The following is a 57671-nucleotide window of genomic DNA, read 5'->3' as shown; positions in this document are numbered from 1 at the left end:
CAACTCACGCCTCAACAATCAGCCTGGCTTACAGAATATGCCCAGGGTCTTCACTATGTGGTGCCGCAGATGATTGTGCTGGCCACGGAGGGCGTTGATTTAGCAGTAGATACCATTGATCACGTCTACCAGGGCCTGGTTGGCGCCGATCACGACAGCTATGAACGGCTGCATGAGGCGATGGAAAAAGTAAAAGACAGAGTTAAAGAAAAATTCCGCCATGCCAGCGACCACTACTTTATCGGACCCGGGTCGCTGGAAAGTGTCGATGACTTTGTCGATGCAGAGATAGAAGCTCAGCTGGATGGGACTATCTCGACGACAGTAGGCGGCATATTATCAGCTATTGGTGGCGTTAACCCGGATAGCGATGATGTGGACAGCCAGCGGGTAGAGCAGCTTACCCGCCATTTGGAAGCGGTGGGAGCAAGATTGGGTGGTCAGATGTCCCCCAAAGCGCTGACGTTACGAAACAAAGCACAATGGTTTTGTAATAAGCTTGAGATGCTTAATCAGACTGAGGAGAAACTACGCCAGAGTGTGCCTGCTTTCGCCGACTTTAATATCATCACCGATACCACCGATGGTTCTGACCAGAAAGACTAAACAAATGCAGACAGCAAACTATTCAGATAGCGCCTGCCTTTGTCGGTGACCTGCCAGCAAGTTGTATTACTGTTTAATAGTCCCTGACTTTCAGCTTTTTCAAGACTGCTGTGCTGCGCTTCGCTAAGCGTGGTGCCGGTGAAATCGGTAAAATCCTGTTTCGGGCAGGGCTCCACCAGACGAAAACGATTCATAAAAAACTCAAACGCCAGATCGCTGTTATCTACCTCAGTTTGCTGATCCAGGTAAGGACGGGCAAGCTCCATATAGCCCCTGGGATGTTTAACCTTCACAGTGCGATAAATCTTTTGATTAGTCGCATCGGTTATTTTGCCATGGGCGCCACAGCCGATGCCCAGGTAATCACCAAAGCGCCAGTAATTAAGGTTATGCTGACACTCAAAGCCGGGTTTGCTATATCCGGATATCTCATACTGATGAAACCCTGCTGCCTTCAGCAGCCCGTGACCATGGGTTTGGATATCCCATAATAAATCATCGCCAGGCAATTCTGGTGGCTTGGAGTAGAATGGCGTATTCGGCTCGATCGTCAACTGATACCAGGATAAATGGGCAGGTTCTCTGGCGATAGCCTGACTAAGATCGCTTAGGGCATTATCCAGCGACTGCTCTGGCAAGCCGTGCATCAGGTCCACATTGAAGCTTTTCAGTCCGGCCTGGTGGGCCTGCGCGATAGCAGACATAGCCTGATCGCTGTTGTGGATGCGCCCCAGCGCCGACAGGTGTTGTTTTTGAAAGCTCTGTATACCAATAGAAATACGATTGACACCAGCCTGTACATAGCCGTTAAATCGCCCGGCTTCCAGCGTGCCCGGGTTGGCTTCGAGCGTTATTTCTGCATCCGGAGCCAGATTAACCCTGGCTTTTACCCCCTCCAACAGCGCAGCAATCGAGGCTTCGCTAAACAAACTTGGGGTGCCGCCGCCAATAAAAATTGTGTCCACTGATCTGTCGCCGACTCGGTGAGCATCCAGCGCTAAATCATCCAGCAAATGGGCGACATACTCCGTTTCTGGCAAGGCATTTTTTAAGCCGTGGGAGTTAAAATCGCAGTAAGGGCATTTCTGTACGCACCAGGGAATATGTATGTAGAGGCTCAGGGGCGGATTACGCAAAAGTTTGCCTCATTTGCTGAATCAGAACCGTCATGGCCTGACCGCGATGACTGATACTGTTTTTGGTCTGGCTATCCAATTCTGCCGCAGTACATTCATGGGAAGGCACATAAAAGACAGGATCATAACCAAACCCGCCATGGCCGGAAACCTGCTGCCTGATCAGCCCGTGCCAGTGGCCCTGGCTGATAAGCGGAACCGGGTCGTCAGCATGGCGCATAAATACCAGTGTACACATAAAGTGGGCACGACGATCAGCTTCACTATGCAAACGCGACAGCAGTAACTCGATATTTTGCGTATCGCTGGCACCCTCGCCGGCGAACCGGGCCGAATAAATTCCGGGGGCCCCGCCCAGTGCATTGACTACCAGTCCGGAGTCATCAGCAATTGCTGGCAACCCAGTTTCCCGGGCTGCGTGGCGGGCCTTGATAATGGCATTTTCAACAAACGTTGTACCAGTTTCCGCAACATCAGAGACGCCGAGCTCTTGTTGTGGAACAACCTTCACCTGGTACTCTGCAAAGAGTTTACTGAATTCTTTTACTTTTCCGCTATTGCCAGAGGCAAGAACAATTTTTTCAGGAAAGGACATGGTATTCTCGCTGTTATTTTTTGCCTTTAGGTTTTTTCTTAGTCGCTGTTTTCTTCACTTTCTTTTTCTTCGTCGGCGGCTTCGGTGTCTTGTGTTTGGGCCGTAAGCCGTCTATTACCCGGGCTTTCATTGGCTCACCGCTAAAACGTGCCGCCTTAGCTACCATTTCAATATCGTGCGCTTCAACCAGTGAAATCGCGGTGCCTTTTGCGCCAGCCCGACCTGTACGTCCAATGCGGTGAACATAAATATCAGCTTTGCGCGGCATATCGTAGTTGATGACATGGGAGACATTGGGTACATCGATACCCCGGGCGGCCACATCGGTAGCTAGCAACACCGACACCTCACCGCTTTTAAAGCGGGTCAGAGCTGCATTGCGTTTATCCTGAGGCATTTCCCCCTGTAACCAGCACACCATAATACCCTGTGCGGCTAAGAAATCTTTCAGAGCCTGCAACCTGTCTCTGGTTTTTACAAATACGATGGCATTGCTGATATCGTTCTTCAGAATATGGACCAGCAGGGCCTGCTTGTGGGCCAGATCGTCTGCCAGGTGGTACCACTGGTGTATTTTCGCTTTCTCCTTACGCGAAGGATGCGCCTCAAGAACTGACGGCAGCGTAAGCAGGTTAGTGGCAAACTCTCTGACGCCTTTACCTGACAACGTGGCAGAGAACAGCATGTTTTGCTTACGCCAGCGCGCTTCGCCGGCGATTTGATTAACGATACTGCCAAACCCCATATCCAGCATTCGATCTGCTTCATCCAGTATCAGACATTCAATGTCGCGACAGTCAGCAGTTTCTTTTTCAATATGCTCAAACAGCCGGCCCGGTGTAGCCACCAGGATATCGAGGTTCTGGCTGAGTGTTTCTTTATCGGTGCCATAATTGATACCGCCGGTAATTACACCACACACCAAGTCAGTGTGAGCAGTAATTGCTTTGGCCTGTTCATACACCTGAATGGCCAGTTCCCGGGTAGGTGTCAAAACCAGAATTCGGGTAGCTCCGGGTTCGGCACGCGGATAATCCAGCATGAACTGACACGCGGGCAATAAAAACGCTGCGGTCTTGCCCGTGCCGGTTGGTGCGCTGGCAAGAATGTCTTTACCATTCATCGCCTCTGGGATTACCAGAGACTGGATGGAAGTTGGGGTTGAAAAGCCCATGTCAGCTACTGCGTGACAAAGGGCATCATCAAGCTCTAAGTCCTGAAATGTCATAGAAGAGTTCTGATCGGCATGAATGCTGGTATTGTAGCATGGCATCGCGGCAGGCAATAATATTCCAGCCCCTAAAAAACGCCCTTTTCCTGAATAGCCTGTTGTCTTGCATCATTAAGCGCTGACTTGATAGCCGGACCTTTATGACCCTGTGCGATAATCGCCTGGACATCCACACTCCGGGCGGCGTCAAGGGCTCCTGCGATTTTCAGACGCGACCAGACTCGCCCTTCAGTTTCTGCGCGCAACTGACAGATATCCAGCAGCGTGGCAAATCGCTCGGGTTTACGCCAGACATCGCAGGCGTTGAATACGTCAAGGAGTGTTTCGGCCTTTTTGACATTGATTAGCGGTCGGGTAAATGCAGCTGCTAACTGACAGATTGACACAATATCATTCGGGCAGGTGAGTTTTGTGCAAAGATCCTGCGCCTGCTCCTGAGTCAAATAACTGGCCAGTACGCCAATTCTGACCTGAAGCGGCATTTGTTGGTCAGCGGCTCGTTGCAGTACTTGCTGATAATGATTGCTAAATGGTCGTAGCTGAAAGAACCAGTCATTCAGCGCCTCCGCCTGCTCCAGCGTAATAAAAAAAACTATCGGCGTTGACTCCATCAGCGCGCGTCGGGTTTCCTGCCAAACCCGTTGCGCTGTTAATTCGGCCAGCATACCGGAGCGGGCCATTTCACGCATCAGTGCCATGGTCTCATCAGCAATCCGAAAGCCAAGGTAATGATAACGGGCGGCAAATCGCGCCACCCGCAACACCCGTAGCGGATCTTCGCTAAATGCGTCAGAGACATGTCGTAGTAAGCGCTTTTCAAGATCGGCGCGACCGCCGAACGGGTCAATAATGTTGCCCGTTTCATCCTGAGCCATCGCATTGACCGTCAGGTCACGCCGCTGTAAATCTTCTTCCAGCGTGACAGTAGGCCCGGCATCACAGGTAAAGCCGGTATAGCCCTGGCCTGATTTGCGTTCCAGCCGGGCCAGGGCATATTCTTCTTTAGTGGCAGGATGCAAAAATACGGGAAAGTCTTTACCCACCTGAGTGAACCCCCGGGAAAGCAACATTTTCGGGCTTGCTCCGGTTACCACCCAGTCACGCTCGGTGACTGGCCGTTCAAGCATTGCATCCCGCACCGCGCCGCCTACAAGGTACATTTTCATGAAGTTACCTGGCTGAACAATCATGCCCGCATTATGCCCCAATCAAGATTAAATTGCTTTTACTGCGGAAGATTTTGACATCTGGCAAGCCGCTGGTTAGTTTAATCAGCGTTGCTTGTTACCAATAAGAATTTCAATGTATCTTAACTATTTCGGTTTGAACGACAATCCGTTTTCTATCGCGCCGAACCCTGATTATTTGTATATGAGCCCCCGGCATAAGGAGGCGCTTGCGCATCTGACATTCGGTCTGCGGGAAAGTGGTGGCTTTGTCATGCTCACCGGAGAAGTAGGGACAGGCAAAACAACGGTGTCCCGTAAATTGCTTCAACAGTTGCCCGACAATACGCAGGTGGCCATGATCCTGAACCCGACATTATCGGCCATTGAGCTGCTTGCCACGGTCTGTGATGAATTGGGGATCAGTTATGATCCGGATAAAGCCAGCCTGAAATACTTTACCGATAAGATCCTCAGTCGCCTGGCCAGAAACCATCAGTCAGGCATGAACACCGTGCTGCTTATTGATGAAGCGCAGCATCTGATGCCCGAAGTACTTGAGCAGCTACGATTGCTGACCAATCTTGAAACCAATCGCGAAAAGCTGCTGAAAGTGGTGCTTATCGGCCAGCCCGAATTGCAACAACTGCTTAAGCGCAATGAACTGCGACAACTGGCGCAGCGCATTACCGCTCGTTATCATCTGTTGCCGCTCACTGCGCCCGAGGTGGGCGCGTACATGTCGCACCGGCTTAATGTCGCGCACGGGGATATTAGTATTTTCAGTCCGGCTGCCGTGCGCACGGTATACCGGATAACAGCGGGTATCCCACGGGTCATTAATCTTATAGCTGACCGGGCCCTAACTCTCTCATTCACCAAGCAACACGCCATTGTCAGAAAATCTGTTTTGCTGGCTGCGGCAGAACAGATTCTGGGCGAAGATGTGGTGGCTCAGCGCCTGCAGGGTCAGCAAAAACTCTGGATGGGCATGGTTGTTATTATCTCAGTGGCGCTGGGCTTTGCGCTTGGGAGATGGTATGTCTGAGCGAGTCAGTATCGAGGCGCTACGCCCGGGTATGGTCATTACGCGCATTACACAGCAAAACGGGCCGGTTAGTATTCGTAAATCTGGTTTGGTTTCTAGTCAGGCGATGGTACAGGGGCTGGCCGAAATGGGGGTTCAGGAAGTTGAAATTGACCCGCATCAGACTGTCGAAATAGACGCTCGTCTGCAACACCGAACTCAGACTCAGCAACTGTTACGCGGCGACCATGATAAGCGCAGTGGTATCGATGCGGGTCTGTCAGAGCAGTTTAATCGCAGTCTGTTTCTCCCTACCGTGCAAGGCCTTCCGCCCGCCTGGCATCGCATCGGAAAATCAGCTGGCGCTTACGTTGTGCTCGCTATGCTAGGTTTGCTGCTGGGGTTTGCCGGCGGCACCGCACATGTGTGGTGGCCACGACTAATGCAGTCCCCGCCGGTCCAGTCTGCACCGGTGAGCCAGATACCTGCAGCTGAAAACTCTGCAGGGGAATCAGCAAATGCCGGGAAGACGGTAAGTGATGAGCGTGATGAGAATGCTGTTTCAAGCACTGAGCCCGCTGCACAGAATCCCGCTCAGACTGAGCAGACGCAAACCGAGGTGGGCCGGGATGCTGAAGATATCACCGCTCAGCAAAATCAGACCAGCCCGCAGGCTGACTTGTCTGAGCCTGATACAGCAGCTTCAGCGCCCGCGCAGGATACGGAGAGACCCGGTGATGAATCTGAGAGTACTTACGCAGGCGAAGTATTGAATCAGCCTGAAGTTCCCAGTGATAGTCAGGTATCTCAGGCGCTGCTGGAAAAATTTAACAGGGCCATTGAAGAATTAGATAATAATAGCGATGAGGAAGCTCAGCGCCAGCCCGAAACCCGAGTGACGGTCAGTCAGAGCCTGCAGCGGGTGGACCAGTTACCGGTCAGAATGCTGACCCGGTTGCCGACCATGAAATTCAGTGCTCATATGTATGCGTCAAATCCTTCAGACCGTTGGGTCAAGGTCAATGGCAAGCAGCTGGGAGAGGGAGACTGGATCGCCGACAAAGTGCAAATTGTGGCCATTGAAGGGCAACGCGTAGTACTGGAATTTGAAGACGAACGTTTTACCATGGCTGCGCTTACCGATTGGTAAGCGCTATCCTGGCATCTGGTGCACAAACACGTCACGGAAAAATTTTGGCAGGTCAATGTTAAAATCACCAGGTCGCACACCACTGACGATTTCATCATTAGAGACTGATAAATCAATTTTCTTTATCTCACTGTAATGCCCGCCATTGACGCTGTAAAACACCATTACGACGGGTTTGAGTAAGTCAGCTGAATTTGTACTAACTACAATGCCCAGCTTGCCGCTGGTCAGCTGAACCAGCGATCCTACCGGATGAACACCGATAATTTTGATGAACTGACTGACCAGGGTCTGGTCCAGCCCTGTATTTTTAGTCAACCGTTTAAGCGCCACCGCAGGCGCTACTGACTGCTGATGAGGCCGGTTCGATACCATGGCATCATAAGTGTCAACAATGGCAGCCATCCTGGCAAACTCGGAAATTGCCTCACCCTGAAGCTGACGCGGATAACCACTGCCATCTACACGCTCATGATGTTGCGCAACAATAGTGAGTGCAAGATCGCTGATATCCGGATATTGCTCCACCAGCGCTACGCCCTGATCAACGTGCGACTCAATCACAGCTTTGTCGTCGCTGGAGAGGGGAGTGGTTTGCTGACGTAGTTCCGTTGGAACCAAAGACATGCCCACATCCATCAACAGTGTTCCCAGGCAAGCGCTATCAATGGTATCTCTGTCAAAGCCTAATTTGGCAGCGAAGACTGCCATAAGAATACTGCAGTTAATGGCATGCTCAAGAATATACTCGTCTGCGTCTTTGATGAGGGTCAGACAGCAAATCGCATCCTGATTGTCGAAGACGCTGTCGATAATACTCTGGGATAAGGTTTCAGCATCACGCAAATCCTCAGCGGCCCCCTGACTGAGCGAGCGGACCAGGCTGCTTTGTAATGAAACAGCCTGCTGATAAAGTGTATCAGCCTGGCTAATAGCTTGCTGGCCTGAGACTACTTTTGCCTTATCCTTAGGCCCGGCGGGCTTTACAGGTTCAGCAGGTGCAGGCACAGTGCTACGGGTATAGTCCACCTCAACCTTCAAAATACCACGGTCTCGCAACTGGGCAATCACTTGGGGGGTTTTGACTAATCCGCCGGTTTTTACCCGGATTTTACCGGTTTGCTCAATCACCTGACTCACAAACATACCAGGGGCTAACTCATCAATGGAAAGGTGTTTACGCATACAAGCTCCCTTCACACTCCTGTACAACCTGTTTAAAAAAATAGGGTGAGGTTTGTTGCTGAAACTGACAAAATTTTTTATGGCCAATGGCAATTGGTTGCCTTTGCTTCAGGCCAGCTCAGAAACAAAAAACGGCGCTTTATGCGCCGCTTATCATTATAAACGAATTCAGAGCCACTGCGGCTGACTTTGTTCAAATTTTTCAATAGCTACTGCTTTTTCAAGCGTCTGGCCAATTGCGTCTAGTCCCTTAATAAGGTTATCTTTATGATGGTCAGCGATGGTGAATGGCCACTGCCGGTCATTGACCGCTACTGTCTGGCTGGGCAGGTCTACCGTTATCAGTGTCTCAGGGTTAGTAGTGACACAGTCAAACAATTCGTCCATCACGCCGGAGTCCAGTGCCACTGGCAACAGCTGATTGTTAATGCAGTTACCATAAAAAATATCCGCAAAGCTGGTGGCGATAATAACCTTAAAACCATAATCAGCCAGCGCCCATGGGGCATGTTCGCGGCTTGAGCCACAACCAAAATTTTCACGGGTAAGTAAAATCGATGCGTTCTGATACCTGGCTTGGTTAAGCACAAAATCCGGATTTGGTTCCTGTTCGTGCAAATCAAGGTAGCGCCAGTCGTGCAACAAGTGCTTGCCATAGCCTGTTCGTGTCACACCGGTTAAAAATTGCTTGGGGATAATCTGATCGGTGTCGATGTTAGCCTGGTCAAGGGGGCAGGCGGTCCCCCGGTGAGCCTTAAAGCCTTGCTGTATACTCATTGATGCTCTCCAAATTCTCTGACATCAGTAAACTTACCCCGCAATGCGGCGGCTGCCGCCATCGCCGGACTCACCAGGTGTGTTCTGGCACCACGGCCCTGTCGGCCTTCAAAGTTACGGTTACTGGTCGAGGCGCACCGATCCTGCGCGGTTAAAATGTCATCATTCATACCCAAACACATAGAACAACCAGGCAGTCGCCACTCAAAACCCGCCTGGGTAAAAATTTTATCCAGGCCTTCTTCTTCTGCCTGGCGTTTTACCGCTGCTGACCCCGGTACCACAATAGCGCTAACACTGGCATTTACCTTACCATGGCGAGCGATAGCCGCGGCCGCACGTAAATCCTCAATACGACCATTGGTACAGGACCCGATAAAAACGTGACTAATCGCTACGCTATCCAATGAGGTACCCGCCTCAAGCCCCATATAATCAAGTGCTTTTCTGGCACTCTCCTGGTCGGTACTGTCGGTAAAATCGGATGGCGACGGAATGGGCTCTGAAACACCGCTAACCTGCCCCGGGTTGGTGCCCCATGTTACCTGTGGCTGGATATCTTCAGCCTGCAGCTCGACGACTTTGTCATAGGTGGCGTCAGGATCCGAGTGTAATGACTGCCAGTAATCAGTCGCTTTATCAAAATCTGCATTGGGAGAAAATTCCCGGCCGCGCAGATAATCAAAGGTGATTTCATCAGGGGCGATCATGCCAGCTTTGGCACCTGCCTCAATACTCATATTGCAGATGGTCATACGTGACTCCATCGACAATGACGTTATCGCCTCGCCGGCATATTCAATGACAAAACCGGTTGCGCCGGCATGGCCGATTTTACCAATAATTGCCAGAATAATGTCTTTGGCAGTAATGCCCTGACTGAGTTTACCATTGACCTGAATCAGCATGCTTTTCGCTTTGCTTTGCTTCAGTGTCTGGGTGGCCAGAACATGTTCTACCTGTGATGTGCCGATGCCGAATGCCAGAGCGCCAAACGCACCGTGAGTGGCCGTATGCGAATCGCCGCAAACCACCGTCATCCCCGGTGAAATGAGACCTAGTTCAGGCCCCATAACATGCACAATTCCCTGCTTCTGGTGGCCTACCGGAAATAGCCGAATGCCATGCGCCTCACAATTATTTTGCAGCGTCTGAAGTTGTAAGGCATTTTGAGGACCACAGGCATCCAGTGCCAGAGAACGGGTGGAAATACTATGGTCCATGGTGGCGATAGTGCGGTCAGGACGTCTGACTTTGCGCTGCTTTTCATCCAGTCCGGCGAAGGCCTGGGGCGAGGTAACTTCATGAATTAAATGCCGGTCAATGTACAGCAAACTATCGCCGTCTATGGTATCAATGACATGCGCATCAAAAACTTTTTCGTAAAGGGTTTTAGCCATAGTGATTATGCCTTTTTATCTGATATTGCCTGAGCGATAGCGTCACCCACTTGTGTGGTGGTTGCCGCATCATCTGCCTTACTGGTTAACTCAGCGGTAAGCAGACCACTTTCCAGCACTGATACGACGGCCTGTTCAACGGCAAAAGCCGCTTCATCAAGATTCAGGCTAAACCGCAGCATCATGGCTGCTGATAAAATCTGGGCAATAGGATTCGCAATATCTTTTCCGGCGATATCAGGTGCTGAGCCTCCGGCAGGTTCATACAGACCAAAACCTTCCTCATTGATGCTGGCCGAAGGTAGCAAACCCATAGAACCGGTCATCATGGCGCATTCATCTGAGATGATATCGCCGAATAAATTGGAGCAAAGCATTACGTCAAACTGTGCAGGGTTTTTCATAACCTGCATCGTGGCGTTGTCGATATAGATATGTTCCAGCGCAACATCAGGGTAATCTAGGGCCACTTCTTCAGTAACTTCCCGCCATAATCGACTGGTGCTTAGCACATTCGCTTTATCTACCGAGGTGACTTTGTGTCGACGTTTTTGTGCTGCCTGAAAAGCAGCATGAGCAATCCGTCTGATTTCACGTTTGCTGTAGCGCATGGTATCAAACGCATATTCCTGTTCTCCCTCACCGTCTCGGCCTTTGGGCTGACCAAAATAAATACCGCTGGTTAACTCGCGCACCACCAGAATATCAACACCACTTTGGGCAATATCTTCGCGCAGGGGGGAAAGGTGCGCTAAATTTGGATAAATTCGGGCCGGACGCAAATTGCTAAACAGGTCGAAGTGACTGCGCAGTGTCAGCAGTGCCGCTCGTTCAGGACGCTCGTCTACGGGTAGTGTGTCCCACTTTGGCCCGCCGATAGAACCAAAAAGAATGGCATCAGACTGCTCGCAACCCTGTAAAGTGGCAGCGGGCAACGCTTCACCCTGAGTATCAATTGCAAAGCCGCCTACGGCATAGTCGGTGCGTTTAAGTGATACCGAAAACCGGGATTCAACAGCATCCAACACCTTGTTGGCTTGGGCCATCACTTCCGGACCGATTCCGTCACCGGCCAGTACGGCAATTGAAAATTGCTTCATTTAGACTCCTGCTACCTGTTCCTGTTGAATTTTATGTTCATCAATCTGATCAGCTACGTGGGTATTGTTAAGCACGTAGATCAGTGCATTTACGCCTGCTTCTACAATATCTGTGGCCAGCCCGATACCGTGAAAGCGACGGCCTTTATATTCTGCAATTACACTGACCTGAGCGAGTGCATCAGCACCTTCACCCTTAGAGTCAAGCGTGAAATCAACAATATCAATGTCCGGGTGACCAAGAATATCCATGATTGCTTCATAAGCTGCATCCACTGGTCCGTTTCCGGTGGCCGCCCGGGTAATTTCAGTATTGCCTACTTGCATCTTAACCGTGGCACTGGGAATAATTTCACGGCCACTATTCGCTTGCAGATAAAGCAGTTGGTAATGCGCTTCTTCATGTTTTTGTTGGTCAAAAAACAATAATGCTTCTAAATCGTAGTCATAGACCGTACCTTTGGCATCTGCGAGCTTCAGAAAGTCTGCATAAACAGCTTCCAGGTTATAATCCTGCAGGGCATAACCAAGCTCTTTTAAGCGGTGTTTGATGACATGGCGTCCGGAGCGCGACGTGAGATTCAGATTGTTTTTATTGATCCCCACACTTTCTGGCGTCATGATTTCATAGGTATTTAGTGCTTTTAGCACACCATCCTGATGAATTCCCGACGAGTGACTGAACGCATTGGCGCCCACGATGGCCTTATTTGCCTGCACGGGCATATTACATAGCTGGCTGACCAGCTTTGAGGTTCTGGAAATTTCGGTTGACTCTATTGCAGTATGCAAGCCAAGCATTTCCTGGCGGGTTTGCAGAATCATGGCAATTTCTTCCAGGGCACAATTACCTGCCCGCTCGCCAATACCGTTAATGGTACACTCAACCTGCCTGGCACCTTGTTCAATCGCCGCCAGTGAGTTAGCTACAGCGAGCCCGAGATCGTTATGGCAGTGCACACTGATGATTGCCTGATCGATATTCGGGACCCGGTTGAAAAGCTGTTTAATTATCGCGCCGAATTCCGAAGGGGTAGTGTAGCCAACGGTATCGGGAATATTAACGGTGGAGGCACCAGCACTAATGGCAGCCTCTACCATCCGGCACAGATAATCGATGTGAGTACGGCCGGCATCTTCACAGGAAAATTCAACATCGTCAGTATAGTGGCGGGCCTGTTTGACTGCTGCTACAGCCATATCTACTACCTCATCCTGAGACTTACGCAGCTTTGTTCCCACATGGATGTCTGACGTGGCGATAAAGGTATGGATTCGGAAATTGTCGGCCACACTCAGTGCTTTGCCGCAGGCATCAATATCGGCGGTTACTGCGCGGGCCAGGCCACAGACGGTGGCGTTTTTTATCTCCCGGGCAATCGTACGTACCGAATCAAAATCACCCGGAGACGAGACCGGAAAGCCGGCTTCAATAACATCTACGCCCAGCCGCTCCAGTGCCAGCGCAATCTGAAGTTTTTCTTTGCCACTTAAACTTGCAGGTAATGCCTGTTCACCATCGCGAAGTGTCGTATCAAAGATTTTTACCTGATTCGTCATAGCATCCTCTCGCTGGGTAAATAGTTACGTAAAAAAAAACCCGCGCCTGTGGCACGGGTTTATGTAGAAATTCGCTGGTCGCTATCTACCCGTGCAGTCTTGCTGCCATGAGGAGTAGAAGTGTAAGAAGGCGCGATAAAATCATAATCTGAATTTTTTGCCTGACCAGAATGTGTTCATCAATGTAACCAGTCGGCCAGGCAAGGTCAACCTTTGTTTACATTAATCGCTAGTATAATTTTTTAATATCGGTTGATTTGTTCGAAAAAGCATGATTGGTCAGTCCAGTTCCGCATTTACCGGACGACGAAAATATTTCCAGTCTAATGTCGTGGCTAACAAAAGTTCGCGTAACGTCAGCGTGCGAGGGCTCATTTTGCCGCGATGATTCCATCTGTGGCCGCAACAAGCCGCTGTAACTAATGCCTTAGTCGGTTTTATCACGCGTAGCGATGAGTATTCTGTAGAGCCATCTTTTGCGTCGCCCTGAAATGTAAACCAGCGATATTTGTTGACGTGTACCAACCCTTCATTCATGAGGACACGATCGATGGAGTCCAGTTCGATATGCACAGCATCATAATTTGCGACCAGCACGCAGGTCACCAGTCCCGGGGTGGCGTACTGTTTCAGCCACGTCTGGGTGTCCTGTTCTGTGACTTTACTGGCGGGGCATTTACCGGGTTGCTTAGCCAGCCATGCTGCATTATGGCTATCCAGAGTTAATGGTGGTTTTTGTCGCGCCATAAAATGTGCAGCCCGCCGGATATGATGTGAAAGACCACGTATTTTTTGCTGCGTCAGACGTTTATCATCAGGCAGTGACAGGGCCAAATTAAGCAGTTCGCGCTCATAAAGTGCGGTGCAAATTTCGGCAAAGTGGGCGGGGGTGGTATCCAGCTCATTGCGCTGAACAAAAAAGTTTGTCTGGTTGGAGTCCAAGCCTGAGGCCATAGATGTGCAGGTAGTGGTAAGTGATAGGCTTAACCTAACAGGAAGTAGGGCCGGTCGCTACTGCGCCGGCCCTAAAAAGTCTTTACTGGCCTTTAATTTCTGAACGGCCGCGGTATGTTGCAGCGCTACCCAGTGCTTCTTCGATACGCAGTAACTGGTTGTACTTAGCAACACGGTCTGAACGGCACAGGGAGCCTGTTTTAATTTGGCCAGCAGCGGTGCCAACAGCCAAATCGGCAATGGTGGAATCTTCAGTTTCGCCAGAACGGTGTGAGATAACCGCTGTGAAACCGGCATCTTTTGCCATTTTGATTGCATTGAGGGTCTCAGTCAAAGAGCCAATCTGATTGAATTTGATCAAAATGGAATTGCCGATGTTGTTCTCAATGCCGCGCTGCAGGATTTTGGTATTGGTAACAAATAAATCATCGCCAACCAGCTGCACCTTGCTGCCAATTTTGTTGGTCAGGCTGGCCCAGCCATCCCAGTCGCTTTCATCCAGGCCGTCTTCGATGGAAACGATAGGGTACTGGTTCGCCAATTCTGCAAGATAGTCACCGAAGCCTTCAGCATCAAAACTTTTATCTTCGCCAGACAGGACATATTTTCCGTCTTTGTAAAATTCTGACGCCGCACAGTCTAGTGCCAGAGTAACGTCTTCATTCATCTTGTAACCGGCTTTTTCTACCGCCTCAACGATGACCGCAAGGGCTTCTGCATTAGAACTCAAATTAGGGGCAAAACCACCTTCATCGCCCACAGCGGTGCTCAGGCCTTTAGCTGAAAGTACTTTTTTTAGATTATGGAAAATTTCAGCGCCCATACGCAGTGCTTCTTTAAAGCTTGCCGCGCCGACTGGCTGAACCATGAACTCCTGAATATCAACATTGTTATCCGCGTGCTCGCCGCCGTTGATGATGTTCATCATTGGCACCGGCATGGAGTATTCTCCCGGTGTGCCGTTTAAGTCTGCGATATGTTCATAAAGTGCCACGCCTTTTTCCGCTGCAGCTGCTTTGGCAACTGCCAGCGACACAGCCAGAATCGCATTGGCACCAAGCTTTTCTTTATTTTCCGTACCGTCAAGATCCAGCATCAGATTATCGATTTCTTTTTGGACCATTGGATCTTTATCGATAAGAGCTGGCGCAATAACATCGTTAATTGCTGCCACGGCCTGCGTTACACCTTTACCCATGTAACGAGATTTATCGCCATCGCGAAGTTCCAGTGCTTCACGAGAGCCGGTTGAAGCACCGGAGGGTGCGGCAGCGCGACCCATCACGCCACTTTCAAGATAAACGTCTGCTTCTACCGTGGGGTTACCGCGAGAATCCAAAATCTCGCGTCCAATTACGCGATTAATCTTCGCCATGCTATTTCCTCAACGTTGGCGGAGTGCCAATTCACTGTGCACTCCTTAATTAGAAATTAATGATTTTCTTTTTGATATTTGCCCGCTGCCGCTACAAATCCTTTAAATAGCGGATGACCGTCCCGGGGCGTAGACGTAAATTCCGGGTGGAACTGACTGGCTACGAACCAAGGATGGTCAGGGATCTCGATAACTTCTACAAGTCGTTTGTCAGTGGACAAACCACTGACCATCAATCCCGACTGTTCAATTTTGTCTCTGAGATTGTTATTCACCTCATACCGGTGGCGGTGGCGTTCATAAATTGTGTCACTGCCATACATGCCATGAACTTTGGTATCCGGAATCAGATGACATAACTGGCTGCCTAAACGCATAGTACCACCCAAATCAGATTCTTCAGTACGCACTTCAGTGCTGCCGTCAGCATCCAGCCATTCAGTGATCAAGCCGACCACAGGGTAGGGAGTATCCTGATTAAATTCAGTACTGTTGGCATTTTCCATCCCGGCAACATGGCGGGCAAATTCAATTAGCGCTACCTGCATACCCAGACAAATACCCAGATACGGCACGTTATTTTCCCGGGCATACCGGGCAGCAGTAATCTTGCCTTCAATACCACGTTCGCCAAAGCCACCCGGAACCAGAATCGCATCAAGTGGCTCAAGCAGCTGCACACCCTTGGTTTCAATATCCTGCGAATCTATATGATGAATATTCACCGTGAGCCGATTCTTCAGTCCGGCATGTTTTAATGCTTCATTGACCGATTTATAAGCATCCGGTAATTCCACATACTTCCCGATCATGCCGATATTCACTTCACCGGTCGGGTTAGACTCTGCATATAGTACCTGTTCCCATTCGGTCAGATCGGCTTCTTTACAGTCAAGCCTGAAACGATCAACAACCAGCTGGTCCATACCCTGGGCTTTTAGTGCAGCCGGAATACGATAAATGCTATCCACATCTTTTAATGAAATTACCGCTTTGTCAGCAACGTTAGTAAACAATGCAATCTTGGAGCGTTCAGTAGCCGGCAGTGAACCTACGGAGCGGCACACCAGAATGTCTGGCTGAATACCGATTGAGCGAAGCTCTTTCACCGAATGCTGAGTGGGCTTGGTTTTGACTTCTCCCGAGGCGGGCATGTAGGGCACCAACGTTAAGTGCATGTACATTGCTCGCTCCCGTCCGACTTCTGTACCTAGCTGACGGATAGCTTCTAAAAAGGGTTGCGACTCGATATCACCCACCGTTCCGCCAACTTCCACAATGGCAACGTCATGGCCTTCGGCACCTTCAATCACACGTCGTTTTATCTCATTGGTGATATGCGGAATGACCTGAATAGTTGCTCCCAGGTAGTCACCGCGACGTTCACGACGCAGCACCTCTTCATAGACCCGTCCGGTGGTGAAGTTATTGCGTTTGGTCATACGCGTGCGAATGAATCTTTCGTAGTGACCTAAATCCAGATCGGTTTCAGCGCCATCATCGGTAACAAAAACCTCACCGTGCTGAATTGGGCTCATTGTTCCTGGATCGACATTTATGTAAGGATCCAGTTTTAGCATTGTGACGGTAAGACCACGCGCTTCCAGGATAGCTGCCAGCGACGCTGCAGCAATACCTTTACCTAGCGATGATACAACACCACCTGTGACGAAAATATAGTTTGTCATGCGAAACCTAAGGCGTTGGATTGTATGGGTAATGAGTGTTTGCGGCGCAAATCCACAACACTTGGACGGCGCAATAGTATACCCAAAGACGGGCTGGCAAACAATCTGTTTGCCAGCCCGCAGGCGGCTTTATTTATGGTAAGTAAAAAGGAGCATCCGGCGACGGCACGGTTCAGCTGTTTTGCAGGCGTTTAAGGGTGTAAAGTAAATCCAGTGCCTGACGGGGAGTCAGTTCATCCGGCTCTATTGCGGCCAGCGCCTGAGCGATATCATCCGGCGCTTTTTCCGGCTCAGGTTCCAGATCCAGCGATGCTTGTGTGGCGGCGCCTGGTTGCGGTATCTCGGCGACTACATCATTACTGCTTTCCAGTTCTTTGAGCTTCACTTTAGCAGCATGAATAACCGTTTTGGGTACACCGGCCAGCATGGCTACCTGCAAACCATAACTTCGACTGGCTGCGCCGGCCTCTACAGTATGCATAAAACGGATTGCTTCATCATGTTCCACGGCGTCCAGATGCACATTTACCACACCCGGCAGATGTGTTGGAAGCTGTGTCAGCTCAAAATAGTGGGTGGCAAACAATGTATATGCCTGAATTTTGCTAGCCAGAAAATGGGCACAGGCCCACGCCAGAGAAAGCCCGTCATAAGTACTTGTGCCCCGACCTATTTCATCCATTAAAACCAGTGAGTGCTCTGTGGCATTATGCAGGATATTGGCTGTTTCAGTCATCTCCACCATGAAGGTGGAACGGCCGGAAGCCAGATCATCTGAAGCGCCGATTCGGGTAAAGATACGGTCCACTTTACCGATCTGCGCATTTTGTGCCGGCACGAAGCTACCAATATACGCCATCAGCACAATAAGCGCGGTCTGGCGCATGTAGGTCGACTTTCCGCCCATATTGGGGCCGGTGATCACCAGCATACTTTGATCGTTGGTTAAGGTCAGCGGATTGGCGATAAAGGGGTCGCTCATAACACTTTCGACGACCGGGTGACGCCCTGCTTCATAACTGATGCCACGGGCTTCAGTGAAAACCGGGCGATACAGCTCCAGTGCCTCAGCACGCTCTGCCAATGCCTGAATGACGTCGAGTTTTGCCAGGGCCGCAGCGGAATTAATTAATGCATTGAGGTAGGGATGGAAATGGTCAAATAAGCTTTCATATAATTGTTTTTCCAAAGCCAGCGCGCGACTTTGACTGGTCAGGACCTTATCTTCGTGCTCTTTAAGTTCAGGCGTAATGTAGCGTTCAGTATTTTTCAGGGTTTGCCGGCGAATATACTCTGCCGGGGCCTGTGCACTCTGGGCGCGACTGATTTCAATAAAGAAACCGTGCACCCGATTATAGCCAACCTTGAGCGTACTGATCCCCGTTCTATCCCGTTCCCGGGACTCCATCGCCTGCAGATAATCCGATGCCCCCTGAGATAAATCTCTCAGCTCATCCAGTTCCTGATTATACCCGGAAGCAATAACGCCGCCATCGCGAATCACCACGGGAGGATTATCCACAATAGCGTTATTGAGCAGCGCCTGAAGGTCATCAAAAGTGCCAATTTCATCAATCAGGGTGTTGAGTAGCGCACTGTTGAACGGCTTAAGGGCTTCGCGCAGCGCAGGCAGTGCATTGAATGCATTTCGAAGCCGGGCAAAATCTCTGGGGCGGGCAGAGCGAAGTGCCAGCCGCGCCATAATGCGTTCAATATCCCCTATTTGCTTTAACTGTTCAGCAATATCATTATCAGGCGCTGAAAGTAGTGCCGCTATGGCATCCTGACGGCTATTAAGTTCGTGACGGTCTGTAATGGGCGAGTGCAGATAACGCTGGAGCATACGACTGCCCATTGCTGTGGCAGTGGTATCGAGCACACTAAACAGAGTATGTTCCTGATTACCGCCCATGTTTTGCGTAATTTCAAGATTGCGCCGGGTGGCGGCGTCCAGCTGTACTCGGGTCTCCTGGGCATCTTTTTGAATTGCCGTAATGTGTGGCAAAGCGGTACGCTGAGTATCTTTGACGTACTGCAAAACGCAGCCGGCACTGCCCAACCCCTGTTTGAGATCATCGACACCAAAGCCCTTAAGAGCCCGGGTATTAAACTGGCTGTTTAGCTGATCAACGGCAGTATCGTGGTCAAATTCCCATTCCGGACGCCGTCGAATGCCTTTTCGCTTTTCTATCAAGGCAATACCTGAAAAGCCTTCCGGATAAAGCAGTTCAGCAGGGTTAACACGTTGCAGTTCAGCCAGTAGCGCTTCATCACCCAGATATTCGGCAACCACAAAGCGGCCGCTGCTGACATCCAGCGTCGCCAGACCATATAGCTCAGCGGTGCCGCTTACCGCAGCCAGCACATTATCCCGGCGTTCTTCCAATAAGGCTTCATCGGTCACCGTACCAGGCGTTACAATCCGCTGTACTTGTCTTTCTACCGGGCCTTTACTGGTAGCGGGATCGCCTACCTGTTCACAAATCGCTACGGATTCGCCCATTTTGACCAGTCTGGCCAGATAGTTTTCCACGGCATGAAACGGGACGCCGGCCATCGGGATTGGGTCGCCACCTGATTTGCCGCGGGCTGTAAGTGATATATCCAGCAGCTGGGCTGCGCGCCGGGCATCATCATAGAACAATTCGTAGAAATCGCCCATGCGATAAAAAAGAAGAATATTAGGATGCTGCGCCTTTATATTAAGATATTGGCGCATCATTGGCGTATGTGATTCCAAAAGTGCCTCGATAATAACGTTTACTGCTGTACCAAAGATGTGCTGTTGCTGCTGAAATGGTACACTGACAACAAACAAAATATTGCTATGTATTATTGATATGGGTCAGACTTTTTCAACCGTTTCTGTGGCCTCGCAAAGCCAGCAGATCATAACACGAATTGGTCAGCTGTTAACTGCTAACGGGCTTACGATAAGCTGCGCAGAGTCGTGTACCGGAGGCGGGCTGGCGTTTGCGTTTACCTCAGTTGCCGGCAGCTCTAACTGGTTCGAACAATCTTTTGTAACCTATTCCAATACGGCCAAACAAACCTTGCTTGGGGTGGAGGCGTCGGTATTACTTAATGACGGCGCTGTGTCCCAGCGTTGCGTGGAAGCGATGGTTCAGGGCATTGCGAAGCGCACCGGCGCGAATGTGGGCGTAAGTATTAGCGGTATCGCCGGCCCCGGCGGCGGCAGTGAGGCTAAGCCAGTGGGCACGGTCTGGTTCGGCTTTTATCTGTCGGACCAGATTGTTACGGTTAAACAGATTTTTGACGGCGACAGGGATTCCGTGCGCAGTCAGGCTGTCGCATTTGCGTTGCAATACCTGCACGACTGGCTAGTTGAAAATTATCAGGAAGCTTTGTAGCGTAAAGAAAATTCGTACGGGCACTTGAAACTGTATGGTTATACAGTATAAAATGCCCGCAATTAATCAGTCATAGCGTGGTAGCGCCAGTGGGCCCGTCGGTTCATGCGTAGATCAAGCCACTGCTACACTTCAGAGGAAGTACTTGTGGACGATAACAAATCTAAAGCGCTAACAGCCGCTCTTGGCCAGATTGAAAAGCAGTTTGGTAAAGGTGCAATCATGCGACTGGGCGACAACCAGACAATGGATATCGAAGCGGTTTCAACCGGCTCGTTAAGTATTGATATTGCGCTGGGCATAGGGGGATTACCGTGTGGCCGGGTTGTCGAAATTTATGGGCCGGAGTCCTCGGGTAAGACCACCCTGACATTGCAGGTTATTGCTGAGGCGCAGAAAAAAGGCAAAACCTGTGCGTTTGTGGATGCTGAGCATGCCCTTGACCCTATTTATGCTGAAAAACTAGGTGTCGATATCGATGATTTACTGGTATCTCAACCAGATACCGGTGAGCAGGCGCTGGAGATTTGCGACATGCTAGTGCGCTCAGGCGCTGTTGATGTGGTCGTGGTTGACTCTGTTGCCGCGCTGACGCCAAAAGCTGAAATTGAAGGCGAGATGGGCGATTCTCATGTTGGTTTACAGGCGCGATTGATGTCTCAGGCACTGCGCAAACTGACTGCGAATATCAAACGTTCGAACACCATGTGCATTTTTATCAACCAGATTCGTATGAAAATTGGTGTGATGTTCGGTAATCCTGAAACAACAACCGGTGGTAATGCACTAAAATTCTACTCTTCTGTTCGTCTGGATATTCGCCGCATCGGCGCAGTGAAAGAAGGTGATGAAGTTGTCGGAAATGAAACCCGTGTGAAGGTGGTGAAAAACAAAGTTGCTCCACCGTTCAAGCAGGCTGAATTTATGATTCGTTATGGCGAAGGCATCAGCAAGGAAGCCGAATTGATTGATTTGGGTGTAAAACAGAAGCTGGTGGATAAAGCCGGCGCGTGGTACAGCTACAAAGGTGATCGAATCGGGCAGGGCAAAGCCAATGTTATTAATTTCCTGAAAGAACACAAAGAGATTGCTAACGAAATTGAAGCTAAAATTCGAGAAGAGTTGTTGGATAAAAAGCCGAAAGTAGAGGCTACTGAAGGCGAGTCTGAAGATACCTTGTAGGTGTACTGATAGCTAAACAGGCATTAAGCAGTAATAAGATAAACCCGCCATCTGGAGCAATTCGTTGAGGCGGGTTTTTTGTTTGTCTGTAACAATGATGTACGCTCATCAAATAGTTATATGTTTTGAAATTTATCAAAAGTGTTAGGAGCTATCGTGTCTGATGCAGGTATTGAAAGCGTAACGCACAACGCTGCACTGACGTACAAAAGACCAAAAAGATTGAAAAGCAGGTTTGCTTAAACCCGGTCACTGATGTGAGGGAGCGAACTGGCCCAGCTTTGCGGGACCTTGCCCTGTAACACGTACGCGTAGGCAATAAGCTCTGCAATGGTGTAATACATGGCTTCAGGTATATCCTGTCCGATATCCAGTTGCGAAAGGACTTCCATCAGGGCTGGATCTTCATGAATCAGTATGCCGTGATCCTGCGCCAGTCTGACTATCTCCTCAGCAAGATCGCCATGACCTTTTGCTATGACTTTAGGGGTCTCGGATTTTGTCGAGCCATTATATTTAAGTCCTACAGCGGATCGGAAAGACTTTTTCATACTGTTACCTCAAAAAACTGGTAGGGTGACGTTCGTAAACTGTCTGGTATTTTTCCCTGCTGCGTTGAGGTAGCACGCACAACCATCCCAAGGCTGGTGAGTCGCTCGATTAGCAAAGGCAGTGTGCGATTGATCGATTCTAACAGTGATTGATTAGAGGCATAGAGGTCAAGACTGATTGTGTTTTCAGTAATTTTGCTTTTAGCCAGCAACTCGCCGTTATTACCGATGTCTAGCTTCATAGCCAGCGACCATTTGCGTTCAGCACAGGACGCACCAGGATCAGCTTCATCCTTATTATCTTCGCGTTTGATCAAGACTTCAGATTCTCTGTTAACAAAATCACTACGGACAGGGAGACAGAAATAGAGCTGATCCAGCCCCTGATTTCGAGCTTCAATGTTAGACAAAACAGCGGACTGATGATTTGCCAGCAAAGTTTTAATCGGCGTCAACAGATCAAATTGTTTGTTCAGAGAGGCCAGTTCTGAAGCAACTCTGGGTTTTGCTTCCATTGCCGGTTTGGCTGCACCCTTGTCGATTACCTGTTGGGTAAGCTCCTCTGTTTTTAGGAAGTGGCTCGGTGGCTTACCAGGCGAGCGGCCCGCGAGGACTAACTGAAACAGTGTAACCAGGCTACTACTGAAGGAATCTGAGATGACAGGGCTGTTGATCACTGTTGGCGTGATTGGCAGCGACGCACTGTGGACAAGCCGGGCTACCTGCTCTTTAGTGGGGGTGGAAATCTTCGATGAAGATGCAGTTGCATCAGATGCCGGTCCGGCAATGTTGGCAGAGATTGCATCAAGTGTAGTCCGGGCAGCGCCCGAAACCTGAGCCTGACTAAATATTTCCAAGAGATGTTTCAAAGCCTGATTGGTCGACCCGGTATGGGCCAGAAGATTTTTCGCCAAATTCTTCACTGTCCCATGCACATCAACGCTTTTGGTATGTCCAGTCAAAACTGCAGAACTTTCTGATTTATCTATAAGCCGGGAGGCAATCATCGGTGCAGAAGCGGTCTCTGTAATCAGCGATGCAGGCAGCGCTGGCAATTTTGCCAGAAGTGAAGCCGGTGGTCGTATCTTGGCCAACGGTTGGTGGTAAGCAGTTACCATTGAGACAGTGCTGGCATGAGCATTTATCCGTGCTGCTGATGCACCGCTTACCTCTGTAGTAAGTTTAAGGGACCGAGCGAGCGCCTCAGGAATACCTGACAGCTGCAGCCCCTTTGCACGCATTGCATATAAGGAAGCAGCTGTTGCCACCTGATTAAATTCAGCCTTGTTTAACGATATTGTCATAACTGGCTTACCTTGCCGGGCAACAATCACGCTGGCCTGTTTGGTATCAAGAAGGGCAGAAAATGCCCCATTAGCGGATGGTTTGCTTGACTGAGTTATCGGTAATGCGATTGATAGGGGAGTATGGGCAATATTGAGTTTGGTATCGCCATTGGATGCTCGGGCCACAGTAGTAGACAAGCCCATGGTATGAGGCAACGCCTGGGCGGCGAGTTTGGGAATCAACCCCGCTATTGTCTGCGGCGTTTGTTTTAGCGAAAAGGTAGTATCGGATCGACGTGAAAAGCTGTTTAAAATTACCGCAGTCTGGTCGGTGGAACGTGCTACCCATACTTCCCCTGCAGATAGACCAGAACGCTGCTCCCGGCCCGGCTGCAAAAGCAGCTGCTGGTCTGCCACTTGCAGACTTAGCTGGCCCGCCGCGAGCTGCAGCGTCGCGTTGGTTTTCCCATTCTGGCGCGCTACGCCGTTTGAGTCAGGGTTACCGATGGCCACGGTTTGCGCAGCATTTTTTAAAAATACAGTGTCAATCATATGTATGTTATCGACAAATTTATTCAAGGTATTAACGCTGGATGTTATTTGTATGAGAAAAAAGCATCATTTCACCCCATTTTTTAGCCACATTGATGTGGTAGACTGACAGTTAAATAATAGCTAACTGACGAATACGGAAGATTTTCTTTGTCAGCACTTGTTGCAACTGAACTATCCTGTACCAAACGCGATAGAGTATTATTTGAGTCTCTTTCGGTCACGCTGAAGCCGGGGCACTGGCTTCATGTAAGAGGCCCTAACGGTGCTGGAAAAACCAGCTTGCTGAGGATACTTGCTGGTTTGAGTCAACCTGACTCAGGTCAGGTCCAATGGAACAATCATAGCCTGGATAACCGGTATGCGGCGGCACTGGTCTATCACAGTCACAAACCGGGCCTTAGCAGCAGTATTAATGCGCTGGATAATCTGAAATTCTGGTGTGCCCAGCATAATATCACAGTCAGTGATGACACTATTTTTGATATTCTGGCTCATCTGGCGTTGGTTGGTATGGAGGATGTGCCTGTCCGTTTGCTTTCTGCAGGTCAGCAGCGCCGCGTCGCACTGGCCAGACTATGGCTAAAACCTGCCTCAGTCTGGATTCTGGATGAACCCTTCACGGCGCTGGACACCTTCGGGATAAAAATTATCGAGGCGCGCTGTCAGTGGTTTGTGAAACAGGGTGGCGCGATAATTATGACCTCTCACCAGCCGCTAAACGGGGCGTCTGAGACAATCCGGTTTCTGGATATGGAGTTTAAGCTTTGAGCCGGCTATATCAGGGTGTATTCAAACGGGATATGACGCTCGCGTTTCATCAAAAAGGCGAATTGTTTCAACCCGTGATATTTTTGCTCATAGTCGTTTGCTTGTTCCCCCTTGGTGTCGGGCCTGGCCCGGAAATGTTGCAACGCATTAGCCCAGGAGTAATTTGGATTGCTGCTATTTTATCTGGCTTATTGGGTATGGAGCGGCTGTTCAAAGATGATTTTCTTGACGGCACACTTGAGCAGCTAACATTAAGTGGTTTGCCTTTATATGCTATCGCACTGTCGAAAGTCGCTACGCATTGGCTGGTAAGCTTTCTGCCGATTATTTTTCTGTCACCACTTCTGGGCATGTTTTTGAATATGAACCTGGCTATGTACCAGGCGCTGATTATTACATTATTATTAGGAACGCCACTGCTTTCATTGGTAGGCGCCATTGCCACGGCGTTAACCGTGGGCTTGCACAGAGCGAGTTTACTGGTCTCGCTGCTGCTTTTACCGGTTTTCATACCGTTATTGATTTTTGCCACCTCTGCGGTAGAGTCTGCGGCCATGCAGTTACCTTATAGTCCACAACTTGCTATTATAGCGGCTATGACCTGTCTGGCATTAGCCAGTGCACCGTTTGCTATTTCGTATGCATTGAAAGTGAGTCAGCACTGATGTGGAAGTGGTTACACCCCTACGCCAAAACAGAGAAAGCCTTTGGCTTATGTAATACCCTGCAACCCTGGTTTGCAGGCACTTTTTTCCTGCTCTTTATTACCGGCAGTGTGTGGGGGCTGTTGTTTGCACCGGCCGATTATCAGCAAGGTGATTCTTTTCGAATTATTTATTTCCATGTACCCAGCGCTATGCTTTCGATGAGTGCTTATGTTGCGATGGCCATTGCGGCGTTGGTAGGTATTGTGTGGCAGTGGCGGACAGCCTTTATGACTATGATCGCGATAGCGCCGGTTGGCGCAGTGATGACATTTATAGCCCTGTTCACTGGCGCTGCCTGGGGCAAGCCTATGTGGGGGGCCTGGTGGGTGTGGGATGCCCGGCTTACCTCCGAGCTGATACTTTTATTTCTGTACTGTGGTGTTATTGCCCTTTACCACGCGTTTGATGATAAGCAGCAGGCCGGCAAAGCTGCTGCAGTGATGGCCTTGGTGGGCGTGGTAAATGTACCTATTATTCATTTTTCTGTGGAGTGGTGGAATACCTTGCACCAAGGCGCCACAATTACAAAATTTGATAAACCTTCCATTGCGCCGGCGATGTTGTGGCCTTTGCTGTTAAATATTCTCGCGTTTGCCAGTTTTATTGGCTGGGTGACAGTATTACGACTCAAAAACGAAATTCTCAGAAGAGAAATTCATCGTCCCTGGGTGAAAGCGGTACTTAGCGAAAAACGAGAGGGTGCTAATGCAGTTTGATTCTTTAAGCGACTTTCTTGCAATGGGCGGGTATGGCTTCTACGTCTGGCTTTCAGTGGGCGTATGTATGGCTGCGCTGGTGTTTCTGGTACTTTTGACGCTCACAGATAAAAAGCGATTGATTAAGCAAATTAAACATGAGACTGCCCGCCAACAACGTATGCAAAAAGCCAGGCAGTCCTTTGCAACTTCCCAGCATCAACACGGTATCTCCAATGAATCCCAGACGTAAACAACGGCTGCTCGTCGTTTCAGCAGTCGTTCTGCTGGTGGGTGGCGCTATTGCACTCATGCTATATGCCTTAAACGATAACATTGACCTGTTCTACACCCCTTCTGAAATTATTGAGGGTAAAAAGGGCGAGAAACCGCAGGTGGGTCAGCGTCTGCGAATTGGTGGCATGGTTGTACCTGGCACGGTTGAGCGAGATAATCAGACTCTGCAAGTTGCCTTTGACCTGGTTGATACCGGACCGCCGGTGACAGTGCTGTATAATGGTATTCTGCCCGATCTTTTCAGAGAAGGTCAGGGCATCGTTGCTACGGGGGTGTTAGTCGAGGCCACCACAATAAAAGCGCAGGAGGTACTGGCAAAACATGATGAAGAGTATATGCCCCCTGAGCTGGCTGAAAAGATGAAAGGTATTCGACATGTGAAACCCGAAAACGCAGGGGGTGGTACGTGATACCAGAGTTAGGAAATATCGCACTGACACTTGCTCTGGTCAGTGCCATTCTGCTGGCTGTGTTTCCTTTGTGGGGCGCGCAAACGAATCAGTCAGGTCTTATTGCTACCGCCCGCCCCCTTGCGCTCGGCATGTTTACCTTTACGCTTATCGCATTCGTGTGCTTATCGTATGCATTTGCCACCGATGATTTTTCGCTCAGCTATGTAGCACAAAATTCAAATACGCAGTTACCGATGCAATACAAGCTGACGGCGGTCTGGGGCGGCCACGAGGGCTCATTTCTATTATGGGTTCTGATGTTGTCTTTATGGACGGTAGCGGTGGCCATTTTCAGTGGCAGCATCCCCCAGGAGATGGTGGCACGGGTTCTGGCGGTACTAGGCATGGTCTCCGTTGGTTTTTACCTGTTTATGCTGCTTACCTCCAACCCGTTTCAAAGTATGTTGCCGTTTGTGCCGGTGGATGGTCAGGATCTCAATCCGTTATTACAGGATTTTGGCATGATCATTCATCCGCCAATGCTATATATGGGCTATGTTGGATTTTCCGTGGCTTTCGCATTCGCCGGGGCCGCCCTTATTGCCGGTAAGCTGGACTCTACCTGGGCACGCTGGTCCCGGCCATGGGTACAGGCAGCCTGGTGTTTTTTAACAATCGGTATTTGCCTGGGCAGCTGGTGGGCATATTACGAACTCGGCTGGGGTGGCTGGTGGTTCTGGGATCCGGTTGAAAATGCTTCCTTTATGCCATGGCTGGCCGGCACGGCGTTAATGCACTCGCTGGCGGTCACAGAAAAAAGAAAGGTGTTCAAGTCCTGGACAGTACTATTAGCGATTGGCGCTTTTTCGTTGAGTCTGTTGGGCACATTTTTGGTGCGTTCCGGCGTAATTGTTTCGGTGCACTCTTTTGCCAGTGACCCCACTCGCGGGCTGTTTATCCTCGGTATCCTGGTGGTGCTATCAGGCGGTGCGTTACTCTTATTCGCGTTACGGGCGGCATCTTTAAACAGTGTAGGGCGCTATCAAACCGTATCTCGAGAAGTTATGTTAATGGGAAATAACATTTTGCTCTGTGCAGCCACACTGGTGGTGTTGCTGGGAACATTGCTGCCCCTGGTACATAAGGAGCTTGGCTTAGGCGCTATCTCTATTGGTGCGCCATTTTTTAATAAAATGTTTGTTTATCTGATAGTTCCCTTCGTATTCTTGCTGTGTATCGGACCTCTGTCACGCTGGAAGCAGCAGTCGGTTAAAGCCCTCGCCCGCCAGCTGATAACTGCATTTTGCATTTCACTGGTCGCTGCGCTGCTTATTTTCTTTTCATACTCTGAACAAGCCTACATGGCGGTTCTCGGACTTACTTTATCATTTTGGATTTTAGTGGCATCGGTACTGGAGGTATGGCAACGAATCGGTGCCATGGACAGTCAGTACAGTATCGCTAAACGCCTGCGCATGCTAACACGAAGTCACTGGGGAATGATTCTGGGGCACGTTGGCTTTGCTGTTACCCTCATCGGGATCACCCTGGTTTCTAACTATGAGCAGGAACGCGATGTGCGCATGTTGCCTGGTGAGCAGATTACGCTAAGTGACTATACGTTCGTGTTTAATGGTGTGAGCAAAACACAGGGCCCTAACTATGAATCGGACGTAGGGCATTTCTCTGTATATCGAAGTGGTGAGAAATTAACCACAATGATGCCGGAGAAGCGCATCTATACGGTGCAGCGAATGCCTATGACAGAAGCAGCTATTCATACTACGATTTCTCGCGATTTGTTTATTGCACTGGGTGAGCCGCTGGACGATGGTGCCTGGGCGGTCAGAGTTTACATCAAACCTTTTGTTACCTGGATTTGGGGTGGTGGTGCCATTATGGCATTAGGCGGTGTATGTGCGCTTAGTGATCGGCGCTATCGAATGTCTACATTGGCCAAATTTAAAAAAGCCAGCCCGTTGTCTTCTGCAACCGGAGAACATGCATGAAAAAGACCTGGCTTGTTGTCATCCCAGTGGTGTTATTTTCTCTGATAGCCGGTTTCTTATACCTTGGGCTATTTTCTGATCCTCGCGAGCTGGATTCTCAGATCACCGGGCGGCCGTTGCCGAGCTTTACTCTGCCAGATCTTATGGAACCAGAAAAACAGTACACGCCTGAGTCCTTAGCCGGAGAAGTGACAATCTTAAATGTCTGGGGGGTTTGGTGTGTCACATGCGCCGTAGAAATGCCTTATTTGACCCAACTCAAAGAAGAAAAAGGGGTGAAGTTTGTAGGGCTGTATTTTGACCAGGATTTAGATCCTGACAATGGCACTAAAACGCTGAATCGCGTTCAGCAGGAAGTCAGCGCACTGCTTAGTCGCTATGGAAATCCTTACGCATTCAATATTTTCGATACTTATCGGGATACATCTTTGGATTTGGGAGTAACTGGTGCACCGGAGCACTTTGTAATAGATAAAAAAGGTATCGTTCGTATGCATCATGTGGGCGATATTAATGAGCGGGTGTGGAGAAATAAAATAGAACCTTTGTATCGCAAGCTTACGCAAGGATCAGCCACGGGAGCTGACTCATGATACGCATCTTACTGCTTATTTTTCTATGTATTAGTACAGTCAGTGCGTTAGCCGCTCAGGACAGTTATGCTTTTGAGTCAGTAGAACGACAGACACGTTTTAACAATTTAACTGAAGTATTGCGGTGTCCGATGTGCCAGAACCAGAATATCGCTGATTCTGATGCCATGATCTCCCACGATATGCGACGTAAGGTTTACCAGTTATTGCAGGATGGCAAAACGGATCAGGAAGTTATTGATTATATGAAGGCCCGGTATGGGGATTTTGTCTATTATGAGCCTCCTGTTACTGCGGGTACTATTTGGCTTTGGATTCTGCCTGCACTATTTGCATTAATTGCAACAGTAGTGGTTCTCAAGCGTCGTAAACCCAAGCCCGATACTGATATGGCTGCAAAACTTGTTCGTGCGGATGAGATTCTGCAAAAGGACAAGTCCTCATGAGCTGGTCAGTTTTTCACTTATTTAGCGCTGGCATGCTTACCTTTCTAATCATGCTAGTGGTGTTGCCTTTCTGGTGGCAGCGAGCGACCTTAAGCAAAGCGCGGGCAACCAACGTGGCGTTAATCAGACAGCGACTGGAAGAATTATCCCGGGAAGCCTCTGAGGGGCTGATAAGTGAACGTGATCAGCGCCAGGCAAGTGATGAGCTCAAATTGGCACTGGTTGATGAATACAGCGAAAACGAGCAGAAAAATGCGCCGGTAAAAGTTGGTCTGATAATTCTGTTCGCGGTATTTGCGTTTATAGTGGGTGGATATGTTTACCTAAATGTTAACCAGTTGGAGGGGGTGCAGCGACAGCAAGATGCGGTAAGCGCATTGCCTGAATTATCTGCACAACTGGCTAAGGGCGAAGCTGCTGGTTTTACCACAAAAGACGTGCAAAATCTGGCTATTGCTATTCGTCATCGCTTGCGCCAGGAACCTGCTGATGCAAAAGGGTGGATGTTTTTGGGGCGGCTGAATTCGTCGCTGGGCAGAGAGGACCAGGCACTACAAGCTTTAGAAAAAGCATTTTCGATCAGCGACGATGTTGAAATTGCCAGTAGTTATGTCCGGGCACTGTTGGCCACCGGACAACGGCCACAAATTGCGCGGGCGCAGCGAATTTTGCAGCAATTGATAATAAAGTACCCCCAGATAAATGACTATTCTTTGATGATGGCGGTGGCATCTGCCCAGCTTGGCGATTTGCGCGCGACGCGGGCAGCATTTGAAACTGTCCGTGCTCTGTTGCCTGAAGACAATACGTTAAGACAGGATTTGGAGCAAAGGATCCAGCAAATGGAGAACCCGTCCGGGCAATCAAATGAAAGTGAGTCCCTTGCAACAGTCGCAGTAGCTGTCAAACTGGGTCAGAACATAAATTCCCAAGACTTACCAGAAAACGGGTTTTTGATCGTATTTGCACAAAGTAAAACAAGGGAAAACCGAATGCCGGCAGCAGTCGTAAAACTGCCGTTACCTGAATTTCCGGTAACGGTTATATTGTCAGACGAAAATGCCATGGTAGCCGGATATACATTAAGCATGCTGAAAGAGGCACAGTTGGTTGCGAGAATTTCGGCAGATGAAGATGTATCAGCCGCAGCCGGTGACTTGGAAGGACGTTTGAACGTGTCCTTGAATCCGGGCAACTCTGCCCAATACACAATAACGATTGATAAGGAACTTTAGTGAAATCAGTAAAACATGCCATGCTTATCGGCCTTATGCTGGCCTCGGGCATTATCACTGGCTGTGCTTCAAACAGTACACACGAGCAGACAGCTCAGTCTGATCCGGCCAATATCTCTGAACCCCGGGATCCACTGGAAAGCGTAAACCGAGTGATGTGGACGCTGAACTGGGACTATCTTGATAAGTATTTGATTCGCCCTGTTACCGTTGGCTATGTCACCGTAATGCCACAGTTTGTGCGCACCGGGTTAGTGAATGCTACTAATAATCTGGAGGAACCGGCGAACTTCCTAAATAACATGCTGCAAGGTGACCTCAATGAAGGTATGGATAGCCTAGGGCGATTTTTTATTAATAGTACAGTGGGTTTGCTGGGAACCATTGATGTAGCCAGCAAGATGGGCATAGAAAGACAACGTGAACGATTTGGGGAAACACTCGCTGTGTGGGGCGTGAAAACCGGCCCCTTTTTGATGTTGCCAGTGTTGGGCCCTTCTGATCCGCGCACATTCAGTGGGCGAGTGGCTGATGGTTATACCTATCCGAATACCATTTTAAATACCAATTTTAATATCGCGACAATAGTGATCTCGTTGCTGGAGGGCAGGGCGGCTCTGCTTGATCAGGAGCAACAGTTGGAGCAGTCGTTCGATCAATACTCATTTGTCAAAAATGCGTATTTTCAAAATCTTAAGTTCAGAGTGTCCGATGGGGAAGTGGGGACAGATCAGATCAACGTAGAAGAACAGGAAGAAAATTTCGATGATTTTGAGTCTTTGCTGGGCGAAGGCGATAACTAGGCATTAACTGATGATAAAAAAAACCCGGCAAATTGCCGGGTTTTTTGTTGTTACTTGTTGTCTTGTTATCTTTCGCTGTAACCCTGAGGATTGGCCGATTGCCATTTCCAAACATCGCGACACATTTCATCAAGCCCCAGCTCTGCGTGCCAGTTGAGTTCTTTCGCAGCAAGTGTGGGGTCGGCGTAACAGGCAGCAACATCTCCTTCCCGTCGTGGCGCTATTTTGTAATTGATTGTTTGCCCAGAGGCATTTTCAAACGCTTTTATCATCTCTAAAACAGAATAACCCTGGCCGGTACCCAGATTATAAATATCCAGCCCCATATTCAGTGAAATGCGGTCCAGCGCTTTTAAATGGCCATTTGCCAAATCTACAACGTGAATATAATCCCTTACACCAGTGCCGTCCTGTGTGTTGTAGTCATCGCCAAAGACGCTCAACTGCTCCAGCTTACCGGTGGCCACCTGAGAAATAAACGGCATCAGGTTATTAGGAATACCATTAGGATCTTCACCAATCTTACCGGACTCATGTGCTCCAACAGGGTTGAAGTAACGCAATAACACGATATTCCATTGTGGATCGGACTTGTGTAAATCGGTTAGCACGTGCTCTACCATGAGCTTTGACATGCCGTAAGGGTTTGTGGGCTGACCAGTAGACATATTTTCTTTAAGAGGCAGGGCGGCAGGGTCACCATAAACCGTGGCAGAAGAGCTGAAAACCAGGTTCTTAACATCGTGCTGACGCATGACGTTGCACAGCGTCAACGTGCCGTAGACGTTGTTTTCGTAATACTCAAGGGGCTTTTGCACCGACTCACCGACAGCTTTAAGACCGGCAAAGTGTATAACTGCGTCAATATCATGTTCACTGAACACCGTATTTAATAATTTAGTGTCCCGAATGTCGCCCTGTATGAAGGTCAGAGATTTTCCGGCCAGTGATTCAACCCGACGCAATGACTCGGCACTGGCATTGACCAGATTATCTAAAACAACCACCTTAAAGCCATTTTCCAGTAACTGCAGTGAGGTATGGCTGCCAATATAACCGGCGCCGCCGGTAACCAGAATAGTGTTCATCATTGCTCCTTAGATGACGATATAGTGTCAGGCTGCTGTATGTATTTTGCACTTAGCGAATACTGCAGCGGTTTTACCACTAAGGGATACAGCAGAAAGACCAGAAAAGCCCACACCAATGACGTCCAGTCCGTTGCGGTGCGTAAAATCAGTATAAATACCGGTACAATAACCAGAAGTTTCAGCACATTCAAAAGGGTTTTTTCCGGAACGCTCATACGCTTACCGGCTGCTTCAAGCATGGTCATACGTTCTTTTATTGAGCGCCCCTCAAGGCCGGGAATGTCTTTCGTGAAAAAATAAAGCTTCATAGTTAACCTGTTTAAGTAAAAAAGCCGCCACATCTGGGTGTGGCGGCTCATACTGTTTTCTGCCAGTCAGTGGTGTCAAGCACCCACTGACAACCTGTTAGCCCTGTTGAGAAACAGGATGGGGCTCTTCTTCGTGTTTCTTGTCTGCCAGTGCTTCCCAGTGACGCGTCTTTAAAGAAAGCAGCAAAACCACAATGCCAATAGCAATACTAAATAATGTAATCTGCATATACAAATCAGGCATTGTTTCTAAGCGATCCGGGTTGAAGTTACCTGCCAGCAGACCAGCAATAACATTACCGATAGAATAGGTGAGTACAAACACTCCCATCATCTGCCCGGCAAAACGCTTGGGCGACAACTTGCTCACTGCGCTCAAGGCTACCGGACTAAGACAAAGCTCGCCCACAGTATGTAAAAAGTAAGTTGTGATGAGCCAGTAAGGCGCTACTTTCAAACCGCTTGCTGCAAGTTGCGCTGCAAAGAACATGACAATAAAGCCACTGGCCATAATGATAAGGCCTATTGCACACTTCGCACCGTATGACGGATCCATCATGCGCTTACCAAGATTCACCCACAACGCAGCGAAAAAAGGTGAAAGAATGATAATAAAAAACGAGTTTGCAGACTGGAACCAGGCTGGCGGAATTGAGAATGCACCAATCATGCGGTCGGTATAATCACGACCAAACAGGTTAAGCGATGAGCCAGCTTGTTCAAACCCTGCCCAGAAACACGCCGATGCTATGCAAATGAGAAAGAGTGCACCCATGCGTTTTTTCTCGGCTTCGCTCAGGTTACCCATAAAGAAAATACCGAAAAAGTAAATCAGGAAGATAACGGTAAACGCAATTGCCACATCCTGCGCCAGCGAGACAGGGTCAATGATTAAAACGCCCATGGTTGTGGCGGTGGTTACGCCGATTAGCACTAACAGGAAAAGCACAATGCCTGACCAACCCAGCTTGTGAATCCGAGGTGTCAGATCAGTGGCCGGCTCATCACCATTTCCAGCAAGTCGGCCCTGAGTGACTTTATACTGAACCAAGCCAATCGCCATACCTACGGCCGCTGCGCCGAAGGCCCAGTGGTAACCCATATTAGGGGCAAGCCAGCCGCACACCGCATAACCTATCAGTGAGCCTAGGTTGATACCCATATAATAAATAGTAAAGCCACCATCACGGCGGGCATCATTATCAGAATACAGCCCCCCGACCATGGCACTGATGTTTGGTTTAAGCAAACCAGTGCCCAGAACCACCAGAATTAAGCCAATAAAGAAAGTACTATGGCTGGGAATTGCAAGCACAATGTGCCCGCACATAATAATTATGCCGCCATACCAGACAGCGCGCTGGCTGCCAATAAGGCGGTCAGCTATCCACCCGCCAGGCAAGCCCATAAAGTAAACCGCGCCGGTGTAAAGACCATAAATAGCCGTGGCAGAAGCAACCGTAAACGCCAGCCCCTCTTCCTGCATGGATGCAGTCATAAAAAGAACCAAAAGCGCGCGCATCCCATAATAACTCATGCGCTCCCACATCTCTGTGAAAAATAGCGTTTGAAGCCCCCCTGGATGCCCAAAGAAGCTGTTATCGTTCGATTTCTTAGTTGTCACAATCAGATTCCGTATTTTTGTATTTGTAAGTTTTATAACGAAACGTAATTCGCAAGACGCGGTTTACGTGACTCGGAAGTTTAAAGAAGTAACGTCGTTATACTAAAGGCTGGGCCGTTACACAAGAGAAGACAGCCTGAAAACAACCCTCACGCGTTGGGTATGACGTGAGGATTCATTTACAGTAAATAGTTGCTTACAATTCCTTTATGGTTGCAACGACGATTCTGCCGATTCCATATACCAGAAACAAAATCACGCCAAATAGCGTCAGGTTATAAATCACCTGAGGATATTTATTGTCATCCGGTTGCGTAGGATTTTCTATGGTAACCAGGTGCTGGATTTTTTCATAGGCTTTGACCCGTGTGCTTTCTAGTGTCATCAATGAAGAAGAGTACGCCTGAATAGCCAGCTGAAGCTGGATTTGCAAGTTACTATACTGGGCCATTAGTTCTGTCATTGAAATATCGCTGTTTTCTGACACAGATGCATTATTTAAATCGCTTTTTTGCTGACTGACGGCATCCTGTAACGCTGATATCTGACGCTTAAGGTTCTTCATTTCCGGTGCCAGTTCACTCATCATACCCGACATCGTTCGCAGTTCTGCCTGCTTTTGTGCAAGGGTAGCTTCCAGTGAAAAGGCAATTTGCTGAGAAGCTGCACCTTCGGCGGTGGGATCAAGAACATTGTATTTTGACTGAAAGGCTAAAAGCTCTTCCTTAGCGCCCCGCAGCTTTTCTTCTACCAGTTTGTGTTCATCTTTAGCAAAACCCAGCTTGGATTTGGCCAGATTATTGTTGATCTGATTAATAAATGCTTCTGCGTGTTCGATAATGGCAGCATTCAGCACTTGAGCAAACTCACGATTAAATGCCTGTGTTTTCAGGGTAATTACTGCAGACTCGGAATCTACCGACACATCAATATGGTCAAGATAATACTGAAACATATCTTCTTTGCTGCTGCCCAGCGCTAGCCGACTGAAAAAATCAGCTGCCTCGGAATTGTACTGTGCAACCAAATCAAGCTCTTCCACCAGATAATCGAACATATCCCGAGATAATATAAAGGATTCCACCAAAATACTGTCTGTGGAAAGTGGTGCGTCGGTCACCGTAGACATAAGCATCGAAGTCGGGTCAAAGGAGTTACCACCATCTGAGGTTTTAATAATCATCTGGCTTTGACTTTCGTAACGCGGGGCAGCCCACGCTACCAAATAGAGCGCATAAATTACCCAGGCCGCGATAAAAAGCTTGGCGACATTCTGCGTAACTATCTTAAGCTTTTTTTGTGTTTTTTTAAGCACGAATCAATTACCTTTTTTAGATTCTGGGTTGGTATAGGCCTCGATCCCTTCTTCAAGATCGTCATAGTAGCTAAGCTTCCCCTTATCGATAAGCACTGCTGAATTGCAATACTCACGAATTTGGTCAAGCTCGTGGCTGACCATTATCACGCCACATTTCTGACTTTTTTCTTTTAGGGTCGCTTTAGCTTTTTTTCGAAATAATGGGTCACCGACTGAGGTTGCCTCATCAATAAGATAGACATCAAAATCGATATTCATGCAGCAGGCAAAAACTAATTTGGCGCGCATACCAGATGAGTAAGTTCTAACTGGCAGGTCAAACTTCTTACCTAATTCGGCAAATTCCTGCACGTATTTTTCATATTTACTGAGTGAGCGTACACTGTTAATTCTGCCAATAAACCGCGTATTTTCGCGCCCTGTCATCTGCGGGTGAATACCGGTCTGTAGTGCCACCGGCCAGGACATAGCACGGTTGGTAATAATACGCCCTCGATCGGGGTATTCACTTTTGGCAAGAAGACGAAACAACGTCGATTTACCCGCTCCATTTTTCCCTAAGATGGCTACGTTTTTTTCCGTTGGGAACGAAAAATTCAGATTTTTAAATATATATTGCGGACCAAGTCGGCTCGGATAACTTTTGGTTAAATTTTCAATACGTATCATCTGGCCAGCACCTTCTTCCACGTCAGATGATAAAGCGCAAGCCCGAAAAAAAGTAGAATGAGGGTTACAGATGTGACAAAACTCAGGCTGACTCCGGCGCTACCATAAGAGGTATAGGTGGCATAACGCGAAAGTTCAATAAAGTGGACCATAGGGTTCCAGGTAAGATAAGGCCAGTACCTTTCCGGAACATCCTGCAGGCTGAAAAATACACAGGAGATAAAAAACATAGGACGTTGAATAAACATCTTTATTTTATCGATCTCTGGCAAATAGGTTGCCGCAATGCCGAATAGCAAAGCAACGGCCCCGCTAAATATCCATAGCAATATAAAGAGGTATATTAGTAATAGTGGATTATCCATTCGAACGTCGATATCCAGCAGATAGAGAGTCAATACCAGTAGTACCAAGGCCCCTACCTTTATTGAAAACTCCATCAACAATGCTGTAAGAACGGCAGCAATGGGTTGTACCTGACGAAAAGCAAACAACGGCTTATTTTTCTTTATCGCACCCGCAACTGGCCCCATAGATGTTAAAAAAGACTGGATATAAAGCATGCCTATTAACATGAATAACAAAATAGGCATGGAGTGTACTGTAGAGCCTGATATAAGACTACGGGCGTACGATAAGGCAAAAATGAACAAAAAGGGCTGAAAAAAAGCCCACCCTAATCCGAGTTTATCATTAAACTTGCTCTGCAGTTCCCGTAAAAACAACGCGAAAATCACGCGTCGCCAAGCTCCCAATTGCTCTTTAAACGTCACCATTTCTATTCAAGCGCTACGTTTGCAGCAACCGCAATTTGATAAACAATTTGGGTGATATCTTTAATGGCCTGCAATGACTTAACATCAATAGACGGCAACACAATTAACTGATCGCCGGGTTTCAGGTCAACTTGACCTTCAGTTTCATCAAAGAATGCTTCATCAATCTGATCAAATTCAACCAAGCCATTTTTGCGAATAACCAGAATACGTTCATCATCGGCTCGCTGCGTAAAGCCACCTGCCCAGGCAATATAATCTGCTGCAGTAGCATCTGGATTGTAAACCACAGCCTGGGGCATCATTACTTCGCCACCAATTTGCACCAAATCGGTCACTTGTGGAATAACTATGGTATCGTTAGGTTCCAGCAGTACATTAGCAGTGTGACCGCCTTCGGAGACAACAACCTTGCCCAGAGGTTCTACCTCTCTGGCTCTGGCGATAAAGTCGGAAACCAGTTGCGCTTCCTGAACGCGAATGCTTCCTTCACCGGTTGAGCTGATAGGCGCGGTATAAATACTTCTTTCCAGTTGTCGAAGCGATCGATCAAGAATTTCCCGTTGCTGTTGTGCAACACTTTCGCGCAGCAAAAAGATATTTTCCAGATCGGAAAGCTTTTTATTTACCTGAATATAGGTAAGCACCTCCTGAAGACGAGTACCCTTATCCACCATAATTTGCGACGGGCCGGTATGACTACCCTGAATGTTTATGCGATAGACTCGTTGTTCGTGGTCGTCGATATACTCCACCGAGTCGCCTGCCTGAAGGGAGAAGTCCGCAAAGGCGCTAACTGAAAGGTAGCGGGAAAACTGCTCACCATTTCGGACGCCAGCTATTGAAACGTGATTTACAAAGTCCCTGGGAGTCGCATAACTAGTAAGATTACTGCCTTCGAGCTCGTCTTTAGTGAACTCGAAAGTAAAACTGTTGCGGGCACCGGTTTCTACCACAATTGTAGCCCCTAAGGGGCGGACCATTATGACATCACCGTCTTTGAAAGAAATATCCGGTAAGGTGCCGTTTTTTATGAAATCGTACAGGTCTGCCGATGCGATAATATCGCCGTTACGTTTAATATCAATTTTTCGGAAGCTGCCGCGCTGAAAATCAATACCACCTGCGCGCTTTAGAAAGTAAAGAACGCTGTCTGATGCTTGTCCGGCATACTGGCCAGGACGCAACACGGGGCCAGTGATAAATACAGAGACTGGGGTGGAAGTTAACAAGTTAACATACACGCTCACATCATTCGTATAAACCTGCTTGATTCTGCTGGTTACCCTGCTGTTAACTGACCCGGCAGGCGTGTTGGCCACATGGATAGGGCCGATGTTAGGTATGAAAATGTTACCCTGATTATCTACTGTGACGACATCGGCAAAATTAACAGCACCCCACATCCAGATTGAAATTTTGTCGCCCTGCGCAATCAGATAATTATCATTAAGCCCATCTGCCCGTTCGGATTCAAATCCGCCAATAAACAAATTAGCGGCAAAGGGCGGGTTTTCCATCGGCATCTGTTCAGGAAAAACCGTATCAATAGTAGGCTCACCCGGCAAAGGCTGGCCCTGACGAGGCTGGTTGTAATACTGGCCATTCTGAGGCTGGCCGCCGTTCATACTGGATATGTTGCGCGGGCCAGAGAGCGTCATTGGCGAAGCATTGACAGTACCGGCCTGAGACTGAGCAGCTGCGGCACCTTGCCCCTGGTTCTGACCAGACTGCTGCGCCTGTTGTCTGAGCTGCTGCAAATCTGCTAATGACTGCGCCTGTACACTATAGGTGGTCAGCATTATAAAGCAGGTCGTAAAAATACGAAGTAGAGTCATAAAATTACTTTTCATAAATTTCAGGATTCCGGGTCGCCAGAGAGTGAGCGCCTTAAGACAGAAGGGAAATATATCCACTGAGAATGTTGCTGACACACGCGCGCTTCTTTAGCAATTTGTCGCGGTGTGTTCAGACGATGCAAAGCAAAGCATTGTTGTTGGGACGCGGAAAAATATCCCTGACCCACCTGCCAGGTGGCATCGGCGAAAGAAATCGTCTGTCCGGGCATGATCGTTTTATTTGGTGCAATGCTGATTACCTGGCCCTGATCCTGCACAGTATAATTAGGGTGGACTAGCGGGACATCAGCCACGACCGGGCCAGGCGCAGACGCGCAACCAACCAGCATAACGCTTGCGGTAAGTGCTAGTACGCCAAAAATTTTTTTCTTCGCAATCATTAGAATGAACGGGAATCCCTGTATCAAAGTGGCCGATAGGATAGCATATAATTTTTAAATTTCACCCCGCCCGCGTAAATCGTGTATTGCTGACAAGGCCTGTCTTTTGTGGGTTTGTTAGACGATTGTCAGGCGTAAAGTTTCATAAAAAGGTGGTCAGATTACAGAATGTTTATTATTATTGGCACACCAAGGCCGCTTCTTCATTTCTGTGCGCTGACAATAACTGAGCTTTGGAGAAAAACCACATCTGCTTTTTAACGAAATTTTATAACAATATAGCGAAGCACTGTAGTTTTTCTGGCACCTGAATGACAATGGATTTTTCTTAGCATGTTCGATTACCTTCAAATTGTACCATTGTTTACCGCATTCTTTGTGGCACTGATTCTGTTGGTAGTGATGACGCCGCTTGCTCATCAGTTTGGTTTAGTTGACCAACCTGATATCCGAAAACGACACCACGGGATGGTGCCGCTTACGGGGGGCGTAGCTATTTTTATGGCAGTTGTCGTGGCCAGTATCGTTACCGATGTTTGGATGAAAAACAATCCACTGTTTTTCACCGCCTCAGCATTTATTGTTTTGCTTGGCATGCTAGATGATCGGTTTGAACTTAGCGCGAAAGGCCGGTTAATGTGCCAATTTGGTGTGGCGGCTATTATGGCGTGGAGCGCACAAAATTATATTACGTCCCTGGGTAATCTGTTTGCAGTAGGCGATGTAAACTTAGGCATCGGTGGCTATTTTTTCACTATTGTCTGTGTGGTTGGCGTTATCAACGCGTTCAATATGATAGATGGTATAGACGGCCTCGCTGGCGGCATGAGTCTGGTAGTATTACTGGCTGTAGTTTGCCTGTTGCTGTTAGCAGGTAATGATGGCGCGATTATGGAGCCGCTTATTATTATTGCGGCGATTGTACCGTTTTTGGCATTTAATCTTAGCTGGAAAGGGTTTCGCGGCAATAAGATTTTCATGGGTGATGCTGGCAGTATGTTTGTCGGCCTGACCATCGTATGGTTGCTGGTCGATCATGCCCAGGGCGGCGCAGCGGCGTTTCGGCCCATCACGGCGGTTTGGCTTATCGGCTTGCCGCTCATGGACATGGCCGCGATTATGTATCGGCGCGCTCGCAAGGGTCAGTCCATGCTCAGGCCAGACAGAAAACATCTGCATAATATATTTATGCGGGCCGGGTTATCGTCAAATCAGGCATTGGTGGCGATATTATTCATGGGCAGCTTGTATTGTCTCATCGGCGTGCTCGGCGAAGTTTTTGCCGTTCCCGAATGGATAATGTTTTGGGGGTTTATTGCATTACTGATGGTATATAGCTATATCATTCAAAACATCTGGCGAATGATAAGAAAGTTCAACAAGCTGACATAAGCGCAAGGCTTTTCACAGCACCCCCTCGTCGTGTACTATTGCAGCCCTTTGTCAGTAAGTAATACCTTTTCGTGCCCGAGACCAGTTGTCAGCCATTTAAAATCATATCTTCTTCGCAGCCTCCCGCCAGCGCGAGGGTGCTCGTTGCTATGTCTACCTATGACGGAGACAGGCCAGAATGGGTCCATCAGGCGATAGCCAGCGTTCGCAATCAAACGTTTACCGACTTTGTGTTTCTGGTAATTGTCGACGGCAGTGTGCCAGCGGCAACCACTGCTATGTTATTAGCACAGGCAAAAAAGGACTATCGATTGGTGATTGCACAAAATAGTCAGAATATCGGCCTTGCGGGGGCGATGAACCTGGCTATCGAGTGGATGTTATCCCAACACCAGTTCAGTTATTTTTTCCGCATGGATGCCGACGATGCCTGCCTGCCAGAGCGACTTGAAAAACAGGTTACATTTTTAGACAGTCATGAGCAGGTTGATGTGCTTGGAACCGGTTTGATGGAAGTAAATGAATCAGATATACCGGTTAGTTCGCGCGTTATGCCCGCTTCGCATCATATCATTGTAAGAATGTTACCGCGCCGCTGTACGATTAATCATCCTACTGTAGCCATTAGAACCCGGGTATTTAAAGAGGGTTTTAGATACGACGCCAGAAGAATGAATACACAAGATTATTTTTTATGGATAGATCTTGCTGCCCACGGTTATCAGTTTCGAAATTTACGTGAAAAGCTGCTCAAATTCAGGCGCGTCAATGATTTTTACAAGCGTCGAGGATTGATAAAATCGTTAAATGAATTTAAAGCGCGGTTCATTGCCATGAAAAAGCTTCGTCGCTATTCACTGTTTAACGCTTTTTATGCCATCGGTGTTTTATGCTTGCGCCTAATGCCTTCCAAAGTGGTAAAACTGGCGTATAAATTTGATCGCATTTTACTAGAAAAGATAATTAAACATTGAAAGTCGCCGCCGTAATTATTCTATATCATCCAGAGCTATCGCACCTGAGCACAATGCTCAGCGCGCTGCAACAATCAGGCTGGCCGACTGTACTGGTTGATAACTCACCCTCGGTGCTAGCCGATATCCCGCCATCAGTACATACGTACATTCACTGTCCGGACAATGTCGGTATCGCGGAAGCGCAGAATAAAGGCATTGATAAAGCAATCGAGACCCAGGCCGAGGCCGTGTTGCTGTTAGATCAGGACAGCCAGTTATCTGCAGCGTTGCTAAATGGGTTGTTGGACAGCTATAAACTGGCTTTACATCGATTCGATAAGGTGGCGTGCGTAGGTCCTCAGGTGTTGTGTGATTTTAATAATCAACAAGTTAAACCCCGTCTAAGTCGTGAAAAAACACTGTGTGACGAGCTTGTGCTATCAAGGCAGATTATTGCTTCGGGCATGCTATTGAATGTCTCAGCGTATAAGCAGATTGGCAAAAAAGACAGTGAGCTGTTTATTGACGGGGTTGACCACGAATGGTGCTGGCGTGCCCGAAATCTAGACTATATGGTTTTGAAAGCTGCCGGTGTAGTGATGCGCCATAAACAGGGAGATGGCCGACACCGGTTGTTTGGCATGAACTTTAAGCGCGGTGCACCAGTAAGACTTTATTATCAGGTACGAAATGTGCTTATTCTTTCACGCAGAAGGTATGTTCCGGTTTACTGGAAGCTTCGTCACTTGACGGCATTGCCAATTCGTTTCGCCGTAAACCGCTGGTATTTCCCCCAGGGTAAGTTACGCGGACGCTTTATGTGGCGGGGCTTAAAAGACGGCATAACCGGCCGTACCGGCAGAATTGATCAATAAAATTAGGCGTAAATAGTGTGCTCTGTCAGGTATCTTCAACTGTATCGATAAACCGACAGCCAGAACCGGTGCAGCACTATTCAATACTGACGCTAAAATGTATAAAGGAAAGGTTGTGAAAGTCACCGTATTTGGAATTGGGTATGTGGGGTTAGTGCAGGCTGCTGTATTAGCCGAAGTAGGTCACGACGTTGTTTGTGTCGATGTGGACCAGAATAAGGTGGACAACCTCAAAAAAGGCGAGATTCCTATTTATGAACCAGGCCTGACGCCGCTGGTAAAAAGCAATTTCGATGCTGGTCATTTAATTTTCACCACGGACGCTAAAGCGGGTGTGGAACATGGTGAGCTAATTTTCATCGCTGTTGGCACGCCGCCTGATGAGGATGGGTCTGCCGACTTGAAATATGTTTTAGCAGTGGCCGAAACCATTGCTACACACATGAATAATCACAAAATTATCATCAATAAATCTACTGTGCCGGTAGGTACTGCTGACAGAGTAAGAGCGACAGTGAGTGGTAAGCTCGATGCGTTAAGTAAAACGGGTGAATTTGATGTGGTATCTAATCCTGAGTTTTTGAAAGAAGGCGCTGCAGTTAACGATTGTATGCGTCCCGATAGAATCATACTGGGGACGGATAGCGAGCACGCAGAGAAAAAGCTCAGAGAGCTTTATTCGCCGTTTAACCGTAATCACGATAAAGTGATTACCATGGATATCCGCAGTGCAGAGCTCACCAAATACGCTGCTAATTGCATGTTGGCGACAAAGATTAGTTTTATGAATGAAATAGCCAACCTTGCTGAATATTTTGGTGCTGACATTGAGCATGTCCGCCACGGCATTGGTTCTGATCCTCGTATTGGCTATCAGTTTATCTATCCAGGATGTGGCTATGGTGGATCTTGTTTCCCCAAAGATGTTCAGGCTTTAGTGCGTAGCGCGAATAGTGTGGGTTATAAAGCCCGTATCCTGGAGTCGGTGGAAGCAGTTAACTATGATCAGAAAGAAAAGCTGTTTGAATATATTATGCGTCATTTCAATAATGACGTGAAAGGCAAGACAGTGGCGCTGTGGGGCTTATCATTCAAGCCTAACACGGATGATATGCGTGAAGCGTCCAGCCGGGTACTTATGGAACGGCTCTGGGAAGCTGGTGCCATGGTGCAGGCTTATGATCCTGAAGCGATGGAAGAAACCCAGCGTTTGTATGGCGATCGGGAAGACCTGCGTTTGATGGGTACCAAAGAAGCCACGCTTAACGGCGCAGATTTTATGGCAATCTGCACTGAGTGGCAGATGTTCCGGGCACCGGATTTTGAGCTTATAAAAACCAAACTTAAAGAACCACTTATCTTTGATGGACGTAATCTTTTCGAACCTCAGCGTATGGCAGAATACGGTCTCCAGTATTATGCTATCGGACGCGGACTATCAGTAAAAGGAAAGCAATAGACATGAGTCAGGTAAAAAAAGCAGTAATCCCTGTAGCGGGATTGGGAACGCGGATGTTGCCAGCAACTAAGGCGATACCCAAAGAAATGCTGCCGGTGGTTGACAAACCACTTATTCAGTATGTGGTCAATGAGTGCGTTAAAGCTGGTATCAAAGAAATTATTTTGGTGACTCATGCCAGTAAGAACAGTATTGAAAATCACTTCGATACCTCTTTTGAGCTAGAGGCAACATTAGAAAAACGGGTTAAAAGACAACTTTTAGAAGAAGTGCAGTCAATCTGCCCGAAAGATGTCACCATCATGCATGTGCGCCAGGGCCATGCAGCTGGTCTGGGCCATGCTATTTTATGTGCACGCCCGCTAGTGGGTGAATCGCCCTTTGCCGTGGTGCTGCCGGATGTCATCATAGATGATGTCGCCAGTGATTCTTCGAAAGACAATCTCGCTGATATGGTGGCTAAGTTTAACACCAGTCGTGTCAGTCAGGTCATGGTTGAGCAAGTGCCAAAAGACGAGATAACAAAATTTGGTATTGTCGATTTGGATGGTATGGAAATTTCACCAGGCGATTCGGCAAAAATTCATAAGATGGTAGAAAAGCCGTCGCTGGAAGAAGCACCGTCGGATCTGGCTATTGTAGGGCGCTACGTCCTATCTGAAAAAGTCTGGGACCTATTGGAATACACACCACCGGGTGCAGGTGGAGAGGTCCAGTTAACAGATGCTATTGACTCGCTTATGCGGATTGAACAGGTAGATGCGTATTATATGAAAGGCATGAGTCATGACTGCGGTAGCAAGCTCGGTTATATGAAGGCTAATGTTGAATACGCACTGCGACATCCTTCATTGGGCGAAGAGTTTAAAGAATATTTGTCGACACTCAAGTTCTGATAGAAAGCTCCCGGTTGGGAGCTTTTTTATTTGGTACATGCACAGGGTTACCATGGGCATGCGCAGACTATCGTTGATCAGCGCCCAGAATTACTGAGTGACTTTAAGGCGGTGTTCGAGTTTGGCTAACAGCTTTGGCCCAATTCCTTTTACCTGCGTTAGCTGCTCAACCTCCAGAAAGTGCCCCATCTCTTCGCGATAGTCGATAATTGCCTGTGCCTTTTTCTTACCAATACCTGGCAATGCTGTCAGTTGCTCGACACTAACATTATTCAGGTCCAGCTTTTCTGACTGAGTCTGTGCGGCGGCGGGACTATTTACAGCAGAGTCATTAGCAGCGGCAAAAGCAACAGGCGCGCCGGTCATTGCAGCAGCACAAAGTAATGGCATAAAAAATCGGGTATACACGGTTTTTAAAATAGTCATTGGTTCAATCCTTGTCATCAATAGCCAAAAGCGGCGAAACAAAGGATAGTGGCTCAGCCATTAAAATTCGTCTGTCGGAAGATCAGTTTTCGGGCAGGGTGAGATAAGGTATGGGCGCACCAGCAAGCGCGCCCGGTAAAGGTGATTATTTGTTAAGACGATCCAAGACTGCCTGAGTAAACTCGGTAGTGCCGTTCTGGCCGCCTAAATCGCGGGTGGTGCGATCGCCAGATTCGATAACGTCTTTTAACGCTGAACGAACTTTTTCAGCTTTATCGCCCATATTAAGGTGCTCCAGCATCTGGACAGCTGCGAGAATAACTGAGGTGGGATTGGCCAGGTTTTTACCTGCAATATCAGGCGCTGAGCCATGCACTGCTTCAAAAATCGCACAATCTTCACCAATATTAGCACCCGGTGCCATACCCAATCCGCCAACAAGACCAGCGCAAAGATCTGAAATGATGTCACCGAACAGGTTCGTTGTAACGATGACGTCAAACTGATGCGGGTTCATGACCAGTTGCATACAGGTGTTATCTACTATCATCTCTGCACTTTCGATATCCGGATAGCGTTCACCAACTTCACGGGCAACCTTAAGAAACAACCCCGATGTAGACTTCAGAATATTCGCTTTATGCACTGCGGTAACTTTTTTACGGCCTTCTCTGCGTGCCATCTCATAAGCAAATGTGACGATTTTTTCAGCGCCTTCTCGCGTGATTTTACTCATCGCTTCGGCTTCGTTACCGTCTTCGGAAACCTTCTGGCCTAACCCGGAATACATGCCCTGTGTGTTTTCACGCACAGTAATAATATCGATATCTTCATAACGGGCCTTTGTACCTTTGAAAGACATCACCGGGCGCAGATTTGCATACAATTTGAACTGTTTACGCAGGCTTACGTTGATAGAAGTAAATCCTTCTCCGACGGGCGTGGTCAATGGTCCTTTAAGTGCAATTTTATTTTTGGCGATCAGGTCCAGAGTTTCCTGCGGTAACAGTTCACCGTGTTTTTCTAGGGCGACAAGACCTGCGTCAGCATAATCATAGGCAAAATCACAGCCTACATGGTCCAGTATTTTTGTGGTGGCATCAATGATATCCGGGCCGATACCGTCGCCGCGAATGACCGTAATACGTTGCTGAGTCATGGGGGGATCCTCTGGTAAATTTTCGTTTCTGTTGTATAAGGTTTCAATTAACAGCATGTTTAATGACGCTGTCAAAATGGCGAACCACTAAGCGGTGCGAAAGCGCTCTTCAGGCGTGTTTTCGCCAAAGGAACAAAATCGCGCATATTTTATAGCAACAAGGCCACGGGCACTAGTAGAGATTGACCTTATCTCATGCGCTGTGTTGCTTGTTAGCCTTTACACCGGTAGTGCAGAGTACAGTAAATGACTGAGTTTCTCCCGATAAACACTCGCGGTTTTATCTGACAGGGACAAAATATGCAGACACTGTCTTAATGCCTCAAGCGTGGCGGCATCATTATTATCTGGACAGAAAAGCCACTGGCGGGTCCAGATCAGACTTAGCATGACAACGGCAACATCTTTTTGCTGAGAGGCTCGCGTATCGGCCGGATAGCGGTCTAATTGCAGCAATATCGCACGGTGCTGAGCGGGAAGATGCCAGTTGGAGGCCAGCTCCGCAGCAAAGTCGACAAAAGGATTGGCCGTTTTCAGTGCGACAAGCTTGTTGATACTGTGAAGGTGATTGTCGTTGTGAATAAATTCAGGTAGCACTTTTAGTGCAGGCAGGCTAAATAGTGGTGCAACCATAAAGCTACTTATCAAGCTGGCAGACTGAGGTGTCAGTGAACTATCACACTCTGCTGCTATCAATGACGACAGGTTAGCGCTTACTGCAAGAATATTCTGACAAGTTCGACTTAATGGAAAGTGATTTTGAGTAAGCCGCTGAACTAAAGCCTCACGGATGAGCATGTCGCCAACCCGCTCTAAGCCAAAGGTTAAAACAGCCTGTTTAACGTCGTTAACTGGTAACTGCATTCGATTATCTGTGCTCGCTGCCGATTTCAGGGCATTGGCAAACGCCGGTTCGGCTTCAAGCTTTGAAACCAGGGTGTCTATCTCTATTTCAGCTTCATGAAGTAAATCAACAATATTGAGCAATGATGAGGGTGGATGGCTCAGTGGATAGGCTCTGCCACCGGGCTGATAAGCAATAAAAGCGTCAACCTGTGTTTCAAACCGTTGTATTAATTCCCACCACTGGTCGAACCCAACATAACGCAAGGCGGGTTGGTCAACGATGTCTCTTACTATAAATTTTCGTTCCCCCTGCTTTTGTTTGACCAGTGCGCAGTGAGATTCGTCTTTCGCCAATAGGATAAGGGAGTGCGGACTAGTGGCCACCTGCGCTCCGGGCCATATGTTTCCCGGGTAATCCACCCAGGCTGTAAATGCCGGCTCACGAAGCAACGGAGAATGCAGCGCAATCTGGCGTAAAACCGGAAAGAAACTGTCTTTGAAATGAATGCTAATGTGAGCGCTTACTAACGCCCACCACTGCGATTCCTTAAGCGCTGGGCTTTTCAGATATTTGATGAAGTGAGGGCGACTAAGTAAAGGATAAGCAGCAAATATTTTCTGCCAGATGCTAAGGTGACGCTTTTTCAGTTGTTTTTTGAGGCCCTGCACCAAACTCTTGTCAAAATGAAGCGTCTGGGTATCTTTGTGGTAGCTACCCGTACAAAATAGCATGTAAGCTGCCGCACTCAGATGCTGTAGATAGTGGTCATTGAGTTTACTGCGCTGGCCGAGTACCGTCATAATCAGCGCCATTCGCAAGGGCAGGGGAGCGGACAGACCTGACTCCTGGCGCAGCGTATTTACCGCAACCAGTGCCGCCTGAGGGTGATGCCGGGTAAAATGAATTAAGCGCTTGGCAATCCCCAGCGCAGCGTTAACGCCATCGAAGTTTTTCGCCTGACGAATGATTGCTTTGCTGGCAATCTGGCTTTGCTGAATTAGCTGATGATATTCGACGCTGGCCAAAGCCTTCCTTAACTTTTCAAATAACTCTGGTACGCACCATCACCCCAGGCGACCAGCAGATCATCTTCGAATAATAGCGGTGTACATTCATCCTGTGTGGTCAAACCATCTGCCCGCACATGTTGTGTTCGGTAAAACATGACCTGGATGGAGGTTTCGCTGTCCATTTTTGCTTCCGTGATATCAGGCGAGCCCAACAACGCAAGGACTTCCTCACGGGTGGCACCCAGTGAGAGTTTGGTAATTTGTACTTTGTTATATTCTTCCCGGTCCTTCCAGTCCATATTCTCCGGTTTGTCCGGATAAAGGGTGATGACCATAAATACGAAAACAACGTATGCTGCGGCTCCGAAAAAAATCAGCCGAATTACCTTACTATTCATCCTTTTTCACTTGTTGATAAATACGCCGGTCAGTTTACCTTAAAAGTTAATGTATAAGGAATGCTAAATCGTAACCGAATGCGTCAGTTTATATTTGCGTAATGGTATAACAAGGGACATATTCAGATCCGGGAAGTTTCATTCGCTGCTGTTCGACAAATGACTGCAACAGTGTATCGATACGTCGCATAAGTCCGGCATCGCCGTTAAGCTGAAACGGTCCCTTTTCTTTGATTTGCTTCACTCCTTCAGCTTTAACATTTCCCGCGACAATCCCGGAGAATGCTTGTCTGAGCACTACCGCAAGTTCAGCAACACTTTGATTCTGGTGCAAGGCTAAAGCAGACATACTCTCATGGGTAGGCGTAAACGGGGTTTGAAAAGGCTCATCAATTTTCAAAGACCAGTTGAAACTAAACGCATCGCCTACAGCACGGCGATGCGCCTCAGTATTTGCTTTGCTTTCACTAAGTACACGAGCCACGTGTACCGGGTCATCAATAATAATCTGGTACTGACTTTGTGCTGTTGGCCCTAAGGTAGCACCAACAAATTCATCGATAGCATCAAAATAAGCCTGCGACCCCGCCGGCCCGGTAAGAATAACCGGCAGCCCTTGCTGCGCATTTTTTTCGTTGGTCAGAATGCCTAACAGGTAAAGCAGCTCTTCAGCAGTGCCCACCCCGCCGGGGAAAATAACAATACCATGGGCGAAGCGAACAAATGCCTCCAGTCGTTTTTCAATGTCTGGCATGATAATCAGTTCGTTGACAATGGCGTTGGGCGGCTCGGCTGCGATTATGCTGGGCTCTGAAATGCCAATATAACGCCCTTTTTTAAACCGTTGTTTGGCGTGACCAATAGCGGCGCCTTTCATCGGGCCTTTCATTGCACCAGGGCCGCAGCCGGTACATATGTTCATCTCGCGTAAGCCCAGCTGGTAGCCGACTTCTTTAGTATATTTGTATTCATGCTCCTTGATAGAATGTCCGCCCCAGCAAACAATTGTATTTAAATCATCGTTACCTTCCAGCGCCTGAGCATGTCGTAACATATCAAAGACCATATCCGTGGTGCTGAGGTTATCAGACGCAGGTTCGTTGTCGATTCGGGCATATTTATTTCCCATGAACAACATATCCCGCATTACTGCGAACAGGTGCTCATGTACGCCTCTAACCAGTTTGCCATCAACAAAGGCGACTTCTGGTGGATCGATAAGCTCGATTTTTACCCCTCTTTCCCTGCGAACCAGTTTCACATCGAAGTTATCATAGGGCGCAAAAAGCACCTCATAGTTATCTTCATCAACACCGCTGTTGAGCACGGCCAGACAACAATTTCTGAACACATCGTAAAGTTCGCTGTTAGTGGTATCCTGAAGCTGAGAAACTTCGAGTTGGGAAAGCTGGCTCATCCAGCCAAGCGGGTTTAACTGCACTTTTTTCATTCAACATCGTCCTGATCGATGACTACACAATTACGGCCTGAGCGTTTTGCCTGATACAGCAAACTATCGGCGCGTTCGAAAACGTCGTCAGGGTTTTCACCTGCACTGAAACATGTTCCGCCAAATGACGCGGTAATGGTCAGGCGTTCCTGTTTGAACTTAAACGGAATTTTCGTCAGTCCGGTTCGTAACCTATCTAACTTTTGTTTAAGCGAACCATGGCCTGAACGCGGCATAACGAGGACAAATTCTTCACCGCCCCAGCGAGCCAGAAAGTCGTCAGCATCCAGTGCCTGACGCAAGTGATTGCCGATGACCTGTAAGGTTTTATCTCCGGCAGCGTGACCAAAACGATCATTTATGGATTTAAAGTGGTCAATATCAATTACAGCCAGACAAAGTGATTGCTCCTTGTTAGCCGGGCTTTTTAAAACATCTGTCAGGTGATCGTTATAGGCCTGGCGGTTAGGTAAACGTGTTAACGGGTCGGTCTGACTTGTCGCCACTTGTCGGGCTAGTTTGTTGCGATAATAACGGGTTTTAGATTCCAGCTGTGAAATCTGCTCTTTCATTTGCTCTAATTGACGAAGGAGTATTTCCTGAGCCTGGTGGTCGTCCTGTGCACGCTGCTGAAGCTCATTGCCCACCCGTCTGAGTTGCGCCTGCGCCTGATGCGTAATGGTGTCGCCAGACTCAGAACGAGCCACATTTTTCTCAATTCGTTGAATTTGATCGTGCATCTGAATCGCACTGCGACGCTGCGTATCAAAGGTCTTTTGGGTCAGGTCAAGACTCTCATTCATATTTTGATGCAAATTTCCCAAAGAACGATGCAGGCTTTGCATGACTTTGCCCGAAAAGGTAGCTTCCTGCATAGAGTCCTTGACCACCAGGCGCAAAATTGCCAGACATATATTGAGTAGCTCTTCAGTAGTGAGCCCCTCCCTGACTTTCTCTTTCAGTTCTGAGATTTGGGGATTATCGGGTTGTTTAGCCAGGTAGCTATTTAATAACTGAGCCAGCTCTTCTTGTAGGTAAAGAAGTATTCGGTCGGGCTTATGGGTCTGTCTGGCAGTGGCAGGGTGGGGTTGCGGAACAGAACGTAACGTTTTGTTTTTCTTCAAGGCGGATGTCAGCGCGACATGTGAAAAAATATCGGTCACCCGAAGACATAATCGAACCAGCTCGTAAAGTGATCCCATAGGTTGACGAGTCTGTCCCACACTGCTGACTAACTCGGCAAATGCATCATCGTTTTTATTGATAGCCGCCATCAGCGTTTTGGCTGCTTGCTCGACATCATTTAAACAGTCGGCTTTGAAATGCTCCAGATTCGTTACGTCGTCCTGCAACATACGATTTAACTTATTAATACTGACATGAGCAAGCGAGAAATTTGCCGCACCACCCAAATGGCTTCTAAGCGTTTTGAGTTCGTCATCAATGTCTTTAGAATATCCCTGATAGAACAGAGATAACCGGATAATAAACTGCGTCAGCACGCTGTGCTGCTGCTTTACCATCTGCAACTGTTTATTCGTCATTTGTCCTGCTAATTTATGATGACAGCGTAGGCATTAATAATGTGACATAGCTAGCCGGCAATGCCTGCTATTATTGTCTTGCCGTGCGACGATTTGTATAGGGTGTTTCAAAATTCGATCTGAACGGATTAATATCCAGCCCACCGCGGCGGGTATAACGTGCCAGTACAGTAAGCTTGTTCATCCCCGGCAATTGTTGTAAATCACAAAATATCCGCTCTACGCACTGTTCGTGAAATTCATTGTGCTGACGATATCCAATCAGATACCTGAGCAGTGCGCTTTGATCCAGCGCACGACCTTCGTATTTAATTAAAATACTGGCCCAGTCGGGCTGGCTGGTTATCAAACAGTTGGATTTGAGTAGATCACTGGTTAGTGTTTCGCTTACCTTATGAGACAATGTTTTTAGAAGGCTGGCGTCCGGCGTGTAGGAGTCTACTTCGATATCCAGATGGTCAATATTGGTGCCCTTGAGTGGCACGACATCAAAAGCATCAAACTGACTCGGCAGAAAGACTTTTACCTCAACCTCATGATCAGCGCACTGGCTCAAATCCCGGCCCAGTGTTGACTCGACTTCTGCCAATGACGCAAAGCGAGTCTGATTAAAGCTATTCAGGTACAGCTTAAACGATTTTGACTCTACTAAAAATGGCGAGGTTACCGGTACCTGACACTCCAAAATGCCTACCTGGGGCTTGCCTTTTGCATTCAGCCACGATAATTCATAACCAGTCCAGGTATCAACACCTGAAAATGGCAAATTTGCTGTGTCGATGCCCTGGGCATCGCGGCTTAAGGCGCGTGGTACACCCTGCAAGAGTAAAGGATTGTAATGGGCCTCGTAGGTAACTTCTTCACCCAGTGTAAGGCCCTTAGGTAGCGCAAAATCTGTTTTGTTTGTCATTACTATTACTTATTACGTAAACTAGCGAGGCGTTGCCGGAATAATACCGCAATCCCCATCTATAATTTAGTCAGTATAGGATATTTTTAATACCTTATGAGTGATTCCATTGAACAGGCGATTGACCAGTTAATTGGCCAGTACAAAGCTGATGCACAAAATGCACAGCAACCCTTGCGTGTCGAGTATGAACCCGATTGGCCGACGCCGTGTTATCAGCTCGACCAGCATGACGAGGTTCATGAAGGTGCCCATGTAAGCTGGCAACCGGTACGCCAGTCCTCTGCCAATAGTTTTGCCAAACTGGAAGACGCACTGGAACTAACTCTAGACCAGCAATATTGCGTGTTCTTTACACGGTACTATTCATTTAATCTGATGGCCCGCGCACCACAGGGTGAGTGTGAACTACTTCAGGTCGTCAGTGACAGTGACTTCGAGCGTCTGCAGGAAAACCTAATCGGTCATGTTTTGATGAAGCGACGTTTACGTCAGCCCGAAACGCTGTTTTTTGGCCTCACTGATGACGATAATCTGATTCTTAGTATTATCAACAATTCGGGAGAAGTGATACTTGAACGGGTTGGCAAAAAACACTATGAAGTCCTGGCTCCCGATCTGAGTACGTTCCTGAATCAATTAGCGCCGTCACCCGCTTGATTGTTATCCAAAGCGCTGAGGCGTTTTTCTAACAGAGCCACTGCGTTTTCAAGCTCGCTGATGCGCTTTTCCAGATCACCAACTGACGCAGCCGGTTTAGGCGCATGTCGCGACATACCTGCTGCATTAAATGACTTAATCGCCGCTATCGCCTCTGTGACACTTATCTTGAAAGGCGCCTTGGCCCTCAGCATAGCCACAGAAGGCTGGTTTCCCTCATCTTTAATTTGCTGACACAACGCCTGTAGGGATAGATCCGATGATTCTGCCATGGAAGTCTTACTCTTAGTATTTTGCGGTGTATATTACGCGTCTTAGAAACGTAAAAACAGTTGTTATACTGACGAAAATTTAGTGAGTTTGCTTAAATTATAAAATTTTTACTAATTCAAAGATTAAAATAATTAAGTTAAATCAATAAGTTAATTCTGGCAAGTAAATTGATAGCTAACTCACAAAGTTATAACGTCAAACTAGTTTAATAAAAATATAAAAGGATGAACATGAAACACATAGCATTACTTATTGCGCTTAGCGCACCCGTCTTCTTATCAGGTTGTGTTATCTCTGTTGATGGCGACAAACATGGTAGCGGTGCGGATTGGGAAGACAGGGAATACAATAACCGAAAGCATATCTCGAATCTTAACATCGGCTCGGCGTATGAACGTGTGGTCGGCAAGATGGGCGTAGCAGACTTTAGTGAGCTGGAACAGCGTGAGGACGGCACTTACCGAATTCTGTATTATCGCACCCAACGCACCATGGATGACGGCATTACCACTAAAGATGAGTGCACCCCGCTGGTATTTAAAAACGGTGAGTTGATAGGCTGGGGCAGCAGCGCGTCTCAGCATTTATAATGCGAACAAACCGGTCCCGTGCGACCGGTTTTCTTTTTTCTTGTTTTCTGATTAGTATTTGTACACAGTGTATGTAATCCTTCAGACTATTCAGGAATGTTAAATGAGTCAGCTTTCCACCCCCGCGCCGGATCTTTCAGCTATCAAGGCCATGCACCTAGATGCAGACGACTTGAACGTCGCCGCTTCGATTTTGTATAACGCCTATTTCGACGATGCTACATTGCAATACATCTTCCAGGCTGAAAAAGAGGGTTACGACAGCCGTCTGCGCAGCGCTATTCGTGAAGAACTTTATGCCTTTTGGGATAGCGGGCAAACACTCATAGGGTTGTTTGAAGAAAACCGGATGCTTGCTGTTACTTGCTTAGCAGAGCCCGGCTCGGGCTTTGCGCCAGGCAAAATGTGGCATTGGCGGGTGAAGATGATGCTGACAGCCGGCCTCTTCAGCACGCGTCAGCTCGTGGAAAAAGAGGAAAATATACTTGCTGCAATTCCTGCCAGCCATTTCCACATGATTGTCCTTATTGGTGTCCATCCAGATCACCAGCACCGAGGTCTGGGTCATATTCTGCTTGGCGCTATCGACAACATCGTTATAAATCATTCCGACAGTGAAGGGGTGGGGGTGTTCGCGACATTATCTTACTATCAACGATTTTTTGAAGACGATGCATACCAGCACGTTAAGCAACTGGAAGTCGCTCAAATTACAGGCAACATTTTGTTTAAAAACAGACCAGCGAACGAATAAAAGCGCTCAATGTCATTTCCGGGTTGTCGAATATAACCCTTAAGTTTGTAAGAGATATCGCACATTTTTGTAAGTTTAATCGTTATTTTTTGTGAGAAAAAAATTAGACCAAAGTATAAACACTATGTTTTGTATAGGGTTTTTAAATTTAGTTACGGATCACAAGATTTATCAATCTAACATTTTTGTAATTACGTATAGCAAACTATTACCAGAGCAGTACTATATTTCCTGTCACAAGGATACACGATGAGTCTGGAAGACACGAAAACCAGGGAAGCTAAGGAAGCTTACTACAGGGATTTGTAGACTAAGGGAATATTGGACTGGAGCATGGATGCTCTGAAGGACTAAATATGTTGCCGGATGCAGCATGCAGGGAAATGGACAATCTAAGGATGGGAAGCGGAGATGTAGGGATAGTAGCGTACAGGATGTATGCTTTCTCAGGGAACGGGATACAGGATGTACTTAGGACGCCGTCAGGAAGATGGATGCTGCAAAAGGAACGGCAGTTGAAAGTGGATAAAGGGAAAGGGACCTGTCTGTATCAGGCAGCCGGTACAGGATTGACCGGATAACAGGGAACAAGGAAAAGGGAAAGCGTCAGGGTAGACGATTTTGCAACGGAATGTTGAGAAGGAACTTCATTATTCACAAAAAAGCGGCATAGGATGCCGCTTTTTTTTTGTCTGTTTAAATCTTGTAAGGTGGCAGATTTGTTCGGATCATACGCTTGCCGATCATATCTACATGACCGGTGTAACGATCTTCTCCATTACCAGAGAATTCGAAAGCAAAGGTAGAAAGCCAATCTATTTTGCCATATTTGAACGAAAGGCGAGTACGTTGCCGGGCCACAGAAAGTAACTGCAGCTGGTGAGTTTTACAATAATGACCTATCTGTTCGTAAGCCTGTTCACTGATGCTGCGAATTCGCCAGAACTGAATACCCGTTAAAATAAGCAAGAAAAATAAAACCAGCTCACCCAGCGTCATGCCGTTATCCTTTTGCCTGCGAAAATAACTGACCTATTGCCCGAGCCAGCACTTCACTGCGCTCAGGTGAGCGCAATAATGCCAGCACCTTGTCCCGGCAACGAGGTACCTGTACAAGGTCAGAAAAGAACCCTTTAAATAGTGCGCCTTCAAAATTCTGCTGCTCATCGCAATGTGCCACGCGGGTAAAAAATGCATTTAGCAAAGCGCTATCCAGCTGCATGTAATGGCGGGCTGCAATAACACTGAGTGAATCAACATCAAGTGCAACATCATCGTGCAGTATCTGTTCAAGAAGCGTTTGAATATGACTATTTTGCTGGTGGCTGGTAAGCGCTCTGAGAATGGCCTGGCCACGTCGCGTCAACGGGCCTTCCTTCTTTAAATAGTCACTGAGTAATGTAATTAGCGCAGTATCAAGTGCGACAGGCTCACAGGCATTTAACAGCGCGACCTGAAAGTCTTCTGCATATAAGCCGAAGCAGGCCAGCAAGGCCTCAGATTTTTCGCGATCATTTATATGTAATGCCACATCAGCGATGGCCTGAACCGGTAACCTGGTCCAGTCCATTACCGCAGGATGCTGTAGGTAATGAATTACGTCGCTGGTGCCCTGCGCGGGCGGTTTGTTAAGCAAGTGCCGGGCGTAGGCGTTAAACAAGCTCATCTGTTGTTGATTAGGCACAAAGTTATACGGATTGTCAGGCAGCTTTTGCTGCACGTCACTGTCTTGGGCCAGACTGGTGCCCAGGGCATCTACAATAATCTGTAAAAAATGATTACGACTGGCCGTGACTAACAAACCCTGTTCGTCCACCGGTAGTTTTACAAACCAGATATATTCGGTCTGTTTCTGCTGTGTATTCCAGAAGATGATACCGAACCATCCGTGTTGCTGACGGGGTCGCGGTACCGGAGCCACGCCGTTTTCAATATCTAAAAAAGCCTGGGCATCCAGTGTGGTCAGGTCACGGCCCATGTCCACGATCTGAAAGTTGGTCCCTGCATGCAGCAGGAATTCACTGATTGATTCTATTGTCTGCGCGCCCATTAATGCTCCGAACTCAGATAAAAGGCGTTAGTGTACCGCCGCGTTTCTTCAATGACCAGCCGTCAGGTGATTGATATACTAAGCACCAGTTTCACTATGAGAAGTAACAACGGTGTCAGACCCACGCTTTATTGAGCAACAGTTAGTCAGGATTGAG

At 48.0% G+C, this 57671-nt stretch carries 57 protein-coding genes (2 of these 57 running past the window's edge); 24 read left to right on the top strand and 33 right to left on the bottom strand.

Going from position 1 to position 57671, the window contains the following annotated elements:
* Positions 1–606, top strand: partial view of a DUF2884 family protein gene (locus F458_RS0111385; protein WP_018983554.1) — the 3' portion only. Its footprint begins 210 nt before the window's first position; the window shows 606 of its 816 coding nt (coding positions 211–816); its start codon lies off the left edge, out of view; the stop codon is at positions 604–606.
* Here F458_RS0111385 and hemW read toward each other — a convergent pair.
* The 4 genes from hemW to F458_RS0111365 all read right to left on the bottom strand — a co-directional run bounded on the left by hemW (position 603) and on the right by F458_RS0111365 (position 4734).
* A complete protein-coding gene (hemW, locus tag F458_RS0111380) occupies positions 603–1742 on the bottom strand; it encodes a radical SAM family heme chaperone HemW (protein WP_018983553.1) in 1140 nt (379 codons plus the stop codon). The two genes, F458_RS0111385 and hemW, sit on opposite strands and share 4 nt — an antisense overlap.
* On the bottom strand, positions 1735–2337 hold the full coding sequence (gene rdgB, locus F458_RS0111375; RefSeq protein ID WP_018983552.1) for an RdgB/HAM1 family non-canonical purine NTP pyrophosphatase: 603 nt from the start codon (positions 2335–2337) through the stop codon (positions 1735–1737). Before rdgB ends, hemW begins: the two co-directional genes overlap by 8 nt.
* Positions 2338–2350: 13 nt before the next feature.
* On the bottom strand, positions 2351–3565 hold the full coding sequence (gene srmB, locus F458_RS0111370; protein ID WP_026294636.1) for an ATP-dependent RNA helicase SrmB: 1215 nt from the start codon (positions 3563–3565) through the stop codon (positions 2351–2353).
* A gap of 71 nt (positions 3566–3636) precedes the next feature.
* Positions 3637–4734, bottom strand: coding sequence for a CCA tRNA nucleotidyltransferase (locus F458_RS0111365; RefSeq protein ID WP_018983550.1), 1098 nt, complete (start codon positions 4732–4734; stop codon positions 3637–3639).
* A 136-nt stretch (positions 4735–4870) separates the two neighbouring features.
* Here F458_RS0111365 and F458_RS0111360 point away from each other — a divergent pair, with 136 nt between their 5' ends.
* Together F458_RS0111360 and F458_RS0111355 are read left to right on the top strand one after the other, a co-directional pair.
* Positions 4871–5782 carry an ExeA family protein gene (locus tag F458_RS0111360; protein WP_018983549.1) on the top strand — a complete coding sequence of 304 codons (912 nt, stop codon included), beginning with the start codon at positions 4871–4873 and terminating at the stop codon, positions 5780–5782.
* Positions 5775–6911 carry a general secretion pathway protein GspB gene (locus F458_RS0111355; RefSeq protein WP_018983548.1) on the top strand — a complete coding sequence of 379 codons (1137 nt, stop codon included), beginning with the start codon at positions 5775–5777 and terminating at the stop codon, positions 6909–6911. The genes F458_RS0111360 and F458_RS0111355 overlap by 8 nt, the downstream gene beginning before the upstream one ends.
* A gap of 3 nt (positions 6912–6914) precedes the next feature.
* Here F458_RS0111355 and F458_RS0111350 read toward each other — a convergent pair whose 3' ends face one another.
* The 9 genes from F458_RS0111350 to mutS all read right to left on the bottom strand — a co-directional run bounded on the left by F458_RS0111350 (position 6915) and on the right by mutS (position 19672).
* A complete protein-coding gene (locus tag F458_RS0111350; RefSeq protein WP_018983547.1) occupies positions 6915–8096 on the bottom strand; it encodes an HD-GYP domain-containing protein in 1182 nt (393 codons plus the stop codon).
* 168 nt (positions 8097–8264) lie between these two features.
* Positions 8265–8873 (bottom strand): 3-isopropylmalate dehydratase small subunit, encoded by a 609-nt coding sequence (gene leuD, locus F458_RS0111345; protein WP_018983546.1) that lies wholly within the window; start codon positions 8871–8873, stop codon positions 8265–8267.
* Positions 8870–10273 carry a 3-isopropylmalate dehydratase large subunit gene (leuC, locus tag F458_RS0111340; protein WP_018983545.1) on the bottom strand — a complete coding sequence of 468 codons (1404 nt, stop codon included), beginning with the start codon at positions 10271–10273 and terminating at the stop codon, positions 8870–8872. Before leuC ends, leuD begins: the two co-directional genes overlap by 4 nt.
* A 5-nt stretch (positions 10274–10278) precedes the next feature.
* The gene (leuB, locus tag F458_RS0111335) at positions 10279–11373 is read right to left on the bottom strand and encodes a 3-isopropylmalate dehydrogenase (RefSeq protein ID WP_018983544.1); all 1095 of its coding nucleotides are present in this window, start codon (positions 11371–11373) and stop codon (positions 10279–10281) included.
* Positions 11374–12933 carry a 2-isopropylmalate synthase gene (leuA, locus tag F458_RS0111330; protein ID WP_018983543.1) on the bottom strand — a complete coding sequence of 520 codons (1560 nt, stop codon included), beginning with the start codon at positions 12931–12933 and terminating at the stop codon, positions 11374–11376.
* Positions 12934–13212: 279 nt separating this feature from the next.
* Positions 13213–13887 carry a hypothetical protein gene (locus F458_RS0111325; RefSeq protein WP_018983542.1) on the bottom strand — a complete coding sequence of 225 codons (675 nt, stop codon included), beginning with the start codon at positions 13885–13887 and terminating at the stop codon, positions 13213–13215.
* A gap of 82 nt (positions 13888–13969) precedes the next feature.
* Complete coding sequence (eno, locus tag F458_RS0111320) at positions 13970–15262, bottom strand: phosphopyruvate hydratase (RefSeq protein ID WP_018983541.1); 1293 nt, start codon at positions 15260–15262, stop codon at positions 13970–13972.
* A 56-nt stretch (positions 15263–15318) separates the two neighbouring features.
* The gene (locus F458_RS0111315) at positions 15319–16950 is read right to left on the bottom strand and encodes a CTP synthase (RefSeq protein WP_018983540.1); all 1632 of its coding nucleotides are present in this window, start codon (positions 16948–16950) and stop codon (positions 15319–15321) included.
* Between the two features lie 172 nt (positions 16951–17122).
* The gene (gene mutS, locus F458_RS0111305) at positions 17123–19672 is read right to left on the bottom strand and encodes a DNA mismatch repair protein MutS (protein ID WP_051085018.1); all 2550 of its coding nucleotides are present in this window, start codon (positions 19670–19672) and stop codon (positions 17123–17125) included.
* Between the two features lie 118 nt (positions 19673–19790).
* On the opposite strand from mutS, the gene F458_RS0111300 reads away from it, so the two are divergent.
* Entirely contained in the window at positions 19791–20321 is a 531-nt protein-coding gene (locus F458_RS0111300; RefSeq protein WP_018983537.1) for a CinA family protein, read from the top strand.
* A gap of 147 nt (positions 20322–20468) precedes the next feature.
* Positions 20469–21503, top strand: a complete 1035-nt coding sequence (gene recA / locus F458_RS0111295; protein WP_018983536.1) for a recombinase RecA — start codon at positions 20469–20471, stop codon at positions 21501–21503.
* A gap of 239 nt (positions 21504–21742) precedes the next feature.
* Here recA and F458_RS0111290 read toward each other — a convergent pair whose 3' ends face one another.
* Entirely contained in the window at positions 21743–22054 is a 312-nt protein-coding gene (locus F458_RS0111290; RefSeq protein ID WP_018983535.1) for an EscU/YscU/HrcU family type III secretion system export apparatus switch protein, read from the bottom strand.
* The gene (locus tag F458_RS0111285; protein ID WP_156824226.1) at positions 22051–23892 is read right to left on the bottom strand and encodes a hypothetical protein; all 1842 of its coding nucleotides are present in this window, start codon (positions 23890–23892) and stop codon (positions 22051–22053) included. The genes F458_RS0111290 and F458_RS0111285 overlap by 4 nt, the downstream gene beginning before the upstream one ends.
* A 150-nt stretch (positions 23893–24042) precedes the next feature.
* Between F458_RS0111285 and ccmA the strand changes: the two genes are divergently transcribed.
* The 10 genes from ccmA to F458_RS0111235 are packed head-to-tail and all read left to right on the top strand — an operon-like array spanning position 24043 to position 31840.
* Entirely contained in the window at positions 24043–24663 is a 621-nt protein-coding gene (gene ccmA / locus F458_RS0111280; protein ID WP_018983533.1) for a cytochrome c biogenesis heme-transporting ATPase CcmA, read from the top strand.
* A complete protein-coding gene (ccmB, locus tag F458_RS0111275) occupies positions 24660–25328 on the top strand; it encodes a heme exporter protein CcmB (protein WP_018983532.1) in 669 nt (222 codons plus the stop codon). Before ccmA ends, ccmB begins: the two co-directional genes overlap by 4 nt.
* Positions 25328–26086: a heme ABC transporter permease gene (locus tag F458_RS0111270; protein WP_018983531.1), complete on the top strand. Its 759-nt coding sequence runs from the start codon at positions 25328–25330 to the stop codon at positions 26084–26086. The genes ccmB and F458_RS0111270 overlap by 1 nt, the downstream gene beginning before the upstream one ends.
* Positions 26076–26318, top strand: coding sequence for a heme exporter protein CcmD (gene ccmD / locus F458_RS19420; protein ID WP_018983530.1), 243 nt, complete (start codon positions 26076–26078; stop codon positions 26316–26318). Before F458_RS0111270 ends, ccmD begins: the two co-directional genes overlap by 11 nt.
* The gene (ccmE, locus tag F458_RS0111260) at positions 26302–26772 is read left to right on the top strand and encodes a cytochrome c maturation protein CcmE (RefSeq protein ID WP_018983529.1); all 471 of its coding nucleotides are present in this window, start codon (positions 26302–26304) and stop codon (positions 26770–26772) included. The genes ccmD and ccmE overlap by 17 nt, the downstream gene beginning before the upstream one ends.
* Positions 26769–28763: a heme lyase CcmF/NrfE family subunit gene (locus F458_RS19415; protein ID WP_018983528.1), complete on the top strand. Its 1995-nt coding sequence runs from the start codon at positions 26769–26771 to the stop codon at positions 28761–28763. The genes ccmE and F458_RS19415 overlap by 4 nt, the downstream gene beginning before the upstream one ends.
* Positions 28760–29356: a redoxin family protein gene (locus tag F458_RS0111250; protein WP_018983527.1), complete on the top strand. Its 597-nt coding sequence runs from the start codon at positions 28760–28762 to the stop codon at positions 29354–29356. The genes F458_RS19415 and F458_RS0111250 overlap by 4 nt, the downstream gene beginning before the upstream one ends.
* Positions 29353–29802 (top strand): cytochrome c-type biogenesis protein, encoded by a 450-nt coding sequence (locus F458_RS0111245; RefSeq protein ID WP_018983526.1) that lies wholly within the window; start codon positions 29353–29355, stop codon positions 29800–29802. The genes F458_RS0111250 and F458_RS0111245 overlap by 4 nt, the downstream gene beginning before the upstream one ends.
* Complete coding sequence (gene ccmI / locus F458_RS0111240) at positions 29799–31037, top strand: c-type cytochrome biogenesis protein CcmI (RefSeq protein ID WP_018983525.1); 1239 nt, start codon at positions 29799–29801, stop codon at positions 31035–31037. Before F458_RS0111245 ends, ccmI begins: the two co-directional genes overlap by 4 nt.
* On the top strand, positions 31037–31840 hold the full coding sequence (locus tag F458_RS0111235; RefSeq protein WP_018983524.1) for an MlaA family lipoprotein: 804 nt from the start codon (positions 31037–31039) through the stop codon (positions 31838–31840). The genes ccmI and F458_RS0111235 overlap by 1 nt, the downstream gene beginning before the upstream one ends.
* Positions 31841–31905: 65 nt before the next feature.
* Here the strand turns inward: F458_RS0111235 and galE are convergent, their stop codons facing one another.
* From galE to F458_RS0111195, 8 genes are all read right to left on the bottom strand, one after another.
* Positions 31906–32928: a UDP-glucose 4-epimerase GalE gene (galE, locus tag F458_RS0111230; RefSeq protein ID WP_018983523.1), complete on the bottom strand. Its 1023-nt coding sequence runs from the start codon at positions 32926–32928 to the stop codon at positions 31906–31908.
* On the bottom strand, positions 32928–33239 hold the full coding sequence (locus F458_RS0111225) for a DUF6170 family protein (protein WP_026294633.1): 312 nt from the start codon (positions 33237–33239) through the stop codon (positions 32928–32930). Before F458_RS0111225 ends, galE begins: the two co-directional genes overlap by 1 nt.
* 97 nt (positions 33240–33336) lie before the next feature.
* Positions 33337–34863, bottom strand: a complete 1527-nt coding sequence (locus F458_RS0111220) for a peptide MFS transporter (RefSeq protein ID WP_026294632.1) — start codon at positions 34861–34863, stop codon at positions 33337–33339.
* 196 nt (positions 34864–35059) lie between these two features.
* Positions 35060–36178 carry a hypothetical protein gene (locus tag F458_RS0111215; protein WP_018983520.1) on the bottom strand — a complete coding sequence of 373 codons (1119 nt, stop codon included), beginning with the start codon at positions 36176–36178 and terminating at the stop codon, positions 35060–35062.
* 3 nt (positions 36179–36181) lie between these two features.
* Complete coding sequence (locus F458_RS0111210; RefSeq protein ID WP_018983519.1) at positions 36182–36850, bottom strand: ABC transporter ATP-binding protein; 669 nt, start codon at positions 36848–36850, stop codon at positions 36182–36184.
* A complete protein-coding gene (locus F458_RS0111205; protein WP_018983518.1) occupies positions 36847–37626 on the bottom strand; it encodes an ABC transporter permease in 780 nt (259 codons plus the stop codon). The genes F458_RS0111210 and F458_RS0111205 overlap by 4 nt, the downstream gene beginning before the upstream one ends.
* A 2-nt stretch (positions 37627–37628) precedes the next feature.
* A complete protein-coding gene (locus F458_RS0111200; protein ID WP_018983517.1) occupies positions 37629–39479 on the bottom strand; it encodes a polysaccharide biosynthesis/export family protein in 1851 nt (616 codons plus the stop codon).
* 5 nt (positions 39480–39484) lie between these two features.
* On the bottom strand, positions 39485–39865 hold the full coding sequence (locus F458_RS0111195) for a hypothetical protein (RefSeq protein ID WP_018983516.1): 381 nt from the start codon (positions 39863–39865) through the stop codon (positions 39485–39487).
* Positions 39866–40198: 333 nt separating this feature from the next.
* Between F458_RS0111195 and wecA the strand changes: the two genes are divergently transcribed.
* The 5 genes from wecA to galU all read left to right on the top strand — a co-directional run bounded on the left by wecA (position 40199) and on the right by galU (position 45443).
* Complete coding sequence (gene wecA, locus F458_RS0111190; RefSeq protein WP_018983515.1) at positions 40199–41257, top strand: UDP-N-acetylglucosamine--undecaprenyl-phosphate N-acetylglucosaminephosphotransferase; 1059 nt, start codon at positions 40199–40201, stop codon at positions 41255–41257.
* A 149-nt stretch (positions 41258–41406) separates the two neighbouring features.
* The gene (locus F458_RS0111185) at positions 41407–42231 is read left to right on the top strand and encodes a glycosyltransferase (RefSeq protein WP_018983514.1); all 825 of its coding nucleotides are present in this window, start codon (positions 41407–41409) and stop codon (positions 42229–42231) included.
* Positions 42228–43088: a glycosyltransferase family 2 protein gene (locus F458_RS0111180; protein WP_018983513.1), complete on the top strand. Its 861-nt coding sequence runs from the start codon at positions 42228–42230 to the stop codon at positions 43086–43088. Before F458_RS0111185 ends, F458_RS0111180 begins: the two co-directional genes overlap by 4 nt.
* Before the next feature lie 115 nt (positions 43089–43203).
* Positions 43204–44547: a UDP-glucose dehydrogenase family protein gene (locus tag F458_RS0111175; protein WP_018983512.1), complete on the top strand. Its 1344-nt coding sequence runs from the start codon at positions 43204–43206 to the stop codon at positions 44545–44547.
* Between the two features lie 2 nt (positions 44548–44549).
* Complete coding sequence (gene galU, locus F458_RS0111170) at positions 44550–45443, top strand: UTP--glucose-1-phosphate uridylyltransferase GalU (protein WP_018983511.1); 894 nt, start codon at positions 44550–44552, stop codon at positions 45441–45443.
* Positions 45444–45533: 90 nt separating this feature from the next.
* On the opposite strand, the gene F458_RS0111165 is transcribed toward galU, so the two are convergent.
* The 7 genes from F458_RS0111165 to queF form a co-directional block, all read right to left on the bottom strand.
* On the bottom strand, positions 45534–45869 hold the full coding sequence (locus F458_RS0111165) for a ComEA family DNA-binding protein (protein ID WP_018983510.1): 336 nt from the start codon (positions 45867–45869) through the stop codon (positions 45534–45536).
* A gap of 145 nt (positions 45870–46014) precedes the next feature.
* Positions 46015–47028, bottom strand: a complete 1014-nt coding sequence (locus tag F458_RS0111160) for an isocitrate dehydrogenase (RefSeq protein WP_026294630.1) — start codon at positions 47026–47028, stop codon at positions 46015–46017.
* A gap of 219 nt (positions 47029–47247) precedes the next feature.
* Positions 47248–48900, bottom strand: a complete 1653-nt coding sequence (locus F458_RS0111155) for an HDOD domain-containing protein (protein WP_018983508.1) — start codon at positions 48898–48900, stop codon at positions 47248–47250.
* 8 nt (positions 48901–48908) lie between these two features.
* The gene (locus F458_RS0111150; protein WP_018983507.1) at positions 48909–49283 is read right to left on the bottom strand and encodes a DUF3192 domain-containing protein; all 375 of its coding nucleotides are present in this window, start codon (positions 49281–49283) and stop codon (positions 48909–48911) included.
* Between the two features lie 88 nt (positions 49284–49371).
* Positions 49372–50733 (bottom strand): nucleotide 5'-monophosphate nucleosidase PpnN, encoded by a 1362-nt coding sequence (ppnN, locus tag F458_RS0111145; RefSeq protein ID WP_018983506.1) that lies wholly within the window; start codon positions 50731–50733, stop codon positions 49372–49374.
* The gene (locus F458_RS0111140) at positions 50730–52277 is read right to left on the bottom strand and encodes a GGDEF domain-containing protein (protein WP_018983505.1); all 1548 of its coding nucleotides are present in this window, start codon (positions 52275–52277) and stop codon (positions 50730–50732) included. The genes ppnN and F458_RS0111140 overlap by 4 nt, the downstream gene beginning before the upstream one ends.
* 70 nt (positions 52278–52347) lie before the next feature.
* Positions 52348–53187, bottom strand: coding sequence for an NADPH-dependent 7-cyano-7-deazaguanine reductase QueF (gene queF, locus F458_RS0111135; protein WP_018983504.1), 840 nt, complete (start codon positions 53185–53187; stop codon positions 52348–52350).
* Between the two features lie 96 nt (positions 53188–53283).
* Here queF and syd point away from each other — a divergent pair, with 96 nt between their 5' ends.
* Positions 53284–53847, top strand: a complete 564-nt coding sequence (gene syd / locus F458_RS0111130; RefSeq protein WP_018983503.1) for a SecY-interacting protein — start codon at positions 53284–53286, stop codon at positions 53845–53847.
* Here syd and F458_RS0111125 read toward each other — a convergent pair.
* The gene (locus F458_RS0111125) at positions 53823–54119 is read right to left on the bottom strand and encodes a hypothetical protein (RefSeq protein ID WP_018983502.1); all 297 of its coding nucleotides are present in this window, start codon (positions 54117–54119) and stop codon (positions 53823–53825) included. The two genes, syd and F458_RS0111125, sit on opposite strands and share 25 nt — an antisense overlap.
* Before the next feature lie 231 nt (positions 54120–54350).
* Here F458_RS0111125 and F458_RS0111120 point away from each other — a divergent pair, with 231 nt between their 5' ends.
* A complete protein-coding gene (locus F458_RS0111120; protein ID WP_018983501.1) occupies positions 54351–54710 on the top strand; it encodes a DUF3192 domain-containing protein in 360 nt (119 codons plus the stop codon).
* 103 nt (positions 54711–54813) lie between these two features.
* A complete protein-coding gene (locus F458_RS0111115) occupies positions 54814–55464 on the top strand; it encodes an N-acetyltransferase (RefSeq protein ID WP_018983500.1) in 651 nt (216 codons plus the stop codon).
* 696 nt (positions 55465–56160) lie between these two features.
* Here the strand turns inward: F458_RS0111115 and F458_RS0111105 are convergent.
* Positions 56161–56463, bottom strand: coding sequence for a DUF3301 domain-containing protein (locus F458_RS0111105; RefSeq protein WP_018983498.1), 303 nt, complete (start codon positions 56461–56463; stop codon positions 56161–56163).
* 4 nt (positions 56464–56467) lie between these two features.
* A complete protein-coding gene (locus F458_RS0111100; protein WP_018983497.1) occupies positions 56468–57514 on the bottom strand; it encodes a DUF3549 family protein in 1047 nt (348 codons plus the stop codon).
* Between the two features lie 112 nt (positions 57515–57626).
* Between F458_RS0111100 and F458_RS0111095 the strand changes: the two genes are divergently transcribed.
* Positions 57627–57671, top strand: partial view of a YqcC family protein gene (locus tag F458_RS0111095; protein ID WP_018983496.1) — the 5' portion only. It continues 276 nt past the right edge of the window; only the first 45 of its 321 coding nucleotides appear in the window; it begins with the start codon at positions 57627–57629; the stop codon falls past the right edge of the window.

It is taken from the genome of Salinimonas chungwhensis DSM 16280, from assembly GCF_000378185.1.
Classification (GTDB): domain Bacteria; phylum Pseudomonadota; class Gammaproteobacteria; order Enterobacterales; family Alteromonadaceae; genus Alteromonas; species Alteromonas chungwhensis.
The sequence above is the reverse complement of the archived record's forward strand: the minus strand, read 5'-3'. Positions and strand labels throughout refer to the sequence as shown.

Excerpts from the sequence above, each read along its gene's own strand:
- rdgB (WP_018983552.1), bottom strand. The coding sequence starts at position 2,337 with ATGTCCTTTCCTGAAAAAATTGTTCTTGCCTCTGGCAATAGCGGAAAA.
- srmB (WP_026294636.1), bottom strand. The coding sequence starts at position 3,565 with ATGACATTTCAGGACTTAGAGCTTGATGATGCCCTTTGTCACGCAGTA.
- F458_RS0111365 (WP_018983550.1), bottom strand. The coding sequence starts at position 4,734 with ATGAAAATGTACCTTGTAGGCGGCGCGGTGCGGGATGCAATGCTTGAA.
- F458_RS0111360 (WP_018983549.1), top strand. The coding sequence starts at position 4,871 with ATGTATCTTAACTATTTCGGTTTGAACGACAATCCGTTTTCTATCGCG.
- F458_RS0111355 (WP_018983548.1), top strand. The coding sequence starts at position 5,775 with ATGTCTGAGCGAGTCAGTATCGAGGCGCTACGCCCGGGTATGGTCATT.
- F458_RS0111350 (WP_018983547.1), bottom strand. The coding sequence starts at position 8,096 with ATGCGTAAACACCTTTCCATTGATGAGTTAGCCCCTGGTATGTTTGTG.
- leuD (WP_018983546.1), bottom strand. The coding sequence starts at position 8,873 with ATGAGTATACAGCAAGGCTTTAAGGCTCACCGGGGGACCGCCTGCCCC.
- leuC (WP_018983545.1), bottom strand. The coding sequence starts at position 10,273 with ATGGCTAAAACCCTTTACGAAAAAGTTTTTGATGCGCATGTCATTGAT.
- leuB (WP_018983544.1), bottom strand. The coding sequence starts at position 11,373 with ATGAAGCAATTTTCAATTGCCGTACTGGCCGGTGACGGAATCGGTCCG.
- leuA (WP_018983543.1), bottom strand. The coding sequence starts at position 12,933 with ATGACGAATCAGGTAAAAATCTTTGATACGACACTTCGCGATGGTGAA.
- F458_RS0111325 (WP_018983542.1), bottom strand. The coding sequence starts at position 13,887 with ATGGCCTCAGGCTTGGACTCCAACCAGACAAACTTTTTTGTTCAGCGC.
- eno (WP_018983541.1), bottom strand. The coding sequence starts at position 15,262 with ATGGCGAAGATTAATCGCGTAATTGGACGCGAGATTTTGGATTCTCGC.
- F458_RS0111315 (WP_018983540.1), bottom strand. The coding sequence starts at position 16,950 with ATGACAAACTATATTTTCGTCACAGGTGGTGTTGTATCATCGCTAGGT.
- mutS (WP_051085018.1), bottom strand. The coding sequence starts at position 19,672 with ATGATGCGCCAATATCTTAATATAAAGGCGCAGCATCCTAATATTCTT.
- F458_RS0111300 (WP_018983537.1), top strand. The coding sequence starts at position 19,791 with ATGGGTCAGACTTTTTCAACCGTTTCTGTGGCCTCGCAAAGCCAGCAG.
- F458_RS0111290 (WP_018983535.1), bottom strand. The coding sequence starts at position 22,054 with ATGAAAAAGTCTTTCCGATCCGCTGTAGGACTTAAATATAATGGCTCG.
- F458_RS0111285 (WP_156824226.1), bottom strand. The coding sequence starts at position 23,892 with ATGATTGACACTGTATTTTTAAAAAATGCTGCGCAAACCGTGGCCATC.
- F458_RS0111270 (WP_018983531.1), top strand. The coding sequence starts at position 25,328 with ATGTGGAAGTGGTTACACCCCTACGCCAAAACAGAGAAAGCCTTTGGC.
- ccmD (WP_018983530.1), top strand. The coding sequence starts at position 26,076 with ATGCAGTTTGATTCTTTAAGCGACTTTCTTGCAATGGGCGGGTATGGC.
- ccmE (WP_018983529.1), top strand. The coding sequence starts at position 26,302 with ATGAATCCCAGACGTAAACAACGGCTGCTCGTCGTTTCAGCAGTCGTT.
- F458_RS0111250 (WP_018983527.1), top strand. The coding sequence starts at position 28,760 with ATGAAAAAGACCTGGCTTGTTGTCATCCCAGTGGTGTTATTTTCTCTG.
- F458_RS0111245 (WP_018983526.1), top strand. The coding sequence starts at position 29,353 with ATGATACGCATCTTACTGCTTATTTTTCTATGTATTAGTACAGTCAGT.
- ccmI (WP_018983525.1), top strand. The coding sequence starts at position 29,799 with ATGAGCTGGTCAGTTTTTCACTTATTTAGCGCTGGCATGCTTACCTTT.
- galE (WP_018983523.1), bottom strand. The coding sequence starts at position 32,928 with ATGAACACTATTCTGGTTACCGGCGGCGCCGGTTATATTGGCAGCCAT.
- F458_RS0111225 (WP_026294633.1), bottom strand. The coding sequence starts at position 33,239 with ATGAAGCTTTATTTTTTCACGAAAGACATTCCCGGCCTTGAGGGGCGC.
- F458_RS0111210 (WP_018983519.1), bottom strand. The coding sequence starts at position 36,850 with ATGATACGTATTGAAAATTTAACCAAAAGTTATCCGAGCCGACTTGGT.
- F458_RS0111205 (WP_018983518.1), bottom strand. The coding sequence starts at position 37,626 with ATGGTGACGTTTAAAGAGCAATTGGGAGCTTGGCGACGCGTGATTTTC.
- F458_RS0111200 (WP_018983517.1), bottom strand. The coding sequence starts at position 39,479 with ATGAAAAGTAATTTTATGACTCTACTTCGTATTTTTACGACCTGCTTT.
- F458_RS0111195 (WP_018983516.1), bottom strand. The coding sequence starts at position 39,865 with ATGATTGCGAAGAAAAAAATTTTTGGCGTACTAGCACTTACCGCAAGC.
- wecA (WP_018983515.1), top strand. The coding sequence starts at position 40,199 with ATGTTCGATTACCTTCAAATTGTACCATTGTTTACCGCATTCTTTGTG.
- F458_RS0111185 (WP_018983514.1), top strand. The coding sequence starts at position 41,407 with ATGTCTACCTATGACGGAGACAGGCCAGAATGGGTCCATCAGGCGATA.
- galU (WP_018983511.1), top strand. The coding sequence starts at position 44,550 with ATGAGTCAGGTAAAAAAAGCAGTAATCCCTGTAGCGGGATTGGGAACG.
- F458_RS0111165 (WP_018983510.1), bottom strand. The coding sequence starts at position 45,869 with ATGACTATTTTAAAAACCGTGTATACCCGATTTTTTATGCCATTACTT.
- F458_RS0111160 (WP_026294630.1), bottom strand. The coding sequence starts at position 47,028 with ATGACTCAGCAACGTATTACGGTCATTCGCGGCGACGGTATCGGCCCG.
- F458_RS0111150 (WP_018983507.1), bottom strand. The coding sequence starts at position 49,283 with ATGAATAGTAAGGTAATTCGGCTGATTTTTTTCGGAGCCGCAGCATAC.
- ppnN (WP_018983506.1), bottom strand. The coding sequence starts at position 50,733 with ATGAAAAAAGTGCAGTTAAACCCGCTTGGCTGGATGAGCCAGCTTTCC.
- F458_RS0111140 (WP_018983505.1), bottom strand. The coding sequence starts at position 52,277 with ATGACGAATAAACAGTTGCAGATGGTAAAGCAGCAGCACAGCGTGCTG.
- queF (WP_018983504.1), bottom strand. The coding sequence starts at position 53,187 with ATGACAAACAAAACAGATTTTGCGCTACCTAAGGGCCTTACACTGGGT.
- syd (WP_018983503.1), top strand. The coding sequence starts at position 53,284 with ATGAGTGATTCCATTGAACAGGCGATTGACCAGTTAATTGGCCAGTAC.
- F458_RS0111125 (WP_018983502.1), bottom strand. The coding sequence starts at position 54,119 with ATGGCAGAATCATCGGATCTATCCCTACAGGCGTTGTGTCAGCAAATT.
- F458_RS0111120 (WP_018983501.1), top strand. The coding sequence starts at position 54,351 with ATGAAACACATAGCATTACTTATTGCGCTTAGCGCACCCGTCTTCTTA.
- F458_RS0111115 (WP_018983500.1), top strand. The coding sequence starts at position 54,814 with ATGAGTCAGCTTTCCACCCCCGCGCCGGATCTTTCAGCTATCAAGGCC.
- F458_RS0111105 (WP_018983498.1), bottom strand. The coding sequence starts at position 56,463 with ATGACGCTGGGTGAGCTGGTTTTATTTTTCTTGCTTATTTTAACGGGT.
- F458_RS0111100 (WP_018983497.1), bottom strand. The coding sequence starts at position 57,514 with ATGGGCGCGCAGACAATAGAATCAATCAGTGAATTCCTGCTGCATGCA.